The sequence below is a fragment of the Burkholderia ambifaria AMMD genome (assembly GCF_000203915.1).
Lineage (GTDB): Bacteria > Pseudomonadota > Gammaproteobacteria > Burkholderiales > Burkholderiaceae > Burkholderia > Burkholderia ambifaria.
Genome location: NC_008391.1, coordinates 2,172,412 through 2,228,898 on the forward strand (window position 1 = coordinate 2,172,412; position 56,487 = coordinate 2,228,898).

A 56,487-nucleotide genomic window follows, 5' to 3' on the forward strand; every position below is an offset into this window, starting at 1 on the left:
GCGGCGCATCGGCGCGACATCGTGCTGCATTTGATCGGCGAATGAGCGCGGGAACGCAAACGGACGGGCAGGCCGGTCAGTGACGCAGCGCGGCCGCGTTCAGCCGAGCAGCTTCTCGACGAGCGCGCCGAGTTCGCGCAGGTGAACGGGCTTCGGCAGGAACGCGTCGAACACCTGCTGCTTTTCGCGCAACGCGGCCGATTCGTACGCACTGACGCCGAGGATCGACGCAAACCTGCCGTCGTCATCCGGTTGCGCGACCATCCGGATGCGCCGCGCGACTTCGAAGCCGCTCAGGTCCGGCAGTTCGAGATCGAGCACGACGAGGTCGTACCGCGCGTCGCCGAAACGCGCGACGCCTTCGTGCCCGGTGCCGCACAGCTCGACGTCGACGCCGAGCGCCGACAGCATCGCGCCGAGCGTTTCGCGCGCGTTGTCGTTGTCGTCGACCACGAGCGCGCGGCGGTTGCGATGCACGTCGACGGCCTGCCATGCGGGTGCGTCGCCGCCCGTGTCGGCGGCATCCGGCGCCTCGGCCGGCAGCGTGACGACGAACTCGCTGCCTTCGCCGACGGCGCTGCGCACGTCCACATGGCCGCGCAGCGTCGTCACGATCTCGCGCACGACGGCGAGCCCCATCCCGATGCCGTCCACATGCAGGCCGACCGCGTCGTTCGCACGGTAGAACGGCTCGAAGATCTTCGGCAGATGCTGCTTCGCGATACCGGCGCCGGTATCGCGCACCGCAAGTTTCAACTGCCGGCCGGCCGGCGTGTCGACGAGCCGGATCGATACGTGGATCGATCCGTCGGCGGTGTACTTCACCGAATTCTCGATCAGGTTGGACAGCACCTGCCGCAAGAGCTTGCGATCGGAGCGGATCGCGAGGTCGTGCGGCTCGACCAGCTGCGAGATCGCGATCCGTTTGGCCGCGATCTTCGCGCGCAGCGGATCGAGCACCTCGGCGAGCAGCGACGCCATGCCGACCGTTTCGGCTTCGGCGAGACGCTTGGTCGAGCGCAGCTTGATGTAGTCGGTCAGGTCCTTGACCAGCGCCTCGAGCGACGACGCGGAATTCTGCAGCCGCCGGATCGTCTTCAGGTTCGCGTCGGATTGCGGCCGCGCGAGCAGGATCTCGATCGACCCGCAGATCGCCTGCAGCGGCGTGCGCAGTTCATGACTGACCATCCCGAGGAACGCATTCTTCGCCTCGATCATCTCGAACGCGCGATCGGACGCCTTGCGTTCCGCATCGAGCGCCGCATCCTGGCGCTCGAGCAGGTCGTCGCGCGTGCGCATCGTATAGAACAGCAGCAGGAACAGCGCGCACAGGATCACGCCGAGGATGATGCCGAGCGACAGGATCGCGCGCTGCTTTTCCTTCAGCTGATGGAACGTGAAGTCGCGCTGCGCCATCTCGATCGCGCGGAAGTAGTTCGCGAGGCCGTTGACCTTCGGCCAGTGCGCATTGACCTCATCGATCACGCGCTGTGCGTCGTTCGGTGCGGTGCGCAACGGCGGCACGTCGCGCTTCAGGCGCGCCATGAATTCGCCGAGCGCCGCGATCTCGCCGCGCGCGCGCGGGATGCGCAGCCAGTATTGGGACACCTCGGACGGCCGCTGCAGGAACCCGAACGACACCGACAGGCTGTCGAGCTGCATCTGCACGTGGTCGTAGTCGTCGTCCACGTGCGTGGCGTAGAGAATCAGCTGGCGGTCGAAGCGCGTGTAGACGTTGCGGTATTGCGCGGCGGTCCAGAACACGCCTTCGCGCGGCCCTTCGAGCACGCCCTCGTTGACCGACGTCGCGAGCAGGTCCCACAGCAGGAATGCCCACGCGGCGAAGCCCAGGATCCACAGCGACCCCAGGACCAGGATGATCTTTCTGTTCTTCCACCGCCCGCGCTTCATGTCGCCCGCTTACTTCACGGTCAGGCCGATGATCTGCCACGCGAACTTGGCTTCGCCGAGCGGCGTCTTCAGCTCGTCCGGATACTGGTCGCGCGGATACATGATCCACAGCGGCCCGTAGTTGTCGTTGCCGAGCACCTTGCCGTTCATCGTGCGCGCGAGGATCACGCCGTACTTGTCCGCGTCCGACACGGGGATCGTGAACGTGTACTCGTCGATGCAGCGGAACTCGATCTGCGTGCCGTGCGCGTCGACGGTCTTCAGCACGTCGGACAGGCGCGGGCCGGTGAAGGTCGCCTTCGGCGTCCAGCTCGTCGACGTGACGATCGTGTACTGCGGCAGCGCCATCAGCGCCTGCTCGGAAAAGACGAACGTCGTGTTGCCGGGCTGGTTGCTGCGGCCGATCTTGCCGTCGACGGTGAACGTGAACGACGCGGCCCAGCTCGCGGCGGCCATGCCGAGCAGGCCGGCCGCGACCAGGCTCTTGATCCAGATCGTCGAGATTCGCATGTGTTTCCCCTCGGTCGTGTTCAGGTTCGAGTTCGTGTGATGGTGGGTGTTCGTTGTGGTTTCAGCTCGCGACGGCGGCGGCGCCCGCGGCGTTCGCGGCGGCCGGCAGCGTGATCTTCAGTTCGCGTGCGACTTCGGCGAACAGGATCGGCAGGCGCACCGGCTTTTCCTCGCACCGCGCGTTGTAGTGCGACACGATGTGCGCGATCTCGTCCTCGCTCGCCTCGCCGGTGGAGATCTTGCCGGTCAGCAGGAAGATCGGCGCGCCGCCGTTCTCGCTCGAGCGGATGCCGCGCACGAGTTCGGCGGCCGTCTGGTCGCCGAGCATCCAGTCGAGGATGTAGCCGTCGAAGTCCTCGACTTCCAGCGCCTTGCGGAACGACGCGCCGTCGAAGTAAGGCACCGCGTTCACGCCTTTTTCGATGAAGTATTCGCACACGGTTTCGGCGACGTCCTGCGAATCGTCGACCACCGCGATCCGCGCGGCATAGGCGGTCGGCTGGCTCGAGCGCAGCTCGATGACGTCGACCGGATAGGTGCGGCCTTCGCGCGCGTGCTCGCGTTCGGTGACGATCCATTCGCCCTGCCACTGCAACGCGACGAAATCCGTTTCGATCTGGCTGCTGGCCTTCGCCGAGATCGCCGCGCGGCAGCGAAAGCGGCGCGACTCGATCACGAGCGTCGCGTCGATCATCTCGGCGGCGGCCGGCTGCGTGCCCTTGTCGTCGAGCAGGATCGCGGGCGGCACGCCGAAGTGGGTCGCGATGTCCTGCAACTGCGACAGGTTCCACGGGATCAAGCCTTTCATCTTGCGCGTGACGACCGAGAAACTGAGGCCCAGCACGTTCGCGATCGTCGTGTTGTGACTGCGCGGCGGAATGCCGTTGCGCGTCAGCAGGTCGCGCACCTTGGTGGCGGTGATGAGATCGACGTTGGCCTGCTCGCTAGTGGACATCTCGAAAGGGTCTCCTGGGTTTTAGCGACGAAGAGCATATTCAAAAGTGACGCGATACGCAAACTTTGAAATCGCGATTGACCTTGACATGCCATATTTCTCCATTATTATTGCTCACCACGTCACTATTGTTTGTCGCGTCAGGTTTGGAGGCCGGTATCGAACACGGTCATCTGGCGAAAAGCGGCAGCCAGAGCGTGACTGAACGATTCAAAGAGAGAGCCTGAGAGAGCCTTGGACTGCGTGTCGGCGTTGGCGAATTGTATTCGCCTCGCCGCACGCAAACCGGGTGCGCGCTCGCGGGGGTGGGATAGCGCGAAGCAGTGCGGCGCAGATAAAACGTGGGGAACGCACACATGTATCGCCGTTTGCTGGCACCGGGGCTGCTGTTGCTGTTGGCCGCGTGCGCGCAGGATCCGTCCGTTACACGCAACACGGTGCGGATCTGCGATGACACAGGTTGTTCCGATCGCCCTAAAGATCAGGTGTCCTATCAAAAAAGGGACGATGCGGACGACCGCGAAGATCCGCGCATCGTCGCGCTGAAGCAGGCCGCGAAGGCGCAGCCCAAGGCCGCCTACGACCTCGGCCTGCGTTATTTCCGCGGCGACGGCGTGCGCCAGGACAGCTATCAGGCACTGAAGTGGATGCGCGACGCCGCCGAGCGCGGCGACCTGAACGCGCAGAAGGCACTCGGCAGTTTCTACCTGTTCGGCCTCGAGGAGATGGGCTCCGATCCGCGCGAAGCGGACAAGTGGCTGTCGATCGCGGCGAGCCGCGGCGACAAGGAATCGAAAAAGCTGCTCGAGCTCGCCCGCAAGGCCAAGAAGGAAGACGAGGAAGACTGGAAATGGCGTACGCAATGGCGTGACGTCTATTACGGCTACTGGTACTCGGGCTATCCGTACTACGGCGTCTGGAATCAGACGTACTGGTACTACTGACCGGACCGAAAGCAACGGGGAGCTGCAACGGGGAGACCACCATCGCGCAGCCACGCCGGGGGGCTTATCGAAGTTCGCACGAACATATAAGCCGAACAACGACTCTATCGATCGATAACGACATGAAGACCAACCTTTCCCAACGTCTCACTCAAGGTGCGCTGGTTGCAGCGCTTTGCGCGTCGGTCGCCGGCTGCGGCGGCGTGGTGACGCCCGGCGGCCAGAACGCGGGCGTGTCCGGCGCCGCAGCGGGCGGCGCGAGCGCCGGCGCCGATACGACGCTGCAGCGCTGCACGTCGCCGCTCGGCACGATCGCCGTCGACGACGGCCGCAACGCCGACTGGTGGGGCCCGTTCGGCAGCGCGACCAAGATGACGACCATCGACCCGCTGCTGCGCCTGGCCGTGCAGCAGTCGAACTGCTTCGTGATCACGTCGATCGGCAACCAGAAGAGCGACGCGCGCCTGTCGCGCATCACGCAGTTGCAGCGCAACTCGGGCGAATATCGTGCGGGCTCGAAGCAGCAGAAGGGCCAGCGCGTCGCCGCCGACTACTACATGGAACCGCAGATCGTCATCAACGATTCGGCGGTCGGCGGCATCGGCAGCATGATCGGCGGGCTGATCGGCAACAGCGCGGTCGCGGCGGTGGCCGGCCATCTGCAGACGAAGGCATCGGTCGTGACGCTGACGCTGTTCGACGTGCGTTCGGCCGTGCAGATCGCGGCGTCGGAAGGCAGCTCGACGGCGACCAACTACGGCGCGGCGCTGGGCGGCTTCGGCGGTGGCGTGGGCGGCGCGCTGTCGGGCTTCTCGGCGACGCCGGAAGGCAAGGCGACCGTCGTCGCGTTCATCGACGCGTACAACAAGATGGTCGTCGCACTGCGCAGCTACAAGGCGCAGGACGTCAAGGGCGGGCTCGGCCGCGGCGGCCAGTTGCAGGTCAATTGAGGTTCCGGGCCGGCGCTGCGTTCCGCCGGCCGGTTTGCGATACCTGATCTGACCTGCCCGTGCGCGCGGCGCTGTCCGCGCATCCCGCTCCGTTGTCCTGTCCGCTTCGAGGTGATCCCGATGAAAGCCGCCGCATTGATTGCACTGACCTGTCTGGCGCTGACCGCTTGCGGCGGCGACGACAATTCCGCGTCCGCCGTGTCCGCCGGCGGATCGGGGGCGAGCAACAACGGCGGCAGCGGTGGCGCGGGCGGCACGGGCGGCGGCGGGACGGGCGGATCGGGTGGATCGGGCGGCAGCACGCTGACGTGGCGCTACGACGCGCAGCCGCCCGCGGCCGACGGCCCGAGCTTCCTGACGCTCCTCAACAGCGAAGGTGCGAAGGGCTATCGCTATCTCGGCGACTATTACTACGACGCGACCAGCGGCGGCACGCGCTCGATCTTCGTGAACGACGGCACGGCGCAGACCTACACGTATCAGCTGCAATCGCCGCCGGCCGACTGGGCAGGCTTCCTCAGCCAGGCCAACGGCCAGGGTGCGAACGGCTACCGCTACGAAGGGCCGTACGGTTACGGTGATGTCTATCGCAAGGACGGCGGGTCGTCGGCGACCTACACGTACACGACGACGGGCCTCCCGGGCGATCCGAACGCGTTCCTCACGCAGGCGAATGCGCAGGGCCAGTCGGGCTACTGGTTCCTCAGCGCGATGGTCGTCGGATCGGTGCAGGCGAACGTGTACATGAAGAACAACGCATCGAACGCGACTTATACGTACGATGCGCTGCCCCCGGCCGCAAACATCAACGACTTCATCGCGCAGGCCAACAGCGAAGGCGCGAAGGGCTATCGCGCGAAGGGCGGGCAAGTGTTCGGCAGCACGATGGCGTGGATCTACGTGAAGGACCAGACGCAGTCGCCGACCTTCACCTACCAGTCGGCCGCAACTCAGTCGACGGGCGCTACCTTCGTGCAGCAGGCGAACGATTTCGGCGCGCAGGGCAATGCGTATCTCGGCGAACTGGCGTTCACCCTGCCGTCGACGGCGGCGATGCAGCAGGCGCCTTTCTATTTCAAGCCGGCGAACTGCACGGGTTTCCTGTGCACGACGCTGAATCCGTTCACGCAGAACTGAGCGGGCGCTGCCGGCCTGGCGCGCATCGCGCGGGCCGCTGCTTGCCGGGCGTTCCGCGAGGGCCGAATCGGGTACGTCGCGTGCGCCGCATCGTCCATGAATTGCATCTCCTGCCGTCGGCATTGCATTCGCGCGCGGACGGGGAGCGATGTCGCGACTTGTCCGAAGGGACAGGACGTTATGGGCGATTGCGCCGCGAAGATTCGTTCGAGTTCAAAACAATATTTGAAACAAATAGGACATGTACTAAAAGGATAATACACAACTGATTTTAGCTGTGTCGTTTGGCATGATCGGGATGTCACTATCCCCAATGCATCCATCGTGACGCCCAGCCCGGCAGGGAATTCGCCGCATCCCGGGCGCCGTCACGCCCAGTCATGCCATACAGCACGCTTCAGTCCATTCGCCGCTATCAGAGCATTTCGATGTTCGGTGGCGGCATCGTCGTCACGATCCTGATCCTGATCGCCTGCGGGCTCGGGATCACGTCGATCGTTTACGGCTATCTGGACGGTGAGCGGCGCAATTTCCTGAACGGCGTGGAAGAGGCCGTCGACGAGGTGCAGGTGGCCGAGACGTCGTTCCGCAACGGCGTCGCCAACACGCAGCTGATCTGGCACGAGCTCGGCGCCGCGCCTCCCGACGTCGTGAACGCGTTTTTCGCCAACGGCCAGCAGTTGGCGATCAAGCCGTATCCGTCGCTTGTGGTCGGCGTGCCGGGGCAAACCGGGCAGCGCGACGAAGTGGCGCGCTATCTCGCGTTGTCGTTCCTGCTGTCGCGCATCGGCGCGGCGAGTTCACTCAATCGCGGGCGCACGCTCGAGGGCTACCACTACAGCACGCGCACGGGCATGTTCGGCTTCGTGCCGCATCTGTCGCGTGACAATCCCGCGCTCGCGACGCCCGACGTGCGCGCGCGCGTCCTCGCGGCGCTGCACGTCGATTTCGACGGCCCGGCGCCAACCGACGGTCGCCCCCACGTTCGCTGGCTGCCGCCCTACATCAATCCCGTGACGGGGCAGGCGCGTATCCGGATCGCCGCCGAAGCGCGCGCGGACGGCCAGCCATTCGCGGTGCTCGTCACCGAATACGCACCGGAATACCTGCTGTCATGGCTGCCCGGGCGCGGGCCGGCCGGCGTGTTCTTCATCGCGTCGGCGGACAACCGGCTGATCGCGATCGACCCCGGCGTCGAGCGGACCAACGCGCTGACCGAGCGCTTGCTGAACCTCGATGTCGCGCATGCCGACCGGGCAGCCGACGAGCCGCTCTTTCGCGACGGCGCGATCGTGTTCCGCTCGCGGCTCGCGGCCACCGGCTGGACGATCGCCTATGTACTGTCGTGGGCCGACGTGGCGGCCGGCATCGGCGTGCAGGCCGGCGCGCTCGCGGCGTCGACGCTCGTCGCGATCGTCGTGATGTGGCTGCTGCTCGTGCGATTCCACCGGCGCGTGCTCGTGCCGGTCTACGCGCGTTCGGCCCGCGTGTTCGAGAGCGAGGCGCTGTGCCGCAGCGTGATCGCGATGGCGCCGGTCGGCATCGGCCTCGTGTCGCTGTCCGACCGCCGCGTGATGCTCGCGAGCGACGTGCTGGCGCAGATGCTCGTTCCGCACGGCGGCGATCACCACGCGTTGGCCGCGCAGGCGCTGGCGCAATACGACGCGTTCGTCGCGAACGGCGGCTCGGGCCGCACGATGATGACCGAGCTCGTGCTCGATGCGCACGGCGACGCGCCGCTGCACCTGGAGGTCATCGCGCACAGCGCGCGTTATCAGGGCGAGGACGTGCTGATCGCGATTTTCGCCGATACGACCGCGCAGCGCCGGCTCGTGCATCAGCTCGAGGAAGCCGTGCGCGCGGCCGATTCGGCGAATGCGGCCAAGTCGTCGTTTCTCGCCGCGACGAGCCATGAGATCCGCACGCCGCTCAACGTGATCCTCGGCAACCTCGAGCTGCTCGAGCGCACGGCGCTCGACGCGTCCCAGCAGAGTCGCGTGCAGACGCTGCGCGCATCGGCCGAGGGCCTGCTCGCGATCGTCAGCGACATCCTCGATTTCTCGAAGATCGAGGCCGGCGCGATGACGGTCGAGTCGATCGAGTTCGATGTGATCGCGGTGATCGAGCGCGAACTGGCGGCGTTCGCGCCCGTCGCAAGGGCGAAAGGGTTGCCGCTGTTCGCCGATATCGATGCGAGCGCGGCGCAGCGTATGCGTGGTGATCCGACGCGGCTCGCGCAGGTGGTCGGCAACCTGCTGGGCAACGCGATCAAGTTCACCAGCGAAGGGCGCATCGTCGCGCGCGTGGCGGTGGGTCACGACGTGCGCGGGAGGCCCGAGCTCGCGATCGGCATCGAGGATACGGGCATCGGAATCGATCCCGCGCAACATGCGAGGCTGTTCAAGCCGTTCTCGCAGGTCGACGCGTCGATCACGCGGCGCTACGGCGGCACGGGGCTCGGGCTCGCGCTGTGCGATCGGCTCGTCGCGGCGATGGGCGGCACGATCTCAGTCCACAGCGCGCCGGGCGTCGGCAGCCTGTTCACCGTCCGCCTGCCGCTGCGCATGGGCATCGTGCCGAAATCGCCGGTCGTTGCCGGCGACAGGCGGACGTTGATCGTCGTGTCGCCGGAGGACGCGTGGCGCGCGTTCGCCTTTCCGCATCTGCGTGCATGGGGGTTCGATGTCGCGATGCATCCAAGTCCGATCGGGATAGCCGCCGGGTGCCTCGTGCGTGCTCACGCGATCGTTCTCTTCGGCGATTCGGACCAGTGGCGGCGGGAGGAGCTCGACAGTCTCGGCGGCGGCACGCCGGTCGTGCTCGCCACGCCGGACGGTCCGCTGCAGCCGGACGTCGCGGGTCGCACGATCCGCGTGTCGAGCTATTCGCTGAGCGGGCTGCGCACGGCGATCGAGCAGGCGCGCGTCGCGACTGCCGAGCAGCGGCCCGCGCCTGCCGGCAAAGCCGGTGATGGGCAACCCGAGACGGCTTCCGGCGCGCGTGTGCCACGTGTGCTGGTCGCCGACGATGCGTCGGTCAACGGGTCGATCTTTCGCGAGCAGCTCGACGTGCTCGGCTGCACGGTGCGGTGCGTGTCGTCCGGGGGGGCTGCGCTCGATACGCTCGCGAACGGCGCATGGGACGTGCTGCTGCTCGGCGCCGACCTGCCCGACATGTCGGCCGGCGAACTGGCGGAAGCCGTCCATGCGCGCGCGCTGCCGTGCGACATGATCGTCGTCGCATCGCATCTGGCGCCCGACGACGCGCAGCGTTACGCCGCATCGAACGTCGAGTGCGTGTTGACGAAACCGGTGACGTTGGCCGACCTGCGGCGCGCGCTCGCGCGCGTCGCGCGACAGCGCGGGATCGCGTTTTCCGCCGCCGCGGCGGACGAACGGCCGGCGTCGAGCGCCATGGCGGCAGTGGTGGCGCACTGGCCGGGAAGATAAAAAAGCGACGCCATGGCGGCATAGATCGCCTGCGTTCAAAACGGGGAAGGCAGACACGCCGCATCGTACAGATGCCGCGTGATTTCGACTGAAGAAGGAAGGGTAAGGCCGTGCGCTATATGGGAAAGGTGTTCGGGCTGCTGCTTGGGTTCGCGACGCTGCCGGAGAAATCCAGACGGGATTTCCTCACGAAGCTGAATGAATTCATGATGATGTCGCCGTCGCAGAAGCGGCGGGCCATCACCGAGTGGCAGCATGCCGCGGATGACGGGTCGGGCGAACCGGACAAGTCCGTGGCCAAACGTTAGACAGCGGCCGAGGCCGCTTCGCGGGACGGGATGGATCGACGGTATGGGGAAGGCCGTCGATCGGATGTGCGTGGGCGGCGAATCGGCGAACGTGCCGCCGCCGTTGCGATGCCGTGTCCGGGCCGGGTGGACGGCGCGTCGGCGGGTGCGTCGGAGCCTGGCGGGCGCGGTCCGGTGCAAGCAGCCGCACGTCGATTTCTCGCGGCGACGCGGAACCCGTCTATTATCTTAAAATTACGCTGCGCACCGCCCGGTTCGTTGAGCATCGCAACGTGACCGTGTCGCGACCGAGGCGTCGCACAACATCGCACGTCGGGCCGCGTGTATCGGGAGAAGAATATAGATGGATGAATTTTTTGTGCGAGTGATGGTAGCGGACGATCATCCTTCGTCCGCACTCGGGATGTCGCAGGCACTCGCGGGCAGCAGCACGATCAAGCTGCTCGGCACCGTGTCGAATTCGACCGACCTGGTGGCGATGCTCGACGTGCAGCAGAGCGACGTGCTCGTCGTCGATTATGTGATGCCGGGCGGCAAGTATGGCGACGGTCTTGCGTTGTTGTCGTTTTTGCAGCGTCGCTATCCCGCGCTTCATCTCGTGACGATCACGATGATCGACAATCCGAGCGTGCTGCATGCGATTCAGCGGCAGGGCGTCGGGTGCATCCTCAGCAAGTCCGACGCGATTTCGCATCTGGTCGGCGCGGTTCACGCGGCTTATGTCGGTGCGAATTATCTGTCGCCGTTCGTCAAGCAATTGCTGGAAGGCACCGAGACGTCGCCGGGCACGCGCACGCTGACGGCCCGCGAAATCGAGGTCGTGCGACTTTACGGCGCCGGTCTGACGGTTGGCGAGATCGCCGTCCAGCTTCACCGGAGCAAGCAGACGATCAGCTCGCAGAAGTCGAGCGCGATGAAGAAGCTCGGCATCGTCCGCGACGCGGACCTGATCCGCTATGCGAGCGAGGGCCAACTGCCCGAAATGCCCGGGACCGATGCGTAGACGGGTAACCGGCGGGCGGTACCGCGTGACCCGGGCGGCGCATGACGCCGTGCCGGCGCCGAGTCGACTTCGACGATCCGTATGCCCACCAAACTGAAAGCGCTGATTGCGAACGCCACCGCCACCGCGGGACGCAAGCCGTTCGAGCCGGGGCGCGTGCGCCGGCAGCAGCAATGGCTGCTGTACGCAAGCGGCGCGGCGATCACGATGTTCGTGCTGGTGTGCACGGCACTTGTCGCGCGACTCGACCTGCAGGAATCGCTTGCGCAGTACCGATCGGGGTTCCTGATACGCAAGGCGGAACTGCTGGCGGAGATGGAGGTGGTCAGGGCCCTCCAGAATCGCTACGTCGAAAACCTCGAGCTGATCGCCAAGCATGGCGCGAGCGTGTCGCCCGATACGCTCGGGCGGTTTGTCGACGATCACGGCAGGATGGTTGCCGTCGGCCACGCGGGGCGTGTGGCATTTGCGGCTTTCGCGCTCGCTTCGTCATCGCAACCGGAGAAGGCCTACGCGCCGTTGCTTCTCAAGTTGCTCGCGCAGGGCGAGGTCACGGGCAACATGCCGCCGCAACAGGCCGGCGATCCGGGAATGGGCGCGTACATCATCGATCCGGACGGCAATTTTGTCATTGTGACGGGGTACCCGCTGGTCAAGCAGGTGCTGGCGCTGCCGGCCGGCTTCGACATCAAGGCATTGATTCGGCAATTGCAACCGCCGCCCGACTTCGTGTCGATGGCGTCGGCATCGGATAGCCGGGAGGTTCTGCTCGATCGGCGCGACGACCCGCTGACCGGACGCTCGACGCTGCGGTTCGCACAGGCGGTGCGCGATCCGCAGGGCAAGCCGGTCGCATGGTTCGTCGCGGTCAGCCGGCCGGAGATCGACGATTTTCTGCGTTCTTCGTCCGCCGGCAAGGATTACGCGCTGGTCAGCCCGGCCGGGCAGGTTCTGACCGGCCGCGAGATCGACCCTGCGCTGACGGCCCGTGCGCTCGACTATGCGCACAAGGCGGGCAGGGAACGGGCGGCTGCCCATCGCGTCGGCATGAATATCGTCATCGGCAACCGGATGCCGGGGTTCCGCGAGGTGTTGACCGCGACCTTCTCGTGGCGCAGCCTGTTCGATGACATGGCCGGCCGCCTGGGGGTCGCAATCGGTCTCGCGCTGCTGGCGATCGGAACGGTGTGGTTCGCGATCGTCATGTTCGACCGACGCGCGTTGCGCCCGGCGAACCGTCGTGCAATCCGGCTGATCGAAAGCGAGGCGCTGAACCGCACGTTGATTCGCACGGCGCCGGCCGGGCTCATGCTGCTGTCGCTCGCCAACGGCGACACCATGGTGCGCAACGAGGCCGCGCAGGCCTACGGCGACACCGATGCGGCAGCGTCGCTCGGCAAGCGCATCTGGCAGGCGTATCACCGCAGTATCGCGGGCGGCCGGGCGCCGCGCGTCGTCACGCACGAATTGTCGGTCGACCTCGCCGGCGGCGGGACGACCTATCTCGCCGCGCATATCGTCCGTACGCGCTATCGCGGCGTCGACGTGTTGCTCTGCACGCTGACCGACATCACCGCGCGCAAGCAGATGGAAGACAAGCTGCGCGAGGCCCGGGAGGCGGCGGACGATGCGAACAAGGCGAAGTCGACGTTCCTCGCGACGATGAGCCACGAGATCCGCACGCCGCTGAACGCGATCGTCGGCAATCTGGAATTGATGGAACGCGCGCCGTTGCCGGCCGAGGAGCGGCGACGCCTGCAGACGGTGATGTCGTCGTCGGATGCGTTGCTGCGCGTGATCAACGACGTGCTCGATCTGTCGAAGGTCGAATCCAATCAGATGGTGCTGGAAGCCGTGCCGTTCGATTTGCGTGCGGTTGTGCGCGACGTCGCGGCGATCTTCCATCCGCTGGCCGCGGCCCGGCACCTCGCGCTCGAATGCAGGATCGACCCGCAACTGGCCGATGGCTATGTCGGCGACCCGACTCGCCTGCGTCAGATCGTGTCGAATCTCGTCAGCAACGCAATCAAGTTCACCGAGCGCGGCAGCGTGACGATCGAGGCGCGACCGACGGGCACCGTCGGCCAAGCGCGCGGCGTCGAGGTGGTGGTGCGCGACACCGGTATCGGCATCGCGCCGGAGAGCCTGCCGACGTTGTTCGACGTGTATGTCCAGACCGATGCGTCGATCTACCGGCGCTTCGGCGGCACGGGGCTCGGACTGCCGTTGTGCCGGCGCCTCGCGCGGCTCATGCATGGCGACCTGGCGGTCGAAAGCCGGCCGGGCCAGGGCGCGACGTTCATCGTGTCGCTGCCGCTGTCCGCCGCCCCGTCCGGATGGCGCGTCGCGTTCGACGAGACGAAATCCACCGCGTCGTCGTTGCCGGCATATGCGGACGACGAGACTCCGCTGCGCGTGCTCGTTGCCGAGGATCATCCGGCGAGCCGCGCGCTGCTGCGTGATCAGCTCGATGCGCTGCATTGCGACGCCATGCTCGTCGCGAACGGTGTCGAAGCGATGCGCGCGTTCTTCGCGCATCCGTTCGACGTGGTGCTGACCGATCTCGGCATGCCGGAACTCGACGGCTTCGCGCTGGCGAACTTCCTGCGCGAGCAGGGCGCGAAGGTGCCGGTGATCGCGATGACCGCGCATGCGACCGAGGAGGATCGGCGGCGCTGCGAGCAGACGGGCGTCGCGGAGGTCGTGCTCAAGCCGCTGTCGATCGATGCGCTCGACGCGGTGTTGCGGCGCCACGGAGGACGCGGCGCGGCGGCGTCGCATCCGATCGATCGTGCCGACCGGCCGGTGCCGCCCATGACGGACGAGATACGCGAAAAATTGCATGCCTCGACGCTGCACTCGCTGGCGAAGATCGATGCCGCGTTGCTGCGCGGGGACATCGCGTGCGTCAGCGGCGAACTGCATTCGATGCGAGGCGGTTTCGCGCTGGCCGGCGACGTGGGCTCGAGCGATGCGTGCGCGAAAGGCGAGCGGGTGCTGGCCGCGGGCGGTCTCGATGCGCTGAAGCTGGAATGGCCGGAGATACGCGTGGCGATGGAGGCCGCGCTGTCGAGATTGGCCGGCGTCTGAGCCGAATGGCGCTGCGTTTGCCTGGCGCGGCGCTTGCCGACGCGGCGGCGGGAAATGCCGGCACGCTCGTGGCCGATGCAGATGCCGACACCGACCCCGACCCCGACCCCGACACCGACACCGACACCGACACCGACACCGACACCGACACCGACACCGACCCGGCCCGGTCAGGTCAGGTCAGGTCAGGTCAGGTCAGCCGGCGAGCATGGCCTTCGATCCATGCCCAGTAGACGTAGGCCGCCGCACAGGCGACCGTCAGGATGCGGCCCGATGCCGACACGTGCGGCCACGTTTTTGCATCCCGGCTGGCGCCAGCGAGCGCGCGCCCCAGCCCGACGTCCCCTTCACATCACCCGTTGCGGAAGATCTCCGCGTACGCGCTCAGCGCCGGCACCCCGCCGAGATGCGCATACAGCACCTTCGACCCCGGCTCGAATTCCCCGCGACGCACCTTGTCGATCATCCCGTGCATCGATTTCCCTTCGTAGACGGGATCGGTCAGCATCCCCTCGAGCCGTGCACACAAGCGAATCGCCTCCAGCGTGCCATCGTTCGGCAATCCGTATTCCGGGCCGGCATAGCGCGTGTCGAGCACGACGTCCGCCTCGGTGATCGGCCGGCCGAGATCGACCAGTTCGGCCGTATGCCGCGCAATGCGCGTGATCTGTTCGTGCGTGCGCTCGGGCGTCGCCGACGCGTCGATGCCGATCACGCGATCCGCGCGTCCGTCGGCCGCGAAGCCGACGACCATCCCCGCCTGAGTGCTGCCCGTCACCGAGCAGACCACGACATAGTCGAACTTGAACCCGAGCTGTGCTTCCTGCTCGCGCACTTCTTCCGCGAAGCCGACGAAGCCGAGACCGCCGAGCGGATGCTCGGAACACCCGGCCGGAATCGGATACGGCTTGCCGCCCGCCTGCCGCACGCTCTCCATCGCTTCTTCCCAGCTGCGGCGAATGCCGATGTCGAAGCCGTCGGCAACGAGCCGCACGTCGGCGCCCATCATGCGCGACAGCTGGATGTTGCCGACGCGGTCGTACACGGGGTCTTCGTAGTTCACCCAGTGTTCCTGCACGAGCACGCACTTCATCCCGAGATGCGCGGCGACGGCCGCGACCTGGCGCGTCTGGTTCGACTGCACGCCGCCGATCGACACGAGCGTATCCGCGCCCTGTGCGAGCGCATCCGGGACGAGGTATTCGAGCTTGCGTGTCTTGTTGCCGCCGAACGCGAGGCCGCTGTTGCAGTCCTCGCGCTTCGCATACAGCTCGACCTTGCCGCCGAGGTGCTGGCTCAGGCGCTTGAGCGGCTGGATCGGCGTCGGGCCGAACGTGAGCGGATAACGGGAGAAACGTTGCAGGTTCATCGGCGGGCTCCGGAAGGCAGTGGACGGGGCGGGAAATCGGATCGTTCGGGCGCGGCCGGCAGGCCGTGTTCCGACGAGAAAAATGATAGGCAGAAGAGCAAGAAATGAGCTTGCGAAATAAATGGCCGTAGCCTACGTTATCGACGATACGGAAACGTCTTAGACAATTTTGATTCGTTGAGCGGGAGAATGGCGCAATGAAATTAGATCGAGGCAGTGCATCGCCGGCCGATGCCGCGCCGGCGCTCGATCGCATCGACCGCGCGATCCTCAGGCAGTTGCAGCAGGACGCGTCGATCTCGAACGTGAGCCTCGCCGCGAAGGTGAAGCTGAGCGCCCCGGCGTGCCTGCGGCGTGTCGAGCGGCTGAAGGAAATGGGGCTGATCCGCGGCATCGTCGCGCTGCTCGATCCGAAGCCGCTCGGTGCCGGGATGCTGGTGGTGATCGGCTTCGTGCTCGATCGTTCGACGCCGGAAGCCTTCGCCGCATTCGAGAAGGCCGCGCAGAAAGTGTCGGGGTGCGTCGAATGCCACGTGGTGACCGGCGAATTCGACTATTTCATGTTGGTGCGCACGCGCGATAACGAGAGCTTCAATCGGTTGCACGCCGAACAGCTGCTGTACCTGCCCGGCGTGCGGCAGGTGCGCTCGTTCATGGTGCTCAAGGAGATCCTGTCGACGCATGCGCTGCCGTTGTAGCTCCGACGGCGCGACTCGCGCTCGCCGTCCCGACGAGCCGGCGTTCGGCCGGGGCCGGGCGCGGATCGACCTGCCAGCGCGGCTGGCGACGACACGATGGCACCTGCCCGACATCGCCCAAAACGGCCGAACGGCAGCGCTTCCGGGCACGATTGCGTCATCACGACGTTGCTTCGAACGATCGCGTATGCTCGTTCCGTCAGCGGCGATGGCGGCTGCCGTAGCCGGATCAATCGTGTAACGACCGAACAACGAGCGAGGGCATGATGGCAAGACAGACGATGGCGGAATACCTGGCGAAGACGCTGGCGGCAGCGGGCGTCGAGCGCATCTGGGGCGTGACGGGCGACAGTCTGAACGGGCTGTCGTTCAGCCTGAGCCAGATGGGCTCGATCCGCTGGATGCATACGCGTCACGAGGAAAGCGCCGCGTTCGCGGCCGGCGCGGATGCGGCATCGACCGGCCGGCTCGCGGTGTGCGCGGGCAGCTGCGGCCCCGGCAACCTGCACCTGATCAACGGCTTGTACGACTGCCACCGCAATCACCAGCCGGTGCTCGCGATCGCCGCGCATATTCCGTCGACCGAGATCGGTCTCGGCTACTTCCAGGAAACCCATCCGCAGGAACTGTTCCGCGAATGCAGCCATTTCGCGGAACTCGTGACCAACGCGTCGCAGTTCCCGCGCGTGCTCGCCCGCGCGATGCGCACGGCGATCGAGGAACGCGGCGTCGCGGTGATCGTGCTGCCGGGCGATATCGCGCTCGGCGACGGCCCGGAAGAAGCGCCCACGTGGAGCGAATCGGCGCCGCCGTCGATCCTGCCGGCTGACGCCGATCTCGACCGGCTCGCGGCGCTGCTCAATGCATCGGACGCGGTCACGCTGCTGTGCGGCAGCGGCACGCAGGGCGCGCACGACGAAGTGGTCGCGCTCGCCGACACGCTCGGCGCGCCGGTCGTGCATGCGCTGCGCGGCAAGCAGTTCGTCGAATGGGACAATCCGTTCGACGTCGGGATGACGGGGCTGATCGGCTTCAGCTCCGGCTATCACGCGATGGAGGCGTGCGACACGTTGCTGATGCTCGGCACGGATTTCCCGTATCGCCCGTTCTATCCGGCGCACGCAAAGGTCGTGCAGATCGACTGGAAGGGCTCGCAGCTCGGCCATCGCGCGCCGCTCGCGCTCGGGCTTGTCGGCACCGTGAAGGAAACGATCGCGGCACTCCTGCCGCGCCTCACGCGCAAGACGCAGCGGCGCTTCCTCGAGAACGCGCTGAAGCACTACGCGGCCGCGCGCAAGGGGCTCGACGATCTCGCGGTGGCCGAGCCGCCGGGCCGCGCGATCCATCCGCAATACCTGACGAAGATCGTCGACGAAGTCGCGGCCGACGACGCGATTTTCACGGCCGACGTCGGCACGCCCACATTGTGGGCCGCGCGCTATCTGACGATGAACGGCAAGCGCCAGCTGCACGGCTCGTTCAATCACGGCTCGATGGCCAACGCGATGCCGCAGGCGCTCGGCGCGCAGGGCGCGCATCCGGGGCGGCAGGTCGTGTCGCTGTCGGGCGACGGCGGGCTGTCGATGCTGCTCGGCGATCTGCTGAGCGCGCGGCAACTCAACCTGCCGATCAAGATCGTCGTCTACAACAACAGCCTGCTCGGCTTCGTGTCGATGGAACTGAAGGCGGCCGGCTATCTCGACACGAACGTCGACCTGAGCCCGACCGACTTCGCGGCGATCGCGAAGGGCGCGGGGATCTTCAGCGTGCGCGTCGAGCATTCGGAGAACGTCGAGCACGCGCTGCGCACCGCGTTCGCGCACGACGGGCCGGCGGTCGTCGACGTCGTCACGTCGAAGTACGAACTCGCGATGCCGCCGAAGATCGAGATTGCGCATGCGAAGGGGTTCAGTCTGTTCATGCTGCGTGCGATCCTGAGCGGTCGCGGCGACGAGATCGTCGAGCTGGCGCGGACGAACCTGCGGTGAGGCGGCGGGGCGGCGCGCATCGTCAATCGGTCAATGTGTCGCTCCCCGTCCATTCGCGCACGGCCTGCACGAACAGTCGCAGCGCGGCCGGCCGATGCCGGATCCGACCCGATGACCGATTGCGGGCGATCGCGGCGTCGTTCATCGCATTCTCGAGAGCGGTGACGGCGGGCAGCACGCACGGCCAGCACGTCGGCGAGCTACCGCGTAGCTTCAGCAGCGCGTCGACCGCTGAGCGGATGTTCGGCGGCGGCATGTCCGCCTCGATGGCGCAATCAGGCACAATCTTCACGTCGCCTTAAGTTTGCGTTTCCTAGAATCGATTGATCGCCGCTTCGCCGCGGCGGACCGGTTTGTCGAGGAGGATGCACGTGAAAATGCCCGGTGTCGTCGTACCCCTGTTTCCAACGCTCATCGGCACGTCGAAGCTGAACGCGCAACCGCGCAAGGTGGGCCGATGATCTGGCCGAACGCGTTGCGCGTCTCGGCATTGTTCGTACGCGAGTGGGTCGGCCGCCCGGCCGCGGTGGGCGCGTTGTGCCCAAGTTCGCGGCATCTGGCGCGCGAGATGGCCGATGTGGTGCCGGATGGCGACGGGCTCGTCGTCGAGCTCGGCGGCGGCACCGGCGCGATCACCGCCGCGCTGCTCGAGCGCGGCGTCGCGCCGCGGCGCCTCGTCGTGGTGGAGCGGTCGCCGGCGTTCGTGCAGCACCTGCGGCGGCGCTTTCCCGGCATCTCGATCGTGTCGGGCGACGCTCGGCAGCTCGAGCGGCTGCTGCCGAGCGACGCGCGCGTCGACGCGATCGTGTCGTGCCTGCCGCTGCGTACGCTGCCGCGCCAGGATGTGACGGCGATCATCAGTCAGTGCCAGCGCGTGCTGGCGGTCGACGGTGTGATGATCCAGTTCACCTACGACCTGCGCTCGCCCGATCGTCATCCGCTCGGCGATCCGGCATTTGTTGCCGATGCCAGTCGGATCGTATGGGCAAATATTCCGCCCGCGCGCATCGTGACGATGCGCCGCGCCGCCATCGGAGAAGTGGCGTGATGCCGGTGTGATGCCGCGCTTCCTTTCATCGACCCTGCAGGCGCTGTCGGATGCGGCTCATGTCGCAGCGTCCGGCATGCGTGCCGCAGGTCGCGACGCGGCCTGCCGAATGAAGCGGTCGAGCGGCGTCGCGTAACCGCGCGCGATGACCGCGCTCAATGCAGCCGACAACACCAGATAGGCGACGAGCAACCCGAGCTTGTCGTCGCCGTGCATGGCGGACGGCGGCCACACCGTGCGCAGCGCGCCGAGCGCGATCAGGTGGAACAGGTACAGCTCGTAGCTGAGCCGGCCGCTCCAGCGCAGCGGCGCGAGCACGCGAGCCTGCGCTTGCTCGCCGTGCGCCTGCGCGCCGATCAGCAGCACGGCGGTGCCGAGCGCCATCGCGGATACGCCGAGCACATGGCTTTGCGCAATCGGCCATGCGAGATAGAGCACGGTCATGACGATCGCCGTCAACCATTGCACCGGCGCGGCCGCGAGCCGCTGCCAGCCCGCGCGCCCGGCCAGCAACGCGGTGCAGCAGCCGATCGCGATGCCGTCGAAGCACGCGAAATACGCATACAGAAATCCGGCTTCGTCGTCCGCATGCGTGAAGCGGTACACGGGGCCGATCGCGGCAATCGCCAGCCAGAACGCGAACAGGCGCGCGTCGCGGCGCAGCGCGATGCACAGCAGCGGAAACGACAGGTAGAACACCTCCTCCACCGACAGCGACCACAGCACGCCGAGCGCATAGTTGACCCATCCGTATGCGCCGATCAGCACGTTCATCCAGAACGTCAGCGACGCGAGATTCACGAGCCAGAACGACACGGCGACACCCTGCGGCGCGTGGTTCGCGAAGATCGGCACGCCGGCTGCCGCCAGTGCGTTGACGAACGCAAGCAGCAGGAGCAGGCACGGGACGATGCGCGCGATCCGCGAGATGTAGAACGTGCGCACGTCTATCGCGCCGAGGCTGCCCCAGCGACGGCGTGCATTCGACGTGATCAGATAGCCGGAGATCACGAAGAACATCGTCACGCCGTAGTTGCCGTTGCGGACCACCGCATGCACGGCATCCCAGCCGAACATGTGCGCGATGGACGTGTCGCGCAGCGAATACGGAATGTTGAAGTGATGCAGCAGGACGAGCAGGATCGACACGCCGCGCAGCATGTCGATCCGCGCATTGCGCGGGCCGGTACTCATCGCGGCTGCAGGGCGAGCGCCTGCGCCGCGGGGAACGCGTCGCGTGAACCGGGGCCGGCGTCGGGTTGTGCGTCGAGCAGCGTGAGGTGCCGGTGTTTCAAGCGAGACTCCATCGGATCAGGGGGCTGAATTCACAGGATGCAAACGACGTCCGGCATCGCGGACGCAGAACATCGAGGCGGTACACAGTGTATCGGCGCAGCGTGGGCGGTGGTCCTGTCAGCGTTGACGGGCACCGGCAGCGCCAGCCCGCATGCCGTTTTTTGCACCGCAACCCCGTTTTTTTGCACGGTATTGATGCGGTGCCTTCTAAACTGGGTTCGTCAGGCCGGGAACACCGATTGCTTGCAGTCGATTCGTCGCCGTTTTATCGGTCGTCGGGCTTCGTCGGCCGGTCGCGGCGGACGTTTGTGCGCCGCGTCGAATGCGGCGCTGCCTTCGCCAAGGAGGATCCATGTACCTCACGGAAGAAGTACACACCGCGCGTCCCGCTAGCCGTCGCGTGCGCGTGGTGACACTGCCGTCGGGCAGACAGCTCGCCCGGCAGTTGCTGGTGACGGTTCGCGCGGCGGACGTGCTGCTGCGCCAGGCGATCCGCTTGCCGGATCGCCATCAATGGTCGGTCGACATCGAACGTGTCGACGCGGCCGGCGGCCCGCTGGCCGCGTGGGATTCGCACGTGACGTTTCGCGTCGCGAAGGTATTCGAGCCGGGCGTCGATGCGAACACGCGCGCCGGCGATCCCGAGCAGGTCGCGGTCGAGATCCGGCTGTTTCTGCCCGAGCAGGCGTATATGGGCGAGCAGCGCGTCGGCATCTTCGGTCGACGCCACGGCAACCGGTTCGGCGCGACGCTATCGGTGACGGCCGGGTCGCAGTGGGGCGGCCGCCGCAACGAATGCGTTCCGCCGGCCACGCGGCACGTGCACGGCGACACGCTCGAGGCGCTCGTCGATACGGTCGCAGCCATCGTCAACGCCGCGTTGCTCGCGGCCGGCCATCCGCAGCCCGGCGGTTCGTGACGGCGCGGGCGGCGCCCGCCCGCTCATACTTCAGGCATCGCCGGCCTGGCCGGTTTGCCGCTGCAGGTCTTCCATCAATTGATCCGCGAGAAAGTCGCATGGCGGGCGCTTCGATTTCGTGCTGCGCGCGAGGATCAGTTCGAGCGGCGGCAGGTCGGGCAACCCGTGCGAGCGGCCGAGCATCGACAGTTGCGCGGGAATCGCGCAGCGCGCGAGCGGCGCGACCGCAAGGCCTGCCTCGACCATGCTGAGCAACCCGAGCAGGCTCGGGCTTTCATAGGAAGTGCGGAACGGCAGCTTCGCGCGTTCGAGGCTGCGGATCGCGTTCTCGCGCGCGACGCTGCCCGGCATGAACACCGCGATCGGCAGCGGCCGTTCTTCCCATACGCGCGGCCCGTTCGTCATCGCGGCCCACGCCATCGGCTCGTGGCGGATGAAGTCGCCGGACAGCCCCTTGATGCGCGTGCCGCATACGAGATCGACGGTGCCTTCCTTCAAGAGCGGCGCGAGTGCGCTGCTCGGCAGCCCGATCACCTGGATCTCGACCTTCGGATAGGTGGCCGAGAACTTCTTCAGCACCGACGGCAGCAGCGACGACGCATAGTCGTCCGGCACTCCGATCACCACCTTACCGGTCACTTCGGGCCGCACTACGGCCGCCCACGCCTCGTCGCGCAGCGCCAGCATTCGTCTGGCGAATCCCAGCAAGACCTCGCCTTCGCGCGTCAGCACGATGCTGCGCGGCTTGCGCATGAACAGCGGCCGGCCGATCGCGTCCTCGAGGCTCTTGATCTGCATGCTCACAGCCGACTGCGAGCGGTTCACCGCTTCGGCGGCGCGGGTCATGTTGCCGGTTTCCGCGACGGCGACGACGGTGGCCAGCACGTCGTGATCGAGCATCTTCATCGGTATCAGGAAAACTGAACGTAACGATCAGCATTATGCGTTTTTATTGTCGCTATGTGTCTGCCATAGTGGAATCGAGCCCGCCGTATCGTTCGATGTGGTGTGGCAATCAAGCCGGCGTGCCGGCGTGCGGCGTTGAACAGGGAAGAGTGGTGTACCGATGATGGATCATCCGTTGCGCGCCGCACTGGCCGCCGAATTGCATGCCCGGCCATTCCTGCGGCTCGCCGAGGCCGTGTCGCTCACGCATTACGCGATCTACACCGACGGCCAGCCCGACATCCACGAAACGCTGCTGCACGCGCTGTGCCGCGACACCGGCATCGCCGTGCCGCAAGACGGCGCGACCCACTACGCGGTGCAGTCGCCGTGCGGCTGGCATCTGAAGTGGGAGCGCCACACCGAATTCTCGACCTTCACGTTCGTCGCGCCGCGTCGCGACACCGGCTATTTCGACGATCTCGCGATCGAAGGGATCCCGGCCGCATGGTTCGCGCGGCTCGCGGGCATCCGCTTCGTCGCGGTGCGCATGGAGTTGCTGTCGGGCGATGCCGCGCGGCTCGTGTGCGGCGACCTGCGCCGCTGGATCGACGGGCCCGCGCTCGTCGGCAGCAACGTGCTCGGCGGCGGCAAGGTGTTCTGCGACTGGCATGTGCGCGACGACGGCTTCATGCGCTTTCTCGTCGTCGACGAGGATTTCCGCGAAGAGCAGGGCGGGCGGCTGCTGCAGCGTCTGTATGAAATCGAGACGTACCGGATGATGGCGCTGCTCGCGTTGCCGGTCGCGCGGCGGATGAGCCGTGAACTCGACGAGATTCACGCGGCGCTGCATGCACTGATGCAGCGGATGGACGCGAGCGGCGCCGACGGCGACGACGCGGCCCTGCTCGTGAAGCTCACGCATCTGGCGGTGCGGGTCGAAGCGCTGTCGGGGTCCGGCGGCCGCTTCAGCGCGTCGCGTGCGTACGAAAAGCTCGTGCTGGCCCGCATCCAAGAATTGCGCGAAGAGCGCATCGAAGGGATGCCGACGATCGCGGAATTCATGGAGCGGCGCTTCGCGCCGGCGATGGAAACTTGCCGCAGCGTGTGGGCGCGTCATGAGCAGATCGCCGCGCGGATTGCGCGAGCGGTCGACCTGCTGCGCACGCGCGTGAATCTTGCGCAGGAAAAGGACGTGACGCGGCTGCTGGTCGGCATGGAGCGCACCGCGCGCAATCAGTTGCATCTGCAGCACGCCGTCGAAGGGCTGTCGGTGGCAGCCATTTCGTACTACGTGCTGTCGCTTGCGACCGCGGCGTTCAAGGCGCTGCACGTGATGAACCTGCCGGTCGATCCCGAACTGGCGGAAGGCCTGCTGATCGCGCCGGTCGTGTTCGCGGTGATTCACATCACGCGACGCACGCGCGCGCAGCTCGCGCGGTCGGAGGCCGCGCATGACGGTGCGCCCGTGCCGACGGTGCATGCGGCGGCGTTGAAGCAGGCGAATTAGAACATCAATGACATATCAAAAGGAGTGGAGATGACTTTTACGCAAACGCAAGCTCAGTTTTTCACTGGCCTCGATGCATTCGACGAGCCGATGTGGGACGAATCCGGCGCGCCGGAGGAAGTGCACGTGACGTCGTATCAGGCCGTGCTGCAGGAGCCGATGACGTCGCTTGTGGGCGGTACGATGGATCGGCCGGATGTCGCGGCGGTGGCGATTCTTGGGTATAACTGACGCGGTGTTGGGCGTGGTCTTGATGCGGGCAAGCTGACGGCTGCGTTAGTTTGCCGCGTTCGGGCGGGCGAATGGGATGTGCGGATCGGTCGGATAATCGACCCACTGTGCTTCGATTTTTCGACCAGGGAGGAAGTGGAATTCAATATATCCCTGGGATTTGTTCGGCAAGGACGGCACCGGAATGTTCGTTTCGTACACGTCGGACGGTAAGTTGTTCTTGTACTGATCCTGAGTCAACTCGTACTCGATCTTGATGTGCCAGATCTTTTTGCCGCGTGGTATGTCCATGCAGCATACGGATTTTCCACCGCCCCCGGGTTTGTGGGCGGTAGAACCACCTGCTCCAAACCCGTCGATCGTGAAACTGTAGATGCTTCTGTCGGTATAGTTGTAACCGATGACATGGTATGGCCCGTAGCTCGCTGTTTGTGCATGCAGCCACCACGCACCACCGAGCAGCAGCGCGGCGATCGCGAGCGGGCGGCGAATGAGACGGCGAAGGAAATTCAGCATGTCGTTGTGCCTGTCATTCAGTTCGTCGTGGACAAAGCCTTATTCGTTGTATTCATGTTGCGCGGATCGGTCGGATAGTCGACCCATTTGGCTTCGATCTTGCGGTCGGGCAGGAAATGGAATTCGATGTATCCGTCGTGCCTATTGGGTAACGACGGGACAGGGATGTCAGTTTCGTATACATCGTTCGGCAAATCTTTTTTGTACTGCTCCTGAGTCAGTTCGTAGACGATCTTGATATGCCATGTCTTTCTGTTTCGCGGCACGCTCATGCAACATACCGTTCCTCCACCTCCGCCGGATTCATGTGCGTTGGAACCTCCGGCTCCAAAGCCATCGATCGTAAAAAGCGCAATGCTTCGATGCGTGTAGTTGTAGCCGGTCACGCGATAAGGGCCGTAGCTGGCGGTCCGCGCGTGTACCCACCATGCCCCGCCAAGCAGTAGCACAGTGACGACGATCGGTTCGCGAACGATACGGCGCATCACGCTCAACATGCCCATGATTCCATCGATCGATCCATCAAATCCGTCAGTCTAGCGGGTGTCCGGAACATGCGCGTCGATTCGGCGAGCAACCCATGCGAGACAATTTTCCTGTCGGGAAGAAAGTGGAACGCGACCTATCCGCAATGCTTGCCCGGCAGTGTGGGTATCGGAATATCTGTCTCGTAAACTTCATTCGGTCGATTTCTTTGAGCCTCTTCGCGAGTCAGGTCGTACACGATCCCGATGTGCCAGGTATCTTTCCCGGCGGTACCTCGGGACAGCATACGATGTCGCTGCCGCCTTGTGACTCGTTTGCATACGCGCCTCCGGCTCCGAAATCATCGATCTGATTGACGTAGGCCCCGCGGACGTCGCAAGCGCCGCTCGGGGCCGGACGCATACGCGTGATCAGCGCACCCGCAAGCCCGGCTCGCGGCGCGCAAACACCCGACGCGCTATAGTCGTGCGACACCGGCTGCGGACGCTCCGCACATCCGGCCGTCCATTCACGCACGCCTTCATTCCATGACCGCGCATCCCGCTGTTTCCCTTCAGCTGACCGACACCGAGCAGCCGGCCGCCCGTGACTTCATCAGCCGCAAGCTCGGCGAATTCAATCACGCGGTGACCGGCCGCGCCGACACGACGGCGCTCGACGTCTACGTGACCGATCCCGCGACCGGCGAGGTATTGGGCGGCCTCACCGGCCGGACGTCGCTCGGCCTGTTCTTCATCGATCTCTTCTACCTGCCGGAATCGCTGCGCGGCGGCGGCTTCGGCAGCCGCCTGCTGCGCGAGGCCGAAGCGGAGGCGAAGCGGCGCGGTTGCGCGCGTGCAGTGCTTTACACGATCACCTTCCAGGCGCCGGATTTCTACCTGAAGCACGGCTACGAGGTATTCGGCGAAGTGCCGTGCGAGCCGGAGGGCGCGGCGCGCGTGTTCATGGTCAAGACGCTTTGAGCGATATCGCCCGAGTCACCGCCCCGGCGTCGCGCGCTCGACGATCATGTCGTACAGCGCCTGCGCCGCGGGCGACAACTGCGCGGCTTTGCGCTTGACCAGCACGAGCGTGCGCGACACCGACGGTTCGACGAGCTCGATCGTGCGGATCATCGGATACGCGTTCTTCTGGACCGCGAGCTTCGGCACCACGGCCGCGCCGAGACCTTCCGCGACAAGCCCGAGCGCGGTCGAACTGCGCTGCACCTCGTAGAACGAATGCAGCGACACGCCGCTCGTCTTCAGCGCACCGTCGAGCAGCCCGCGATTGCCGCTCACTTCGCCCGCGAAGATCAGCGGATGCGGCTGCAGCGCCGCCCAGCGGATCCGCCGCCGCTTCGCGAGCGGATGATCGTCGCGGCAGACGAGCACGTACGGATCATGCGTGAGCGGCACGCTGACAAGTTCGGGATGCTGATCGCCGGCGATGCTGATCCCGAATTCCGCTTCACGCCGCAGCACGGCTTGCAGCACCGACGCCGATGCATGATCGAGAATCTTCACGCGATCGTGCGGCCGGTGCCCGGAGAACGCGCGCAGAATGCGGGGGAGATACTGCACGCCGACGGTGGGCACGCACGCGATCGTCACGTCGCCGCGCTGGCTCAGGCCCGTTTCGCGGATTTCGGTCAGCGCATCCGACAGTTCGTTCAGCAGGCGGCGCGCCTGCGGCAGGAAACGTCGGCCGATTTCGGTGAGGGTGGTGCGGCGCGTCGTGCGCTCGACCAGCGCGACACCGAGAAACGACTCGAGCTTGCGCAGCCGTTGCGTGATCGCCGTTTGCGTGACGTGCAGCGTGTCGGCGGCCTGCCTGAAGCTGCCGCCATCGGCGATCGCGACGAAAGCCTGGACACCAAGCGTATCGATTTTCATCAGAAATATGAATCAATGGCGATATTGAATTCATTTTACTGACGAACGCCGAAATCGCAGAATGTGTTGCATCGACGGCTGTCGATATCCCGACGCCGTCCACGCCGACCAGGAGGCCTACCGTGACGACCCCACCCGATCAATACGCGAAACAGTACGTGCGATTCGAAGACGAACGCACGCGGCCTGTCCGCGACCTGCTGGCCGCGGTGCCCGATACGCCGATCCGTACCGCGATCGACATCGGCTGCGGGCCCGGCAATTCGACCGAGGCGCTGATCGCGCGTGCGCCCGATGCGACGGTACGCGGCATCGACGCGTCGCCGGACATGATCGCGGCCGCGCGCGAGCGCTTGCCCGCGCTGCGTTTCGATCTGGCGGATGTTTCGACCTGGAGCGATCCGGGCGGCTATGACCTGATCCTGTCGAACGCGGTGCTCCAGTGGGTGCCCGCGCACGACACGCTGTTTCCGTCACTCGTCGGCTGGCTCGCGCCGGGCGGCCATCTCGCGGTGCAGATGCCCGACAATCTCGACGAACCCGCGCACCGGCTGATGCGCGAAGTCGCCGCGGCCGGGCCGTGGGCGGACAAGCTGAAAGACGCCGCGCGCACCGAGCGGTTCGATGCACGGTACTACTACGCGTTGCTGTCGCCGATGTGTTCGCGAGTCGATGTATGGCGCACGACTTACTACCATCCGCTGAGCGGCGGCGCCGATGCGGTCGTCGAATGGTTCAAGGGCAGCGCGCTGCGGCCGTTCCTCGCGGCGCTGGACGACGACAGCGAACGCGACGCGTTCATCGCGCGCTATCGCGATGCGCTCGCGGGACCGGACGGCTATCCGGTGCTCGACGACGGCACCGTGCTGCTGCCGTTCCCGCGACTGTTCATCGTCGCGACGCGGAAGTAATGCAACAGCAAGACTGGTCTCGGGGCGGCAGGTTGTAGCGCGTCAGGACAACGGCCGCATCGATTCCGGATCGACGGTCCGGCTCTTCGCGGTCTGCCCGTCGCGCAGATCCTTGTACCAGAACAGCGCGACTTCCCCGTCGTTCACGCCGTCGGCGTACAGGAAGCGGTCGTGGCCGCCCACGACGAAGCCCGCGCGGGCGTACGTGCAGCAGGCCGCGACGTTGTTCGCCTGCGTTTCCAGCCGCATGAAGCCGAACCCGCGGCTGCGCGCCCACGCTTCCGCGGCCGCCAGCAGGTACTGGCCGATTCCTTGCCGCCGGCACGCGCGATCGACCGCGAGTTCCGCGATCTCGGCCATCCCGTTCCAGCTTTCGGTGATCGCGACGAATCCCGCGAGGCGCCCGCCCGCAGTCGCGCGGAACAGCGCGGTGCCGCCGCACGCCTCGCGCGCCCAGCCGGCCGGGTCGAAGCCGTAGTCCTTGCGCCGCACGGGCAGCGCGCGCAAGTCGAGCAGATCGCGGTACGGCGCGTTCAGTTCCCACGCGATCTCGAACGAGAAGTCGCATCCGTTCAGTTCGTCGGCGGGCAGATCGACCGCCTGTTCGATGCTGATGTGCTCGGCTCGGTCCATGTGTCGGTGTCCTGTCTCGAGTGGCTGCGCTCGCACAATCCTTCCCCCCGCGGCGCCGTTCAACGCCCGATTATGCGGGATATCGGCGCGGACCTCGCAGCAGTTTGGTTGTCACCATCGGATTGGGATTTGTCGACGGTGCTGCGCGTGCATGTGGAAGAGGGTAAAGAGGAATCCGAATAATCGAATGCCAATTGATGCAACCTCGAAACGGCGGCGCTGCCATCGTCGATCAACAGTGCAACGCGCGGTTCATGGCTCAGCAGAGGGCGGCCGATTCGCGCGTGTGCTGCTCGATCACGTGTTCGACGCACGGCCCGAGCAGCAGCACGTCGACGCGCTCCAGCGCCGCGACCGCATCGCGCATCGCGGCAAGATAGCGGTACCGCGAATTGCTCATACTGTCATACCGAATCCACGCCACTCGATTGCTCGTGAACCCTGTGCGTGCCGTCCCGCGCTTCGACTATGCTGAATTGTCTGCGGGAGGATTTCCGCGCCGCAACGCGGCGAACCGGCGATGGCGGGAGGGCGTGATGAGCGAGCAAAGCAATGTGCAACTGGTGCAGGACGCGTACGCGGCGTTCGGCAGGGGCGACATCGGCGGCGTCCTGCAGACGCTGTCCGAAAACATCGACTGGTTCATCCCGGGGCCGGCCGACGTCGTACCGTTCGTCGGCAGGAGACGCGGGCCGCGGGACGTCGCGACGTTCTTCGCTGCGCTTGCGGCGACGCAGACCGCGGAACGGTTCGAGCCGCTCGAGTTCATCGCCAGCGGCAAGCGGGTCGTCGTGCTCGGCACGCAGCGCTGGCATGTGCTGTCGACCGGGCGCACGTACGAGGACGACTGGGTGCACGTGTTCACGATCGAAAGCGGGAAGATAGCGAAGTTTGCCGAGTACCACGATACCGCCGCCGAAGCGGCCGCACATCGTTACTGACGGCGCCGCGCGCAGCTGGCTGCCGAGGAAACCCGGTCGTCGCCAACGGCTCGAACGGCCGCACTGGTCAATCGATCCCCCGCATCGCGTGGCGCAGTTCCTGATAGCCGCGCAGGCACGATGAAAAGCGATCGATCGATGGTAGAGGTGAATGCGGGCGCGAAGAGCTTGAAGTCACAACGTTCGCATCGACGGATCTCAACGCGCATGGCGCTGCACAACCGTGCCATCGGCGTGCTCAGCCGACGATCGCGCCCCATGCGGCGAGCTCGCGCTTCGTGCGCACGCCGAGCTTCGCGAACGCGCGCTTCACGTACGACTCGGCCGACGCGACCCGCACGCCGAGGATCTCGGCGGTCTCCGGCACGGTCTTGCCGGAGATGAGATGCTTGCAGGTTTCGTATTCGCGCTTCGACAGCTTCACGCCGTCGGCCGCGATCCGCGCATCGAACTGCGCGAGCGGATGCACGTCGGGCGTCGGATGCGCGATGCGCCGCGCGGCGGTGGTCGACGCGTGCAGCTCGAGCAACGGGAACAGCACGTCGCTGATGCTGCGAAAGTGGCTCATCTCGGCGAGCGTGAACGGCGGGCGGTCGCGGCCGCGTTCGAGCGCGATCGAATGCTGCGCATAGCGGGTGCCGCGCGCGAGCACGCATTCGTGGCCGATACGCACGTCGTCGAACAGTCGCTGGCGGAACTCGCCGGGCGGGATCGCCGCGATGTCGCGCACGACGAGCATCGTGCCCGTCTTGCCGCGCAGCCCCGCGAACAGCGGATCGCTGTCGAAAAAGCGCTCGTAGTAGAGCGTCATCACGTCGGAGATTTCGGCGGTATCAGTCTCCGCGCCGATGCCGCTGCTGCCGATCCATTCGCAGCGATAGCCGGTCGGCATCGCGCCATCGACGCGCGAGCGTTCGATGTGCGCGACGTCGAGCGGCACCACATCGTTCAGCAGTTGCGCGAGACGCGGCACGAAGTGCGGCGTGCCGACCGTCTCGATCAATTCGCCGAGCGCCTTGAACGACACGTTGAAGCGATCGGTGTCGCGGTGGGAGGAGTTCACGTCGGGCAGCATGCGGTTCGCCGATGAAAAGCGGGCGCGATTCTAGCGCCGGAAGCCGAAATCGTCATTCAGGGGAAATACCGGCAGGTGTCTTGTCAGCCATCCTGCCCCGGAAAACGCAGCTTGTCCCCCAACGAAGGGGGCATACCGGGGCAGTATAAATGGGTAACGACGAGCAACGTGGAATGCGACGCCGACATCGAGGATCGGCGAGATGACGCGTGACCGCGAGCGCGGACGGCATAGCGGCGGCGACGATTCCGATCCTGTCGCGCGGGCATCTCGGCTACCTGCCCGCGCATGATGCGGAGCAAGTCGAGCAGTGCGGGCTCGTGAAGGCCGTCGGCCGCACGACGTTCAGCTTCGACGTGCCGCTGCATCTCGCGATGGATGCGCAGCGCGAGCGACAAGCCGATCGTCAACGCGTTCGGCGAGGATCTACTGCGCGCGTCCAACATCGACGCGGTCGCGCTGCCCGCGAAGCCCATGCGACGACTCAAGCGTCGATGCGTTCGACCTTGCCGACCAGCAGCCCATACGACAGGCTGCCCGCGAGCGCCATCGCGGCGATGTAGGTGATCGCGCGCGAGAAGTCCGCGCCGTCGACGAGCAGCCCGATCACGATCGGCGTCGCGATCGCGGACAGGTTGCCGATCAGGTTGAACACGCCGCCCGTGAGGCCGAGCAGCCGCGCGGGCGCGAGGCCCGACACGAGCGACCACGTGATCGACGCGAAGCCGTTGCCGAAGAATGCGATCGTCATGAACGCGATCACCCAGCCCGTCGACGTGACATAGTTCGCGCCGATGATGCAGGTCGAGATCAGCAGCCCCGAGATGATCGGCAGCTTGCGCGCGAAGCCCTGCGACGCGCCGCGCCGCATCAGCCAGTCCGACAGCACGCCCGAGCACAGCACGCCGACGAACGCGGCGAGAAACGGCAGCGACGCGAGAAAGCCCGACTTGATGAAATCCATCCCGCGATACTTGACGAGGTAAGTCGGGAACCACGTGAGGAAGAACCACAGCGTCGAGTTCAGCGCGAACTGGCCGAGATAGATGCCCCACAGCTTGCGCCGACCGAGCACGACGCCGAGGTCGCGCCACGTCGACGGCGCGCGTTCGGTGCGCGCGGCGACGCGGTCCTCGAGATCGACGAGGCCGCCGCCGTCGCGGATCAGCGCGATCTCGGCCGCATTGACTCCGCGAAACGCGCGCGGCTCGCGATACACCGCATACCAGATCGCGGCCCATGCGATGCCGGCGAGCCCGGTCGCGACGAACACCATGTGCCAGCCGAGATGCACTTGCAGCCACGCGAGCACCGGCGTGAGGAACGCGAGGCCGACGAACTGCCCCGACGTGTAGCCGCCGATCGCGCTGGCGCGCTCGCGGGTCGGGAACCACGTCGTGACCACGCGGTTGTTGATCGGATAGGCCGGCGCTTCGAGCGCGCCCACCGCGAGCCGCAGCACGACCAGCCCGACGAACGAGCCGGCGAAGCCGAGCAGCAGCGTCGCGGCCGACCACAGCGCGAGCGCGCCCGCATACAGCACGCGCGGCGACACCTTGTCGACGAGCCAGCCGCCGGGGATCTGCATCAACGCATAGGTCCAGCCGAACGCGGAAAACACGAGGCCCGCGCGAACCGGGTCGATGTTCAATTCCTTGAACAGCGCGGGCGCGGCGATCGAAAGGTTGCTGCGGTCGAGATAGTTGATCACCACCGTGACGAACAGCAGCGCAAGGATGATCAGGCGCTTGCGGCTCGGCGGCGCGGTGAAGGTGGCGGCCGCGGGCGCGGACGCGCGGGCTGCGGAATCGTGGGCGGTGTCGGGTGCGGTGTCGGCGCGCGTGTGCGGCTGCGCCGACGGGCTGGCATGCGTGCGTGACGCGGAATGGGCCACGGTCGTCTCCTGTGTTCTGTGCCGGCCGACACCCGCGAGGTGGTGCGGCCGGATCCAATGGCATTGGGCGAACGTTAGGGCCGTGGGGCGAAGCGCGTCAACATTTGGACAGGCATCCCTATTAATGGGACGTGAGGCGCTCAGTATGTGGGAAAGGGCGGTGCGCGCGGAGAACGCAGCCGCCGCATCGTGGCTCAGTTGCCGGTCGCTTCCTTCGCGCTGACCCAGCCCTGCGAACTGCCGCCATGCGGATTGCGATACAGCACCTTCAGCCACTCGAAGTCGGCGCTGGCGTCGATCAGTTCGAGCGTATCGCCGGCGACGACATAGCGGCGCGTCGGCGCGTCGTTCATCGCGTCGTGCAACGGCAGGCGCGCCGGGCGCACCTTGAACGTGACCTTGCCGCCGCCGTATGCGTCGGGGCGGCGCGAGACGCGCTTGCCGTGCGCGTCATAGGTCAGCAGCATCGACGGCGGGCCCGAGTCGCCGTCGAACAGGTCGTGCAGATCGTCCGGAATCGCGTCGCTGGACTGATGGAGATACATCCTGCCGTTGCCGTCGAAGCGGTAGGCGTCGGTGTACCAGATCGGCCCGCCCCGGCACGAGCTGTACAGCGTGCGCTCGTTCGGCTTCGCCTGGACGTTGATCAGGTCGTCGCAGTTGCCGTGCGGCATGCCGGCCGCCGGCAGGTTCAGCGGCTCGAACCGCTGATGCGCGGCGTCGTACAGGAAGATGCCGTAGTGCTCGTCGACCATCCCGAGCAGTGCATACGCGGCGAGATCGCGGTGGCCGTCGAAGTTGTAGTCGTCGGACGCGAGCCGGTAGTGGCCTTCCTCGTCGGAGACGCCGACGTCGAGCACCTGCGTTTTGCCGCTCGGCAGGAAGCGGATCGTGATGCGCGCGCCTTCGGCGTGTTCGACACGGGCCGTGACGGCGTCGTCGACCTTGAACGTGAGCAGCGGTTTGGCCGCGTGTGCAGCGGCAGCCGACGCGCAGCACGCGATCAGCAGCGCGCAGCGGCGGAGCAGCGGTTGGATTCGCGGAGTGCGTGTCATGAGCGGAGTTCGAACGCGTGGGCGGGATGGTGTGTCGAGCCGGCCAGCTTACGCGCTTGCGCTGTCGTCGCGATACCCGCTCTTGCCGTCGAAGATTTCCTTCAGCGCGGCGCGCAGCGCGACGGGATCATGCTCGCCGGGCGCGAGATGAATCACGTAATGCGTATGGCCGTCGAGCCGCGCGGCGGTGCGCTCATCGAGCTCGACTTCGATCGTGTCGCCCGTCAGACGAACCGACAGATCATTCACGTGCGCGGTGAGCTGGTCGCGCACCATCACCTCGATCGTCGTTTCCTCCGGAAAGTGCAGCAGCGAGAAGCAATAGTTTTGCTCCGCATCGTGGCAATAGATGTTCGCGCAGCTTTCGTCGTCGTCGACGTCGGACGTGGCCGCGCCGACGGTGGCGTGTAGTTCCATGATGTTTCTCTGATGTTGAGTCAATTGTGCAAGGCCGCTTGCGTCGCGACGCCGCAGCGCGCATCGCGCGCCTTCAGCCACAACCCGAATTCGCGCATGACCTCGACGACGGGCCGTAGCCGGTCGCCGTCCGCGGTCAGATCGTACTCGACGCGCACCGGCACTTCCGGATACACGGTGCGCCGCACGAAGCCGGCGTCCTCGAGCGCGCGCAGATCGAGCGTCAGCATCCGTTGCGAGATACCGGGCATGTCGCGGCGCAGGTCGCTGAAGCGCCTGGGCCCGTCGAGCAGATACGACACGATCAGCAGTCGCCAGCGGCCGCCGAGCATGCGCATCGCCTCTTCCACGGAACATCCTGTCGCACTCGTTTTCATGCTGCTGGCCCTGATAGGTAACGTTTTTGTGACTACGGCACAAACGACTGCCGTCTTTCGCGCGTCGCGCAGATGCGAGATATTAGCGCCCACGTCGCGACGAATCGATAGTTCAACCACCAACTAACCCAGGAAAGCAAGTGAAGCTCTATCACGCTCCCGGCAGCTGTTCGCAGGCGATCCGCATCGTGCTGCGCGAAGCGGGCCTCGACGCGCAGATCGTCACGGTCGACGCGCGCAAGCATCGCATCGACGACGGCCGCGACTACTATGACGTCAACGCGCTCGGCTACGTGCCGCTGCTCGAACTCGACGACGGCACGATGCTGCGCGAAGGGCCGGTGATCGCGCAGTATCTCGCCGACCAACGTCCGGAAGCGGCGCTCGCGCCCGCGTACGGCACCCTCGCCCGCTATCGGCTGATGGAGTGGCTGAACTTCGTCGGCACCGAAATCCACAAGGGCTTCATTCCGCTGTTATATGCGGTGCAGGCGGGGAAATACGTCGAGCCGGTGCGGCAGAAGCTCGACGGTCGTTTTGCGTGGATCGACCGGCAGCTCGACGGCAACGCGTACTTGATGGGCGATACGTTCACGATCGCCGACGCGTACCTGTTCGCGGTGACGGGCTGGGGCAAGGCCGACTGGATGCGCTCGGTGTACAACGCGGATATCGACCTGACCCGCCATGCGAACGTGCGCGCGTGGTACGAGCGGGTGCGGGCCCGGCCGGCCGTACAGCAGGTGCTCGCCGCGGACGGCCTGGCCAGCGAGTGAGCCGGGCGGCCCGGGAGACGTACGAAGCCGTACATATCGCCCGGCTCCGCCGCCATTCGCCGCGCTATAATCGCCGCCATGAAATGGCTTCGGACCTTCATCCTGCTGCTGCTTTGCGCGGTGCTGCCCGTCAGCGGGCTGGCAGCCAGCGGGCTGACCGGCGAATGTCCGATGCAGTCCACGATGTCGATGGATGCGGACGCGGGCATGAGCATGTCCGCCGACATGAGCGGCTGCGATTCGATGAAGGCATCGACCGCCGACAGCACCAAGGCGAAAGCGAAAGGCATGGCCTGCAAGCTGACCGCCCAGTGTCAGTTCGGCAGTCTCTATCACTCCGCCGCTCGTGCCGACGTCGGCCGCCCCGCTGCATACACCAGTACGATCGTCTTCCACTACGCGCAGTCCGTCCCGATTCGCGACCCGAACGGGTTGTGGCGCCCACCCCGCATCAATTGATCCCGATTTGACCGGTTCACCGCCGAGGCGGTGAGGTTCGTCCTGCATTCAGGACGTGGAGCCCATTCGGGTTCCGACTTGGGGTTACACCATGTCATTCGATCTCTGCACGCCGCACGCGCGGCGTGCGCGTCGGCGCGCGCCCATGCTTGGAGCGGCGCTGCTGGTTGCGGGCGCCGCCCACGCGCAGTTGGCGCCTGTCACACTGGACGCCGCGCTGCAGTCCGCCACCGAACATTCCGCGTCGATGCAGGCCGCACAGGCTTCCGTGCGTGCCAGTTCCGAGGCAGCCGTCAAGGCCGGCCAACTGCCCGACCCATTGCTGAAGGCCGGCATCGACAATCTGCCGGTCAACGGCGGGCAGCGTTTCACAGTCGGCCAGGACTTCATGACGATGCGCCGCATCGGCATCGAACAGGAATGGGTGTCGGGCGACAAGCGGCGCCTGCGCACGGCGCTCGCCAACGAACAGGTCGGGCGCGAGCGCGCCGGCTATCTCGCGCAACTCGCCAGCGTGCGTCAGCAGACGGCCGCGGCGTGGCTGAACGCGATCTACGCGAAGCAGGCGCTTGCGCTTCAGCAGGTGTTGCTCGATCACATGAGCCATGAGCTCGAGGCGATCAAGGCGTCGTATCGCGGCGCGAAGGCAGGTGCGGGCGACGTCGTCCAGGCGCGGGCGATGCTCGCGCAGACCCAGGATCAGCTGCTGAAGGCGCAGGAGGCCTACCAGACCGCGCGCATCGCGTTGTCGCGCTGGACCGCCGCGCCCGTCGACGACGTCGCGGGAACGCCGCCGGCCGCGGAATCGTTCGTATCGTCGTTGCCGCCGGATGAATTGCGGTTGTCGCAGCCGACGCTCATCACCGCGGCGGGCGACATCGCCGTCGCCGAAGCCGACACCGCGGTGGCGAACAGCGAGCGCAGCCCCAACTGGACGTGGGAAGTCGCGTACCAGCAGCGGGGCGGCGCGTATTCGAACATGGTGTCCTTCGGCGTGACGATCCCGCTGCCGCTGAACCGCAAGAACCGGCAGAACCGCGACGTCGCCGAGAAGGCCGCGCTCGCCACGAAAGCGGGGCTGATGTACGAGGACACGCTGCGCCAGGTGCAGGCTGATATCCGCATGCAGTCGGCAACGCTCGCGAGCGGCCGCGCGCGGATCGCGAACCTGCGCGACGCGCTGCTGCCGGCCGCGGAGCAGCGCGTCCAGCTTGCCGACGCCGCATACCGGGCCGGCACGGGGTCGCTCGCCGACACGTTCGCCGTGCGCCGCGCGCAACTCGATGCGCAACTGCAGGTGCTTGATGTTCGCCGCGAGGTTTCGCAGACCTGGGCGCGGCTCGAATATCAGGTCGTGCCGCCGACCCTCGCCGCCGCACAATGAAGGAGAACGACATGACGAAGCAAACGCTCGTCCGCGCCGTCCTGCTGGCGTGCGTCGCCGTGGCGCTCGTCGGCGCGGGTTACGTCGCGGGTGCACGCCGTGCGGCAAGCGCGGCGCCAGAGGCCGCCGCTGCGTCGCCGGCTGGATCCGACCCGACGTCCGGACGCAAGGTGCTGTACTGGCACGATCCGATGGTGCCGAACCAGCACTTCGACAAGCCCGGGAAGTCGCCGTTCATGGACATGCAGCTGCAACCCGTCTATGCGGACGAAGGCGGCGGCACGTCGGGCGTTCGGATCGATCCGGGCCTGCAGCAGAACCTCGGCATCCGCTATGCGGCCGTCCGGCGTCAGGAAGCGGCCGTCGGATTCGATGCGGTCGGCACCACCCAGTTCGATGAGGCGCGCACGGATGTCGTGCAGTCGCGCGTGACGGGCTACATCGATCGCCTGTACGCGCGGGCGCCGATGCAGCGCATCGACAAGGGCGCGCCGATCGCGTCGCTGTACGTGCCGGACTGGCTCGCGCCGCAGGAGGAATACCTGGCGCTGAAGCGCGGCGGGATGGACCGCGACCTGCTGGACGCATCGCGCGCACGCATGCGCGCCCTGTCGATTCCGGACGGCATGATCGCGAGTCTCGATCGCACGGGCCGCGTGCAGACCCACGTCGTACTGTCCGCGCCGGAAACCGGCGTCGTCAGCGAGCTGAACGTGCGCGACGGCGCAATGGTCACGCCGGGGCAGACGCTCGCGAGGATTTCCGGTTTGTCGACGCTGTGGCTGCTCGTCGAGATTCCCGAAGCGCTGGCGTTGAACGTGCAGCCGGGGATGCAGGTCGACGCGACGTTCGCGGGCGATCCGTCGCGGCACTTCGCGGGTCGCATCCGCGAGATCCTGCCGGGCATCAGCACGAGCAGCCGAACGCTGCAGGCGCGGCTCGAGATCGACAACGCATCGCTGAAGCTGACGCCCGGCATGCTGATGCGCGTGCGCGTCGCCGACCCGAAGGCGGCACCGCGTCTGCTCGTGCCGTCGGAGGCGGTGATCGCCACCGGCAAGCGCACGATCGTGATCGTGAAGCGCGGCGACGGCAGCCTGCAGCCGGTGACGGTGACGCTCGGCAACGACGTCGGCAGCGATACGGAAGTGCTCGCCGGGTTGAGCGACGGCGATACGGTCGTCGCATCGGGGCAGTTCCTGATCGATTCCGAAGCGAGCCTCAAGTCCGTGCTGCCGCGACTGGCAAGCAGCGCCGGCGCGAGCGGGGCCGCGCCCGCGTCGGCACCGAAGGCGGCGACGACTTATGAGACCACCGGCAAGGTCGAAAGCGTCACGGCCGACGACATCACGTTCTCGCATCGGCCCGTGCCCGCGCTCGGCTGGGGCGCGATGACGATGACCTTCGGCAAGCCGTCCGCGACCGCGTTTCCGGACGTGAAGCCGGGCCAGACGGCGCGCTTCGCGTTCGTGCAGAGCGACGACGGCTACCGGCTGACGAAGGTCGATCCGCTGGGGGGCAAGCCATGATCGTGCACGTGATTCGCTGGTCCGTCCGCAACCGCTTCCTGGTGCTGCTCGCGACCGTTCTGTTCGCGGCGTGGGGTGTCCATGCGCTGCGGCAGACGCCGCTCGACGCGCTGCCCGACCTGTCGGACACGCAGGTCATCGTCAAGGCGTCGTACCCGGGCAAGGCGCCGCAGATCGTCGAGGACCAGGTCACCTACCCGCTGACGACGACGCTGCTCGGCGTGCCGGGTGCGAAAACCGTCCGTGCGTACTCGTCGTTCGGCGATGCGTTCGTCTACGTATTGTTCGACGACCATACCGACCCGTACTGGGCACGTTCGCGCGTGCTCGAATACCTGAGCCAGGTGCAGAGCCGGCTGCCCGCGGGCGCGACCGTGTCGCTCGGGCCGGATGCGACCGGGGTCGGGTGGGTGTACGAGTACGCGCTTGTCGACCGCACCGGCCGCCACGACCCCGGCCAACTGCGCGCGCTCAACGACTGGTTCCTGAAATTCGAGCTGAAGGCGGTGCCGGACGTGTCGGAAGTCGCGAGCATCGGGGGGATGGTGCGCCAGTACCAGATCGTGCTCGATCCGGACAAGCTGCGTGCGTACGGCATCACCCAGGCGGCGGTCGCGGACGCGCTCGGCAAGGCGAACCAGGCATCGGGCGGCTCGGTCGTCGAGCTGGCCGAGTCGGAGTACATGGTGCGTTCGTCCGGCTACCTGCGCACGCTCGACGACTTCCGGCACGTCGTGCTGTGCACCGACGAGGCGGGCACGCCGGTGCTGCTCGGCGACGTCGCGCGCATCCAGGTCGGCCCCGCGATGCGGCGCGGGATCGCGGAACTGAACGGCCAGGGCGAGGTGACGGGCGGCGTCGTCGTGATGCGCTCGGGCAAGAATGCGCTGACGACAATCGACGCGGTGAAGGCGAAGCTCGCCGCGCTGAAGCGCTCGCTGCCGCCCGGCGTCGAGATCGTCACGACCTACGATCGCTCGCAGCTGATCGAGCGCGCGGTGGACAACCTCAGGGACAAGCTGATCGAGGAATTCGTGATCGTCGGGATCGTCTGTGCGGTGTTCCTGTTCCATCTGCGCAGCGCGTTGGTCGCGATCCTGGCGCTGCCGCTCGGCGTGCTGACTGCGTTCATCGTGATGCGTTACCAGGGCGTGAATGCGAACCTGATGTCGCTGGGCGGCATCGCGATCGCGATCGGCGCAATGATCGACGCGGCGATCGTGATGATCGAGAACGCGCACAAGCATCTGGAGGCATACGGCGATGCGCATCCGGGCGAGCCGATCACGACCGCACGCCGCTGGGAGTTGGTCGCGACGTCGGCCGCCGAGGTCGGGCCGGCGCTGTTCTTCTCGCTGCTGATCATCACGCTGTCGTTCATTCCGGTGTTTTCGCTCGAAGGGCAGGAGGGCAAGCTGTTCGCGCCGCTCGCGTTCACGAAGACCTACACGATCGCCGCCGCGGCCGCTCTCTCGGTGACGCTGGTGCCGGTGCTGATGGGGTATCTCGTGCGCGGCCGCATTCCGCCCGAGCACGCGAACCCGATCAACCGCGTGCTGATCCGCGTGTACCGGCCGCTGCTCGAAGCGACGCTGCGGCGCCCGTGGTTCGCGATCGGTGTTGCCGTCGTCGCGCTGTTGCTGACGGCCGTGCCGGTGGCGCGGCTCGGCGGCGAGTTCATGCCGCCGCTCGACGAGGGCGACCTGCTGTATATGCCGACCGCATTGCCGGGCATCTCGGCCGACAAGGCGAGCGAGCTGCTGCAGCAGACCGATCGGCTGATCAAGACCGTGCCCGAGGTCGATACGGTGTTCGGCAAGTCGGGGCGCGCGGATACGGCGACCGATCCCGCGCCGCTCGAGATGTTCGAAACGACGATCCGCTTCAAGCCCCGCAGCGCGTGGCGGCCGGGGATGACGCCCGAGAAGCTCGTCGACGAACTCGATCGCACGGTGAAGGTGCCGGGGCTGTCGAACGTGTGGGTGCCGCCGATCCGCAACCGGCTCGACATGTTGTCCACCGGCATCAAGACGCCCGTCGGCGTGAAGATCTCCGGACCGGACCTGCCGGGGATCGACGCGATCGCGACGCAGGTCGAGGCGGTGGTGAAGCACGTGCCGGGCGTCACGTCCGCGCTCGCGGAACGGCTCAATGGCGGACGCTACATCGACGTCGACATCGACCGGCTCGCGGCCGCGCGCTACGGGCTGTCGGTGGCCGATATCCAGTCGGTCGTGTCGTCGGCGATCGGCGGCGAGGACGTCGGCGAGGTGATTGCGGGGCGCGAGCGCTTTCCGATCAACATCCGCTATCCGCGCGAGATTCGCGATTCGCTCGAGAACCTGCGGCAGCTGCCGGTCGTCACCGCGCGGGGCGCGCAGCTTCGTCTCGGCGACGTTGCACGCGTCGCGATCGCCGACGGGCCGCCGATGATCCGCAGCGAGAATGCGCGGCTGTCCGGCTACGTGTACGTCGACATTCGCGGCACCGATCTGCGCACCGCGGTTCGCGCGATGCAGCAGGCGGTCGCGCAGCAGGTCGCGTTGCCGCCCGGCTATTCGATCGCATGGTCGGGCCAGTTCGAATATCTCGAGCGCGCGGCGGCAACGCTGCGCACCGTGGTGCCGGTGACGCTCGCCGTGATCTTCGTGCTGCTGTTCCTCACGTTCGGCTCGGCAGCCGATGCGCTGCTGCTGATGTCGACAGTGCCGTTCGCGCTGGTCGGCGGCTTCTGGCTCGTCTGGGCGCTCGGCCACGCGGTATCGGTCGCGACATCGGTGGGTTTCATCGCGCTGGCGGGCGTGGCCGCCGAGTTCGGCGTGGTGATGCTGCTGTACCTGAAGGGCGCGCTGCGGCGCCGCGTCGACGCCGGCGAGCCGCTGACCGATGCCGTGCTGCTCGACGCGATTCGCGAAGGCGCGGTGCTGCGCGTGCGGCCGAAGGCGATGACGGTGGCCGTCGTGCTTGCCGGCCTCGTGCCCATCATGATCGGACACGGCGCCGGCTCCGAAGTGATGCAGCGCATCGCCGCGCCGATGGTCGGCGGCATGGTCACCGCACCGCTGCTGTCGATGTTCGTCATTCCCGCCGCATGGCTTTTGCGACAGCGCCGGCGGGTGCGCAGCGCCAGCCGCCGGCGGCATTCCGATGCAGTTCCTCACGGCATGAACGTGCCGTCCAACCCCACTGGAGAATCACGATGAAGATGAATCAACTGATCGCCACTGCCGCTGCCGCTCTCGCGACCGGCGCGTTCGCCGTACCCGCGCTTGCCGCGGGCGACATGTCGGGCATGGAGATGTCCGGCGTGAAGATGTCCGGCGGCGCGGCCGAATCGGGCACGGCGCTGACCGATGCCGAAGTGAAGAAGGTCGATGCCGCGAGCGGCAAAATTACGCTGAAGCACGGCGCGCTGCAGAACGTCGACATGCCGTCGATGACGATGGCGTTCAAGGCGAAGGACGCGGCGATGCTCGCCGAGGTTCATGCGGGCGACAAGGTGAGGGTGCGCGTCGAGCGCGTCAACGGCACGCTGACGATCGTCAGGCTCGAGAAGGCATCGTAAGCGCGGCAATGCGGGCGGCGTAGCCGCCGGCAGCGACGGCCGCGGCTCACGATGCGGCTTCGTGAACCGCGGTCGGGCGCGTGGATGCGCCCGACGTTGCCCGATCGTGCGCGATGTCGCGTTTCAGCGCGTCAACGTCACGAACAGATAGCCGACGTACCCGGCCCCATTCGCGAGCAACGCCCAGATCGCGAGCCCGTGCGCGCGGGCATTGACGCGCAGCCAGGCCGCCGCCGCGAGCGTGATGATCACGCCGGTCAGCACTTCGGGGCGCGGCTCCCACGGCGTCAGCATGATGCCGATCGCCGGCAGCAGCGTGCCCTGGAACACCATCGCGCCGGTGATGTTGCCGAACGCGAGCGTGTCTTTCTTGCGGCGGATCCACAGCACGCTGTTGACCTTCTCGGGCAACTCGGTGGCGATCGGCACGATGATCAGCGACAGCAGCAGCGCGGAGATGCCGAGCAGCTGCGACACGCCCTCGACGCCATGAATGAAGCCCTTCGCACCGCCGACGAGCAGCGCGACGCCGATCGCGAGCTGCAGCGCGATGGTCGCGAGGTTGGTGGGCAGCCCGATGCGCGACAGGAACATCGCGTGCGGCGCTTCGGTGCCGTGCCCGGCATCGACGAGCTGCGTCGACGCGCGGAACGTCATCACGACATACAGCACGTAGATGCCGACCAGCATCGCGGCGAGCAGCGCGCGGACGCCCCACACGTGATGCGGGACGAACATCGCGACGGTGGCGAGCGCGAACGCGGCGATGAAGTAGTTCAGGTCGCGCACGAAGCCGGTGCGCTCGGGCTTGATCGTGCCGGTCAGGCCGCGCGAGCGGATCACGGCGATCGTCATCAGGAAGGTCGTCAGCGTCGCGAGCATCAGCGGCGCGCCGAGAATCGCGCCAACGCCGATTTCCTCGTTCACGGCCGCATTCGACGTGCCGCCCGCGAGCGCGAGCAGCGGCACCATCGTTTCGGGCAGCGCGGTGCCGACGGCCGCGAACAGCGAACCGGTGACGCCTTCGGAAATCTTCAGCCGTTCACCGAGATGTTCGAGCGCATTCGTGAAGAACTCGGCGGCGACCAGGATGACGATCAGCATGAACGCCAGTTCGACGAGCATCAACGTCATGCGGCACCTCCGCAGGCAGGCATGCAGGCGGTCATGGAACGGATGAAACGCGAAGGACAGGCAACGAGGAACATGGGGACTCCGTGGTCGGACGTGGACGAACCATGACGCATCAGCCGACGTCCGACCAGGAACGGCGCGATGCGTCGATGGTCTCGCCAGACCGATTCGGCCGAACGCGCCACGGCCGCAGGCCGAGTATGTTGACGTGTTCGCTTTCCGGGGGATGGAAAGCAGGCTACTCCCCAAAGACGAAGGGCAGTCTAGCCGAGCCGGCCGCTTTCGGCAAGCTTGTGCGGTCACACCCTTTCATTCGGAAAGGCAGGTCGAGCGACAGCGGATGCGCATGCCGTAGCGGGGAAGCAATCGGCGTACGCGGGCGTCACGCGCGTGTCACGCAGCGCGGGCCGGGAAATACAGTGCGAAGGTCGTGCGTCCGTCGCGGCTCTCAACCTCGACCTTGCCGCGGTGCAGCTCGATGATCGACTTGACGATCGCAAGCCCGAGCCCGGCGTTGCGCGCCGCGCCGTGCCGCGACGAATCGATCCGGTAGAAGCGCTCGAAGATCCGCTCCATCTGTTCGGGCGGAATCTCGACGCCCCGGTTCGTGACTTCGACGACCGCGTAGCCGGGCCGCGTCGATACGGTCAGCTCGATCGTCGAGCCGGCTTGCGCGTGTTCGAGCGCGTTCGACGCGAGATTGCTGACGGCGCGCCGGAACAGCGTCGCGTCCGCGACGACCGGCGCTTCGCCCTGCACCGCGAGGTGCACGCCGGCCTCGTCGGCCAACGCCTGGAAATACGACGCGAGCCGGCGCAGCTCGGCGCCCGCATCGAGTTCGACGGTCTTCAGGTGCTGCCGCGCATTGTCGGTGCGCGCGAGAAACAGCATGTTCTCGATCATTCGCTGCAACCGTTCGCATTCCTCGATGTTCGAATCGATCAGCGCCTCGTATTCCTCGGTGGTGCGGGCGCGCGACAGCGTGACCTGCGACGAGCTGATCACGTTCGCGAGCGGCGTGCGCATGTCGTGTGCGAGATCGGACGAGAACTGCGACAGCCGCACGAACGCGCGCTCGAGCCGGTCGAGCATCCGGTTGACCGACGTGGCGAGCTCGTGCAATTCGACCGGGCCACCGCGTGCATCGAGACGCGCATTCAGGTTGTGTGCCTCGATGCGCGAGGTCTGCCGGCCGAGGCTCTCGACCGGGCGCAGGCCGCGGGACGCGACCGCGTAGCCGAGTGCGCCGACCAGCAGCGCGCCGAGGGCGGCCGCGAGCCAGATGTCGACGCGATAGCTTTCCAGCAGCGACTGGCGATCGGCCGCCGTGCGCGCGAGCGCGACCTGGATGGCTTCGCCCGACGGCAGCGTGGCGTGCGCACGCACGCAGCGCGACGTGCCGATGCCGGGCGGAGCGCAGGTGAACGGGCTCGCCGCCACGGCCGCTGCGTCGGCCGGCTGCGGCCGAGCGATCACCGACGCGAGCGTGTTGCCGGCTTCGTCGGTGTGTTCGACGAGCGGACGGTTCGCGGCGTCATAGATGCCGAGATAGACGCCCGGATGCGACAGCAGCACTTCATGGAAGACGGCCGGATCGGCGCGCAATGCCGCCGTCGAACCGCTCGCGCGCGCAAGCTGCAGGAACTGGTTGAGCTTGCCGGCGATTTCGATATCGTCGCGCCGGGTCAGCTCGGCGGACAGCGAGCGATACAGGTACGCGCCGGTCAGCGCGAACACGAGCGCGGCGACGGCGGCGAACGCGAGCGTCAGGCGCCGGAGCAGCGAATACGGCGCGGGGCCGCCGGTCACGAGCGATCCTCGAGCACGTAGCCCATGCCGCGGATCGTGTGGATCAGCTTCTTCTCGTACGCGTTGTCGATCTTCGCGCGCAGGCGCTTGATCGCCGCATCGACGACGTTCGTGTCGCTGTCGAAATTCATGTCCCAGATCTGCGACGTGATGAAGGTGCGCGTCAGCACCTCGCCTTCGCGTTCCGCGAGCAGCTGCAGCAGCGCGAATTCCTGCGCGGTCAGGTCGATGCGGTTGTCCGCGCGCCGTACCCGGCGCTTGATCAGGTCGATCTCGAGATCGGCGACCTGCAGGAGGTCGCGTGCATTGCGCGGCGCGCGCCGCAGCAGTGAACGGATACGGGCGAGGAACTCCGCATACGCGAACGGCTTGAGCAGGTAGTCGTCGGCGCCCAGTTCGAGCCCCGTGACCTTGTCCTCGATCGCGTCGCGCGCCGTCAGCAGCAGGACCGGCGTCTGCTTCTGCGCGCGCAGCCGCCGGAGCACCTCGAAGCCGTCCAGCTCGGGCAGCATCACGTCGAGCACGACGAGATCGAAATCCTCGTGCAGCGCGAGGAACAGCCCGTCCTTGCCGTTCTCGGCCACGTCGACCGTATAGCTCGCCTCCGCCAGCCCCTTGCGCAGGTAGGACGCCATCTTGGGTTCGTCTTCGACTATCAGTATCCGCATGGTGGAGCAGGCCGTTCGTGATTCATCCGTGATTCCAGCCGGTCAGTGTAACGCGTGAGCTTAGGGCGCCGCGCGTGCGCGAAAGATGACCGGCGGATGACGGAATTGTCATGAAGCGTGCTCGCCGTGCGATGCCCGCGTTTCATGAAAAACCGGTCATGTTTCGGCCATGTCGTCGTCACGACGGCGGCGATAAGCTGCGGTGGTCTTGTGTCCGGAGCGCGCCGTTGCGGTGGCGCTCCCGTTCATCCGGTCGTAGCCTGCCTGATTCCGCATCCATGTCGTACTGGCGCAAATTCATCCTCGTCGTGCTGCTGGCGCTGAGCCTGCCGATCCAGTCGTTCGTGACCGTGTCGATGCAGTGCGCGGGCGCTGTTGCTGCCGTGCCGCATGCGGAGCATGAAGCGAGCGCCGATCACCCGGCCGCGTCGCGTGCGATGCCGAGCGCGCAGGGTGGCGAGCATGCGCATGAAGGCCACGCACGGCATGCATCGTCGTGTTCGTCGTGCGGAGCCTGCTGCTTCGGCACCGGCATCGCCGATCCTCCCGCGGTGTCCGCGGCCTCGGGTATCGGTATCGCGTTCGTCGCTTTCGCGTCGTCGCCGGTCGTCGTGTCGTTCCTGACCGGCGGCATCGAGCGGCCGCCGCGCCGGCTTCCCGTCTAGTCCTTGCCTTCTTCCGCGGCCGAGCTGCCGCGATCCGCAAACCGTGCCGGCGGTCATTCGACGCCCGTCGCACGACTCACGACGAGAAACACCTATGCGATTGATCACTGCGGCGCTGCTTGGCGCGGCGGCCCTCGTGCCGTCGCTCGCGCCTGCGCAAACTCCGCGTCCCGATCCGGCCGATGCCGCCGCGCCGGTGCAGGACGTCACCGTGCCGTCCGCGTTCGACGGCTACGCGCCGTATCGGGACGATGCAGGCCCCGGCTGGAAACAACTGAACCGCGACGTGATGGAGCGGCCCGCGAAGGGGCATGCGAAGGCGGGAAGCGCGAAGCCCGGAAACACGGCGGGCGGCGCGGCCCATTCGATGCACGGAGAGGCCGCGCAATGACGAGACTTGCAATGTCACCGCGAATCGGCGCGACCGCGCTCGTGCTGGCCTTCCTCGCCGGCTGTACGACGTTCTCGAAGGACGGCGGCTTCGACGCCGTGTCGTCCGCCGCATCGGCGCGCATCGGGAAAGACGCCGTGATCGTCAGGACCGACGCCGATCGCGACGCCGTCGACGCGCGCACGAAGGAACTGCTCGCGAAACCGCTGTCGATGGACGACGCGGTGCAGCTCGCGCTGCTGAACAACCGCGGCCTGCAGGCGTCGTACGCGGCGCTCGGGCTGTCGGAGGCCGATCTCGTGCAGGCCGGCCGGCTGCCGAACCCGCGCTTCTCGTTCAGCCGCACGCGGGCCGGCGACGGCGAGCTGAGCCTCGGGCGCACGTTCTCGGCCAACGTGTTCGCGCTGCTGACGCTGCCGCTCGCGACGAACATCGAACGCCGCCGCTTCGAGCAGACCAAGCTCGAGACTGCCGATGCGATGCTGAAGGTCGCGGCCGACGCGCGCCGCGCGTATGTCGAGGCCGTCGCCGCCGAACAGGCCGCCAACTATGCGCGGCAGGTGCGCGACGCCGCGAGCGCCGCCGCCGAACTCGCGCTGCGCATGCGCCAGGCCGGCAACTTCAGCCGGCTCGACTACGCACGCGAACAGGCGTTCCATGCGGACGCGGTCGCCCAGCAGGCGAAGGCGCAGCAGCAGGCCGTGGCCGAGCGCGAGAAGCTCACGCGGGCGATGGGGCTGTGGGGCGAGCGCACGCGCTACGCGCTGCCCGAGCGTCTGCCCGACCTGCCGAAGGCGCGCCCGGACCTGCCGGATCTCGAACGCTACGCGATGAGCAACCGTCTCGACATCCAGGCCGCGAAGCTGCAGACGCAGGGCGTCGCGTCGTCGCTCGGACTCAGCAAGGCGACGCGCTTCGTCAACGCCGTCGATCTCGGCTACGTGAACAACTACGAGACCGACAAGGGGCAAGAGCACGGCTACGAGATCAGCGTCGAGATTCCGCTGTTCGACTGGGGCGGCGCGAAGGTCGCGCGGGCCGAGGCCGTCTACATGCAGTCGGCGAACCGGCTCGCGCAGACCGCGATCGACGCACGCTCGGAAGTGCGCCAATCGTACGCGGCGTACACGACGAGCTACGACGTCGCGACGCACTATCGCGACGAAGTCGTGCCGCTGCGCAAGACGATCTCGGACGAATTGCTGCTGCGCTACAACGGGATGCTCGCGAGCGTGTTCGAGCTGCTCACCGATGCGCGCGAACAGGTCGGCGCGGTCAACGGCTACATCGATGCGCTGAAGGACTACTGGCTCGCCGAAACCGATCTGCAGTTGGCCGTTGGCGGCCGGCTGCCTTCGCAGTCGACCTCGCAGCCGACTTCGCAGCCGGCATCGCAGTCGACCTCGCAGCCACCCTCGCAGCCACCCTCGCAGCCACCCTCGCAGCCACCCTCGCAGCCCACGCCGCGCGCATCCACGCCCGCCGCCTCAACGCCCGACGCTGCACCGCAGCCGGCTTCCTCTCCCGTGGCGCAACCGGCGCCCGCAACGCATCCGGAAGGTCATTGACATGGTGTCACGTCGACAATTTCTCAGCGGCTCGGGCGCCGCGCTGCTCGGTGCGGCGATGGTCAGCAAGGCCGGCGCCGCGTCGCTGCCCGAAGCGCCCACGATGGCGAAGGCCGGCACGCAGCCGCCGCTCGTGCCGCCCAACGGCCGTCCGTACACGCCCGTCGCGACGCTGAACGGCTGGACGCTGCCGTGGCGGATGAAGAACGGCTGGAAGGAATTCCACCTGACGGCCGAGCCGGTCGTGCGCGAGATGGCGCCCGGGATGAACGCGAACCTGTGGGGCTACAACGGCCAGTCGCCGGGCCCGACGATCGAGGCCGTCGAGGGCGACAAGGTCCGCATCTTCGTGACGAACCGCCTGCCCGAGCACACGACGATCCACTGGCACGGGCTGCGGCTGCCCAACGGGATGGACGGCGTCGGCGGCCTCACGCAGCCGCATATCCCGCCGGGCAAGACCTTCGTCTACGAGTTCCAGCTGGAGGCGCACGGCACGTTCATGTATCACCCGCACGCCGACGAGATGGTGCAGATGGCGATGGGGATGATGGGCATGTTCATCGTGCACCCGAAGGATCGCGCGACGATGCCGGTCGATCGCGACTTCGTGTTCCTGCTCGCCGCGTACGACATCGACCCGGGCAGCTACACGCCGCGCGTGAACGAGATGACGGACTTCAACATGTGGACGTTCAATTCGCGTGTGTTCCCGGGCATCGACCCGCTGCCGGTGCGGGCGGGCGACCGCGTGCGGATTCGTTTCGGAAACCTGACGATGACGAACCATCCGATCCATCTGCACGGCTACAGCTTCGAGGTCGCCGGCACGGACGGCGGCTGGATTCCGCCGGCGGCGCGCTGGCCGGAGGTGACGGCCGACGTCGCGGTCGGCCAGATGCGCGCGATCGAGTTCACCGCCGATCGCCCCGGCGACTGGGCGTTCCATTGCCACAAGTCGCATCACACGATGAATGCGATGGGCCACCAGGTGCCGAACTTGATCGGCGTGCCGCAGAAGGATCTCGCGCAGCGCATCGGCAAGCTCGTGCCCGACTACATGGCGATGGGCAGCACTGGCGGCGCGATGGGCGGCATGGAGATGCCGCTGCCCGACAACACGCTGCCGATGATGACGGGCACCGGCCCGTTCGGGCCGCTGGAGATGGGCGGCATGTTCACGGTGCTGAAGGTCCGGCAGGGGCTCGGCCGCAACGACTATCGCGATCCGGGCTGGTTCCGGCAACCGAAGGGCACGGTCGCCTACGAATACACCGGCGAATTGCCGGACGGCTGAGCGGCGGCCAACAGTGGCAAGCGGTGGCCGCGCGGTGCGGCCGCCGGTTTCATTTCACTCACTCTGGATGGAGCAGGCAATGATGAAGAAAGGACTGGTTTCGATTGCAACGGGTTGCATGCTGGTGTTTTCCACGGCGTCGTACGCGGCCGGCGACATGGCCGGCATGGACATGGGCGGCAACGCGAAGCAGGGCGCCGACGCGACGCGCAAGATGTCGCATGGCGAGATCCGCAAGGTCGACACGGCCGCGGGCAAGCTGACGATCAAGCATGGCCCGCTCGAGAACCTCGGGATGGACGCGATGACGATGGTGTTCAAGGTCAAGGACCCGGCGATGCTCACGCAGGTCAAGGCCGGCGACAAGATCGACTTCGTCGCCGAGGACGTGGACGGCGCGTTGACCGTCGTCGAATTGCGCAAGCCGTGATGCCGGGGCCGAACATGCACACGAAGATCACGATGCTTACGCGGTTCGTCCGCGGCGTCCGCTTCGTCGCGGCCGGCGCGCTGATCGCCGCCGCGCCGGTTGCGGCCTGGGCGCACGGCAAGCTGGAGAGCGCGACGCCCGCGACCGGCAGCACGGTCGACACCGCGCCCGATACGTTGCGGCTCGCGTTCAACGAAGACCTCGAGCCCACCTTCAGTTCGGTGAAGGTGTCGGACGCGAACGGCAAGCCCGTCGCGCACGACAGCGCGAAGGTCGATCCGGCGACGCCGCGCGTGATGACCGTCGCGATGCCGAAGCTCGCGCCGGGTGCGTACACGGTGCAATGGGTGGCGATGACGGCCGACGCGCATCGCACCAAAGGCACCTACACGTTCAAGGTGAAAGGGTGAACGAAGGCTTCGTCGGCATGCTGCGGCTGGTGGCCGTGGCGATCCAGAACGCCGGCTTTGCCGTCGTCGTCGGCACGCTGCTCGGCAGCCGCTGGCTCGCGCGGGGCGCGTCGGCGTGGCAGCACGGCATCGCGCGGCGGCTCCTCGCGACGCTGCGTGGTGCGTCCGTCGTGTCGCTGCTGGCGAGCATCACGGCGTTCTGGGCGCACTGCGCGTTGATGAGCGAAGTGCCGCTGCTCGAAGCGGCGCCGGCCGTGCGCGCAATGCTCGCCGGCACGGGGTTCGGTCATGCGTGGCTGGCCGGCGCCGTGTTCATGCTGGGGGTCGTGATCCTGTCGTTCGTGCGTCGCGTGACCGATACGCGCTTTCCGTTCGCGATCTGGGCCGCGCTCGCATGCGTCGCGCTGGCGCGCAGCAACGGCGGCCATCCGGTCGACGCGGGGCTGTTCAGCGTGCCGGTGTGGGTCGACTGGCTGCATCTGCTGGCGATCAGCGCGTGGGTCGGGCTCGTGCTCGTGACGGCGTTCGGCGTGATGCCGCGCTTCACCGGAATGCCCGCGAGCGAGCGCACGACCGGCGCGTCGTTCGTGCAGTCGCTTTCCGATGCGTCGACGCTTGCCCTGGCCGTGCTGTTCGCGACCGGTGCCTACAACGGCTGGCGCGGCGTCGATACGCCGGACAACCTGCTCGCATCGACGTACGGGCAGATCCTGCTGCTCAAGCTCGCGCTCGTGCTGATCGCGGCGGCGCTCGGCGGGCACAACCGGTTCTTCGGGATGCCGAAGCTGCTGGCCGCGCTGAAGGATCCGGCGGCCGCGATGCCGGTCGTCGCGTTGCGCGGGTTCGGCGCGGTGCTGCGGATCGAGGCGGTCGTGCTCGCCGGCGTGCTGATGGTGGCGGCCGTGCTCGTGTCGAGCGCGTTGCCGGGGACGGTCTAGCGTCGCGGCGGGGTGGGTGGTGACGCCGGCAGCGGGAAATCGTCGGAACGGGGCCGGCCTTCGTCGGACGATTTCCCGCTTGCCGAGCGCAATCGCGCAGTGATACAGGGGATTACGTAAGCCTATCTTCTGGTTACTAAAAACTGTCACCGAGCGCCGCTAAGCTTTCGCCACCCTCACAACCGGGATTCCCCGTCATGCGCTCGACAATCCGCCTGTTTGCCCCGCTATTGCTGCTGCCCACGCTTGCCGCGCCGGTTCTCGCGGCGACCGCCGCCCCCGTCAGCCCGAACTGCGGCGGTAGCACGACGCCGATCGCCGACATCCAGGGGCCGGGCGCGCCGTCGCCGCTCGCCGGCCAGAACGCGTCGATCGAAGCGGTCGTCACGGCCGATTTCGGCGGCACGTACGGCTTCGGCGGCTTCTTCGTCCAGCAGGCCGACCCGCAGCGCCGCAACCAGCCGGGCGTGTCCGAAGGTCTGTTCGTCTATGCGCCGAAAGTGCGCGCGAAGGCCGGAGATCTCGTGCACGTGACGGGCAAGGTCGAGGAGAAATACGGGCAGACGCAGCTCACGCTGTCGGGCGCGATCGCGGTGTGCGCGAACGGCCAGACGGTCACGCCGGCGACGCTCACGCTGCCGGTCGACAGCCCGAACGCGTTCGCCGCGTATGAAGGGATGCTGGTGCGCCTGCCGCAGACGCTCACCGTCACCGACAACTACGAGCTCGGCCGTTACGGCAGCACGATGCTGAGCAACGGCCGGCTGCGCACGCCGACGAGCGTGGTGTCGCCGTCGCAGGCGCAGACGCAGATCGATGCGAACGCACGCAATCGGTTGATTCTCGATGACGGCTCGAACAAGCAGAACCCGGCGAGCGTGCCGTATCCGGCGCCGGCACTGTCGGCCGCGAACACGCTGCGCTCGGGCTACACGGTGCGCAACGTCGAAGGCGTGCTCGAGGTGCGCTACGGCGCCTGGCGCGTGCAGGCGCTGCCGGGCGCGGCCGCGCCGACGTTCGACACGCGCGCGAACCCGCGCACCAACGCACCGGCACGCGATCCGAAATCGAACCTGCGCGTCGCGTCGTTCAACGTCCTCAACTACTTCAACGGCAACGGCATGGGCGGCGGCTTCGACGATCCGAACAACCGCGGCGCGAAGAACTATCAGGAATTCCAGCGTCAGGAAGCGAAGATCGTCAGCGCGCTGAAGGCGCTCGATGCCGACGTGATCGGCCTGATGGAAATCCAGAACAACGGCTACGGCGAACTGAGCGCGGTGCGGCAGCTCGCGGCGAAGCTCGGCAGCAACTGGCGCGTGGTCGATCCGGGCACGTCGCGCCTCGGCGGCGACGCGATCACGGTCGCGATGATCTACGACAGCCGCACGGTCGAACCGGTCGGCCGCGCGTCGACGCTCGCGATCGACGACAAGAACCGCCAGCCGCTCGCACAGTCGTTCCGCCGCGTCGGCGGCAACAAGCAGGCGCTGACGATCGCGGTCAACCACCTGAAGTCGAAGAACTGCCCGGACGCGGCGAACGACGACCTCGACCAGGGCGACGGTCAGGGCTGCTGGAACCCGACGCGCACGCGCGCGGCGGCGAAGCTGGCGGACTGGCTCGCCGGCACGCCGACGGGCGTCGCGGGGCAGGGCACGCTGCTGATCGGCGACTTCAACAGCTACACGTATGAAGACCCGATCCGCCTGCTCGAAGCGCGCGGCTACCGCAACCTCGTGTCGCGCTGGATCGGCGCGAACGCGTACAGCTACGTGTACAACGGCGAAGCCGGCTACCTCGATCACGCGCTCGCATCGCTGCCGCTCGCGTCGCACGTGAAGGCCGTGCACGAATGGCACATCAACGCAGATGAGCCGCTCGCGCTGCAGTACACGCTCGCGTACAAGTCGACCGAGCAGCAGAAGACGTACTACGCGCCGGATGCGTATCGCTCGTCGGATCACGATCCGGTGCTGATCGATATCGCGCTGCCGGGCGGCGGGCGCTGATCGGCGCTCGAACGTTCGAGCGTTCGAACGATGGCGTGCGGCGCGGCCGCACGTCGTCGCGTGAGCGGGGGCGTCGCCGCTCGCTCGCGCGGCCTCTCCATTCTCCACGCATCACGTGCCCGATGCGCGATTGCCGCAATGCAATTCGCAATCCGCAATGCGCGGCGCGAATGATTTCTTCTTCCTTGTGAATAACCCGCGTCTTACGCATCCGTGCGACGTTATTCCGATATCGGGTAAATAATTCCGCTGCATATCCTGAAAATCGGTATTTCGTGGATAGAGGCGGCTGTTATTCAGCAATTCAAGTCAATCGGCTTCGGGTAATTAAAATGAAAGAATAACCCTGTCGATTTGAAGGAATCCCACGCACGTGGCTAATGCCCGAAAAGGGTTATGCAACGTGCAACAAAGCCGCGGCATTCCGGGGAATACCACTCGCAGGGCGTGTCGGAGGCGAACAATCGCATTTTCTTTCAAAATCCAGACACTGATCTCCGTTCGCATCAACGGAGATTTTTTAATATCCGAATGATCTTTGACAACGCGGCGCAACACCGCCTATTTTTGTGGTGTCGTAAATTTCGGTAATAAAAAAGTCGTCAAAACTGCAAGGGGGCGGCGTTTCCGCATCATTCTCCGCCAGCAGTTTGCTGTGTCTGTATCAAGTTCAGTCTCTCGAAGAAGTCCAATCCCCAACCGCCGTCTGCCGATCGTGCAACGCGAGTGGCGGGTATGCCTGCGCGTTTTTCGCCGGCGATGGCGGCCTGTGTGTGAAGCGATATTCGACCCACAAGGACAGAGGCATGCAACCAGACAGGAGCAGTACCGGCAGCCGCCGCGAACGCCGCGGCCGGCTGGCCGGGCTAGGCGCATTGACCGTCTTGACCATGGTGCTCGCGGGCTGCGGCGGCGACGATTCGTCGTCGGTCGGCGCGTCGAGCCTCGCGCAGGCCACCGCCAGCCAGCAGGCCGGCGCGCAGCAGGCGGCCGGCAATCAGACGCCCGCGGCGAACCAGCCTTACGTCGACCCCGTCGCCTATTCGATGAACGCCACCGACGGCCTCGCGCCCGGGCAGGTGTCGGAGAAGGCCGCGGTGATGCATTACCAGTGGAAATCCGGCGGCACGACGGTCAACTACACGACGACCACCGGCCACCTGACCGCGCAGGACGCGAACGGCAATGCTGAGGCGTCGATGTCGTATGTCGCGTACACCGCGCCGAGCACGAACGGCAAGCCGCGTCCCGTCACGTTCGTCTATAACGGCGGCCCCGGCTCGTCGTCGATCTGGCTGCGACTCGGCTCGTTCGCGCCGACGCGCGTCGCGACACCCGATCCGCTGTTCGGCAACAACTGGCCGAACTATCCGCTCGTCGACAACGCGGAAAGCCTGATCGACACCACCGACCTCGTGTTCATCGACCCGCCCGGAACCGGGCTGTCGGAAGCCGTGTTGCCGAACACCAACCAGAAGTACTGGGGTTCCGACGCGGACGTCAACGTCATGCGCGACTTCATCCAGCGCTACCTGAACGTGAACGGCCGCGGCACGTCGCCGATCTACCTGTACGGCGAATCGTACGGCACGCCTCGCACCGACATGCTCGCGCTGGCGCTCGAATCGGCCGGCGTGCACCTCACAGGTATCGTGCTGCAGTCGGCGATCCTGAACTACTTCGCGGATGCGGTGGAGGCGGTGGCGATCACGCAGTCGACGGAAGGGCTGCTGCTCGACACCGATACCGTGGCCGGCTATCTGCCAGGCTATGCGGCGGTCGCGGCGTACTTCAACCAGGTGTCGCCGGCGCCGGTCAACCCGTTTTTGTATGCAGTGCAGACCGAACTGTTCACGACGCTGATCTACAACCAGCTGCAGAAGTATTCGCAGTCGTGGGTACTCAGCCAGCTCGGCATTCCGGATGCGCTCGGCACGCCGGTGTTCCCGAGCGATGCGACGCTGAAGCTGTGGTCGATCCCGTCGAGCCTCACGCAACAGGCGCTGCGCGACTACTTCAACGCGAACCCGTTCGGCACGAACCTGGTGCCCGGCACGACGATCGGCCGCTACGACGGACGCGTGTCGTTGCCGAACAGCGATCCGCGGCTGCAGGCGGACGGCGACCCGTCGGACATCCTGATCTCGCAGCCGTTCACGAACGCGCTCGCGACGCAGATGCCCGACTACCTCGGCTACACCGCGCCGAACGCGACCTACCTGCCGTTGAACGACAACATCATCCAGGTGTGGGACTTCTCGCATGACGGCCAGCCGATGCCCGACACGATCCCCGATCTGCTCGGCGCGCTGCAGCTCAATCCGAAGCTCCACGTGCTCGCGGAGAACGGCCTCCACGATCTGGCCACGCCGTTCTTCAACACGGAGAAGCAGCTCGCTCGTCTGCAGACGGTGAAAGGCCTGAATCCGAAGCTGCAGGTGAACTTCTTCCAGGGCGGGCACATGACGTATCTGGATGACGTCGCACGTCCGCAGATGAAGCGCGACCTGGCGACCTTCTACAAGGGCGCGCGGATTCCGACGGCGCTGACGCTGAAGACCCTGCCGCCGCCGTGGCCGGACGAGAATCCGGCCGGCACGCCGACCGGCAGCACGCCGGGCGCGACGGCCTCGACTTCGCTGGCAGCGGCACCGTAAACGACGGACTCCTTGCGAAAAGGAACCCTCTATTCATCCATTGAATGCGAGTGATCATGTCTCCAATCAACTTGATGCGACGTATGTGTTCGTTGATCGTCCTCGGTGCGGTGATGAGCGCCGCATATGCGCTGCCGCCGCAGGCGGTGGCGCCGGTGAAGCTGCCGCACGGCGGCCATGGTGTCGACGGTCCGTTCTTTCCGTCGACCCGCGTGGCGCCGGTATTGCCGTCGACCGGCGCGACGCTGCAGCAGCAGGCGCAGAAGCGCGTCGATGCCCGGCTCGGCGGCAACACGGTGCTGGGCAACGGCGCGGCGGTGACGAAAGCGCAGGCGCAGAGCAGCGGGCTCGGGTTCGTCGCGAAGCACTTCGACGAGATCGATGCGAAACACACCGGTCGCGTGACGATGAGCGA

The 56,487-nt window shown here is 66.6% G+C and carries 54 protein-coding genes, 1 pseudogene and 1 riboswitch (2 of these 56 cut by a window edge); of the genes and pseudogenes, 35 read left to right on the forward strand and 20 right to left on the reverse strand.

The window, feature by feature from the left end; all coding sequences use genetic code 11:
* Window positions 1-45, forward strand: the 3' portion of a protein-coding gene (locus BAMB_RS25710; RefSeq protein ID WP_011660074.1) for a secondary thiamine-phosphate synthase enzyme YjbQ. Its footprint begins 375 nt before the window's first position; the window shows 45 of its 420 coding nt (coding positions 376-420); its start codon lies off the left edge, out of view; its stop codon occupies window positions 43-45.
* Window positions 46-99: 54 nt separating this feature from the next.
* On the opposite strand, the gene atsR is transcribed toward BAMB_RS25710, so the two are convergent.
* The 3 genes from atsR to BAMB_RS25725 all read right to left on the reverse strand — a co-directional run bounded on the left by atsR (window position 100) and on the right by BAMB_RS25725 (window position 3,376).
* On the reverse strand, window positions 100-1,911 hold the full coding sequence (atsR, locus tag BAMB_RS25715; RefSeq protein WP_011660075.1) for a hybrid sensor histidine kinase/response regulator AtsR: 1,812 nt from the start codon (window positions 1,909-1,911) through the stop codon (window positions 100-102).
* A gap of 9 nt (window positions 1,912-1,920) precedes the next feature.
* Window positions 1,921-2,421, reverse strand: coding sequence for a putative pterin-binding protein (locus tag BAMB_RS25720; RefSeq protein WP_011660076.1), 501 nt, complete (start codon window positions 2,419-2,421; stop codon window positions 1,921-1,923).
* 61 nt (window positions 2,422-2,482) lie between these two features.
* Window positions 2,483-3,376 (reverse strand): helix-turn-helix domain-containing protein, encoded by an 894-nt coding sequence (locus BAMB_RS25725; RefSeq protein WP_011660077.1) that lies wholly within the window; start codon window positions 3,374-3,376, stop codon window positions 2,483-2,485.
* A gap of 356 nt (window positions 3,377-3,732) precedes the next feature.
* Here BAMB_RS25725 and BAMB_RS25730 point away from each other — a divergent pair, with 356 nt between their 5' ends.
* From BAMB_RS25730 to BAMB_RS25765, 8 genes are all read left to right on the forward strand, one after another.
* Window positions 3,733-4,320, forward strand: a complete 588-nt coding sequence (locus tag BAMB_RS25730) for a tetratricopeptide repeat protein (RefSeq protein ID WP_011660078.1) — start codon at window positions 3,733-3,735, stop codon at window positions 4,318-4,320.
* Window positions 4,321-4,442: 122 nt separating this feature from the next.
* On the forward strand, window positions 4,443-5,270 hold the full coding sequence (locus tag BAMB_RS25735) for a hypothetical protein (RefSeq protein WP_011660079.1): 828 nt from the start codon (window positions 4,443-4,445) through the stop codon (window positions 5,268-5,270).
* Between the two features lie 120 nt (window positions 5,271-5,390).
* Window positions 5,391-6,407 (forward strand): hypothetical protein, encoded by a 1,017-nt coding sequence (locus tag BAMB_RS25740; RefSeq protein ID WP_011660080.1) that lies wholly within the window; start codon window positions 5,391-5,393, stop codon window positions 6,405-6,407.
* Between the two features lie 380 nt (window positions 6,408-6,787).
* Entirely contained in the window at window positions 6,788-9,856 is a 3,069-nt protein-coding gene (locus BAMB_RS25745) for an ATP-binding protein (RefSeq protein ID WP_011660081.1), read from the forward strand.
* 119 nt (window positions 9,857-9,975) lie between these two features.
* Entirely contained in the window at window positions 9,976-10,164 is a 189-nt protein-coding gene (locus BAMB_RS25750) for a hypothetical protein (protein WP_082089684.1), read from the forward strand.
* Between the two features lie 343 nt (window positions 10,165-10,507).
* Window positions 10,508-11,167, forward strand: a complete 660-nt coding sequence (locus tag BAMB_RS25755) for a response regulator (protein WP_011660082.1) — start codon at window positions 10,508-10,510, stop codon at window positions 11,165-11,167.
* A gap of 81 nt (window positions 11,168-11,248) precedes the next feature.
* A complete protein-coding gene (locus BAMB_RS25760; RefSeq protein ID WP_011660083.1) occupies window positions 11,249-14,257 on the forward strand; it encodes an ATP-binding protein in 3,009 nt (1,002 codons plus the stop codon).
* Between the two features lie 5 nt (window positions 14,258-14,262).
* A complete protein-coding gene (locus BAMB_RS25765; RefSeq protein WP_011660084.1) occupies window positions 14,263-14,490 on the forward strand; it encodes a hypothetical protein in 228 nt (75 codons plus the stop codon).
* A 119-nt stretch (window positions 14,491-14,609) separates the two neighbouring features.
* On the opposite strand, the gene BAMB_RS25770 is transcribed toward BAMB_RS25765, so the two are convergent.
* The gene (locus tag BAMB_RS25770) at window positions 14,610-15,626 is read right to left on the reverse strand and encodes a 1-aminocyclopropane-1-carboxylate deaminase (RefSeq protein WP_011660085.1); all 1,017 of its coding nucleotides are present in this window, start codon (window positions 15,624-15,626) and stop codon (window positions 14,610-14,612) included.
* A gap of 197 nt (window positions 15,627-15,823) precedes the next feature.
* On the opposite strand from BAMB_RS25770, the gene BAMB_RS25775 reads away from it, so the two are divergent.
* Complete coding sequence (locus BAMB_RS25775; protein ID WP_011660086.1) at window positions 15,824-16,324, forward strand: Lrp/AsnC family transcriptional regulator; 501 nt, start codon at window positions 15,824-15,826, stop codon at window positions 16,322-16,324.
* Between the two features lie 266 nt (window positions 16,325-16,590).
* Window positions 16,591-18,312, forward strand: coding sequence for a ubiquinone-dependent pyruvate dehydrogenase (poxB, locus tag BAMB_RS25780; RefSeq protein WP_011660087.1), 1,722 nt, complete (start codon window positions 16,591-16,593; stop codon window positions 18,310-18,312).
* A 22-nt stretch (window positions 18,313-18,334) separates the two neighbouring features.
* On the opposite strand, the gene BAMB_RS25785 is transcribed toward poxB, so the two are convergent.
* Window positions 18,335-18,568: a hypothetical protein gene (locus BAMB_RS25785; protein ID WP_127456229.1), complete on the reverse strand. Its 234-nt coding sequence runs from the start codon at window positions 18,566-18,568 to the stop codon at window positions 18,335-18,337.
* A 201-nt stretch (window positions 18,569-18,769) separates the two neighbouring features.
* On the opposite strand from BAMB_RS25785, the gene BAMB_RS25790 reads away from it, so the two are divergent.
* The gene (locus tag BAMB_RS25790; RefSeq protein WP_011660089.1) at window positions 18,770-19,360 is read left to right on the forward strand and encodes a class I SAM-dependent methyltransferase; all 591 of its coding nucleotides are present in this window, start codon (window positions 18,770-18,772) and stop codon (window positions 19,358-19,360) included.
* A gap of 57 nt (window positions 19,361-19,417) precedes the next feature.
* On the opposite strand, the gene BAMB_RS25795 is transcribed toward BAMB_RS25790, so the two are convergent.
* Window positions 19,418-20,554, reverse strand: a complete 1,137-nt coding sequence (locus BAMB_RS25795) for an acyltransferase family protein (RefSeq protein ID WP_011660090.1) — start codon at window positions 20,552-20,554, stop codon at window positions 19,418-19,420.
* A gap of 454 nt (window positions 20,555-21,008) precedes the next feature.
* Here BAMB_RS25795 and BAMB_RS25800 point away from each other — a divergent pair, with 454 nt between their 5' ends.
* Window positions 21,009-21,575, forward strand: a complete 567-nt coding sequence (locus BAMB_RS25800) for a hypothetical protein (protein ID WP_011660091.1) — start codon at window positions 21,009-21,011, stop codon at window positions 21,573-21,575.
* Between the two features lie 30 nt (window positions 21,576-21,605).
* On the opposite strand, the gene BAMB_RS25805 is transcribed toward BAMB_RS25800, so the two are convergent.
* Window positions 21,606-22,481: a LysR family transcriptional regulator gene (locus BAMB_RS25805; protein ID WP_011660092.1), complete on the reverse strand. Its 876-nt coding sequence runs from the start codon at window positions 22,479-22,481 to the stop codon at window positions 21,606-21,608.
* A 160-nt stretch (window positions 22,482-22,641) separates the two neighbouring features.
* Between BAMB_RS25805 and BAMB_RS25810 the strand changes: the two genes are divergently transcribed.
* Window positions 22,642-23,970, forward strand: coding sequence for a DUF3422 family protein (locus BAMB_RS25810; protein WP_041491576.1), 1,329 nt, complete (start codon window positions 22,642-22,644; stop codon window positions 23,968-23,970).
* 30 nt (window positions 23,971-24,000) lie between these two features.
* Window positions 24,001-24,201, forward strand: a complete 201-nt coding sequence (locus BAMB_RS25815) for a hypothetical protein (protein WP_011660094.1) — start codon at window positions 24,001-24,003, stop codon at window positions 24,199-24,201.
* Between the two features lie 45 nt (window positions 24,202-24,246).
* Here the strand turns inward: BAMB_RS25815 and BAMB_RS25820 are convergent, their stop codons facing one another.
* Both BAMB_RS25820 and BAMB_RS25825 read right to left on the reverse strand, forming a co-directional pair.
* The gene (locus BAMB_RS25820) at window positions 24,247-24,717 is read right to left on the reverse strand and encodes a DUF3304 domain-containing protein (protein ID WP_011660095.1); all 471 of its coding nucleotides are present in this window, start codon (window positions 24,715-24,717) and stop codon (window positions 24,247-24,249) included.
* Window positions 24,718-24,734: 17 nt separating this feature from the next.
* Window positions 24,735-25,220, reverse strand: coding sequence for a DUF3304 domain-containing protein (locus tag BAMB_RS25825; RefSeq protein ID WP_011660096.1), 486 nt, complete (start codon window positions 25,218-25,220; stop codon window positions 24,735-24,737).
* Window positions 25,221-25,730: 510 nt separating this feature from the next.
* Here BAMB_RS25825 and BAMB_RS25830 point away from each other — a divergent pair.
* Window positions 25,731-26,165 carry a GNAT family N-acetyltransferase gene (locus tag BAMB_RS25830; protein WP_011660097.1) on the forward strand — a complete coding sequence of 145 codons (435 nt, stop codon included), beginning with the start codon at window positions 25,731-25,733 and terminating at the stop codon, window positions 26,163-26,165.
* Window positions 26,166-26,180: 15 nt separating this feature from the next.
* Here the strand turns inward: BAMB_RS25830 and BAMB_RS25835 are convergent, their stop codons facing one another.
* On the reverse strand, window positions 26,181-27,077 hold the full coding sequence (locus tag BAMB_RS25835; RefSeq protein ID WP_006749418.1) for a LysR family transcriptional regulator: 897 nt from the start codon (window positions 27,075-27,077) through the stop codon (window positions 26,181-26,183).
* A 122-nt stretch (window positions 27,078-27,199) separates the two neighbouring features.
* Here BAMB_RS25835 and tam point away from each other — a divergent pair, with 122 nt between their 5' ends.
* Entirely contained in the window at window positions 27,200-27,988 is a 789-nt protein-coding gene (tam, locus tag BAMB_RS25840; RefSeq protein ID WP_011660098.1) for a trans-aconitate 2-methyltransferase, read from the forward strand.
* Between the two features lie 42 nt (window positions 27,989-28,030).
* On the opposite strand, the gene BAMB_RS25845 is transcribed toward tam, so the two are convergent.
* Together BAMB_RS25845 and BAMB_RS35565 are read right to left on the reverse strand one after the other, a co-directional pair.
* A complete protein-coding gene (locus tag BAMB_RS25845; RefSeq protein ID WP_011660099.1) occupies window positions 28,031-28,621 on the reverse strand; it encodes a GNAT family N-acetyltransferase in 591 nt (196 codons plus the stop codon).
* Between the two features lie 259 nt (window positions 28,622-28,880).
* On the reverse strand, window positions 28,881-29,021 hold the full coding sequence (locus BAMB_RS35565) for a hypothetical protein (protein WP_158380549.1): 141 nt from the start codon (window positions 29,019-29,021) through the stop codon (window positions 28,881-28,883).
* A gap of 136 nt (window positions 29,022-29,157) precedes the next feature.
* Between BAMB_RS35565 and BAMB_RS25850 the strand changes: the two genes are divergently transcribed.
* Complete coding sequence (locus BAMB_RS25850) at window positions 29,158-29,562, forward strand: nuclear transport factor 2 family protein (RefSeq protein WP_011660100.1); 405 nt, start codon at window positions 29,158-29,160, stop codon at window positions 29,560-29,562.
* A 238-nt stretch (window positions 29,563-29,800) separates the two neighbouring features.
* Here BAMB_RS25850 and BAMB_RS25855 read toward each other — a convergent pair whose 3' ends face one another.
* Window positions 29,801-30,637 (reverse strand): helix-turn-helix transcriptional regulator, encoded by an 837-nt coding sequence (locus BAMB_RS25855; protein ID WP_011660101.1) that lies wholly within the window; start codon window positions 30,635-30,637, stop codon window positions 29,801-29,803.
* Between the two features lie 206 nt (window positions 30,638-30,843).
* Between BAMB_RS25855 and BAMB_RS34485 the strand changes: the two are divergent.
* Window positions 30,844-31,105: pseudogene (locus tag BAMB_RS34485) on the forward strand (LysR family transcriptional regulator); the annotation flags it as partial.
* Between the two features lie 16 nt (window positions 31,106-31,121).
* Here BAMB_RS34485 and BAMB_RS25865 read toward each other — a convergent pair.
* The 4 genes from BAMB_RS25865 to BAMB_RS25880 form a co-directional block, all read right to left on the reverse strand.
* A complete protein-coding gene (locus BAMB_RS25865; protein ID WP_011660103.1) occupies window positions 31,122-32,531 on the reverse strand; it encodes an MFS transporter in 1,410 nt (469 codons plus the stop codon).
* A gap of 194 nt (window positions 32,532-32,725) precedes the next feature.
* Window positions 32,726-33,586: an XAC2610-related protein gene (locus BAMB_RS25870; protein ID WP_011660104.1), complete on the reverse strand. Its 861-nt coding sequence runs from the start codon at window positions 33,584-33,586 to the stop codon at window positions 32,726-32,728.
* Window positions 33,587-33,634: 48 nt separating this feature from the next.
* Complete coding sequence (locus BAMB_RS25875; RefSeq protein ID WP_041491578.1) at window positions 33,635-34,003, reverse strand: hypothetical protein; 369 nt, start codon at window positions 34,001-34,003, stop codon at window positions 33,635-33,637.
* A 20-nt stretch (window positions 34,004-34,023) separates the two neighbouring features.
* A complete protein-coding gene (locus BAMB_RS25880; protein ID WP_011660106.1) occupies window positions 34,024-34,380 on the reverse strand; it encodes a winged helix-turn-helix transcriptional regulator in 357 nt (118 codons plus the stop codon).
* 140 nt (window positions 34,381-34,520) lie between these two features.
* Here BAMB_RS25880 and gstA point away from each other — a divergent pair, with 140 nt between their 5' ends.
* The 6 genes from gstA to BAMB_RS25910 all read left to right on the forward strand — a co-directional run bounded on the left by gstA (window position 34,521) and on the right by BAMB_RS25910 (window position 42,093).
* On the forward strand, window positions 34,521-35,156 hold the full coding sequence (gene gstA / locus BAMB_RS25885) for a glutathione transferase GstA (protein ID WP_011660107.1): 636 nt from the start codon (window positions 34,521-34,523) through the stop codon (window positions 35,154-35,156).
* A 78-nt stretch (window positions 35,157-35,234) separates the two neighbouring features.
* On the forward strand, window positions 35,235-35,615 hold the full coding sequence (locus BAMB_RS25890; protein ID WP_011660108.1) for a hypothetical protein: 381 nt from the start codon (window positions 35,235-35,237) through the stop codon (window positions 35,613-35,615).
* Between the two features lie 91 nt (window positions 35,616-35,706).
* Entirely contained in the window at window positions 35,707-36,999 is a 1,293-nt protein-coding gene (locus BAMB_RS25895; protein WP_011660109.1) for a TolC family protein, read from the forward strand.
* An 11-nt stretch (window positions 37,000-37,010) separates the two neighbouring features.
* Entirely contained in the window at window positions 37,011-38,528 is a 1,518-nt protein-coding gene (locus BAMB_RS25900) for an efflux RND transporter periplasmic adaptor subunit (RefSeq protein ID WP_011660110.1), read from the forward strand.
* Window positions 38,525-41,731, forward strand: coding sequence for an efflux RND transporter permease subunit (locus BAMB_RS25905; protein ID WP_011660111.1), 3,207 nt, complete (start codon window positions 38,525-38,527; stop codon window positions 41,729-41,731). Before BAMB_RS25900 ends, BAMB_RS25905 begins: the two co-directional genes overlap by 4 nt.
* On the forward strand, window positions 41,728-42,093 hold the full coding sequence (locus BAMB_RS25910; protein WP_011660112.1) for a copper-binding protein: 366 nt from the start codon (window positions 41,728-41,730) through the stop codon (window positions 42,091-42,093). Before BAMB_RS25905 ends, BAMB_RS25910 begins: the two co-directional genes overlap by 4 nt.
* A gap of 123 nt (window positions 42,094-42,216) precedes the next feature.
* On the opposite strand, the gene BAMB_RS25915 is transcribed toward BAMB_RS25910, so the two are convergent.
* The 3 genes from BAMB_RS25915 to BAMB_RS25925 form a co-directional block, all read right to left on the reverse strand.
* On the reverse strand, window positions 42,217-43,227 hold the full coding sequence (locus tag BAMB_RS25915; protein ID WP_011660113.1) for a sodium:calcium antiporter: 1,011 nt from the start codon (window positions 43,225-43,227) through the stop codon (window positions 42,217-42,219).
* Between the two features lie 114 nt (window positions 43,228-43,341).
* Window positions 43,342-43,486: riboswitch (yybP-ykoY riboswitch) on the reverse strand.
* A gap of 134 nt (window positions 43,487-43,620) precedes the next feature.
* A complete protein-coding gene (locus BAMB_RS25920) occupies window positions 43,621-45,036 on the reverse strand; it encodes a heavy metal sensor histidine kinase (RefSeq protein ID WP_011660114.1) in 1,416 nt (471 codons plus the stop codon).
* Window positions 45,033-45,704, reverse strand: a complete 672-nt coding sequence (locus BAMB_RS25925; protein ID WP_011660115.1) for a heavy metal response regulator transcription factor — start codon at window positions 45,702-45,704, stop codon at window positions 45,033-45,035. The genes BAMB_RS25920 and BAMB_RS25925 overlap by 4 nt, the downstream gene beginning before the upstream one ends.
* Window positions 45,705-45,982: 278 nt before the next feature.
* Between BAMB_RS25925 and BAMB_RS25930 the strand changes: the two genes are divergently transcribed.
* The 10 genes from BAMB_RS25930 to BAMB_RS25975 form a co-directional block, all read left to right on the forward strand.
* On the forward strand, window positions 45,983-46,369 hold the full coding sequence (locus BAMB_RS25930; RefSeq protein WP_041491579.1) for a hypothetical protein: 387 nt from the start codon (window positions 45,983-45,985) through the stop codon (window positions 46,367-46,369).
* Window positions 46,370-46,463: 94 nt separating this feature from the next.
* Entirely contained in the window at window positions 46,464-46,760 is a 297-nt protein-coding gene (locus BAMB_RS25935; protein WP_011660117.1) for a hypothetical protein, read from the forward strand.
* The gene (locus tag BAMB_RS25940) at window positions 46,757-48,328 is read left to right on the forward strand and encodes a TolC family protein (protein ID WP_011660118.1); all 1,572 of its coding nucleotides are present in this window, start codon (window positions 46,757-46,759) and stop codon (window positions 48,326-48,328) included. The genes BAMB_RS25935 and BAMB_RS25940 overlap by 4 nt, the downstream gene beginning before the upstream one ends.
* A 1-nt stretch (window position 48,329) precedes the next feature.
* A complete protein-coding gene (locus tag BAMB_RS25945) occupies window positions 48,330-49,625 on the forward strand; it encodes a multicopper oxidase family protein (RefSeq protein WP_011660119.1) in 1,296 nt (431 codons plus the stop codon).
* A gap of 82 nt (window positions 49,626-49,707) precedes the next feature.
* Window positions 49,708-50,055: a copper-binding protein gene (locus tag BAMB_RS25950; RefSeq protein WP_041491717.1), complete on the forward strand. Its 348-nt coding sequence runs from the start codon at window positions 49,708-49,710 to the stop codon at window positions 50,053-50,055.
* Window positions 50,056-50,069: 14 nt separating this feature from the next.
* Window positions 50,070-50,465, forward strand: coding sequence for a copper homeostasis periplasmic binding protein CopC (copC, locus tag BAMB_RS25955; RefSeq protein WP_011660121.1), 396 nt, complete (start codon window positions 50,070-50,072; stop codon window positions 50,463-50,465).
* A complete protein-coding gene (locus BAMB_RS25960; RefSeq protein WP_011660122.1) occupies window positions 50,462-51,403 on the forward strand; it encodes a CopD family protein in 942 nt (313 codons plus the stop codon). Before copC ends, BAMB_RS25960 begins: the two co-directional genes overlap by 4 nt.
* A gap of 197 nt (window positions 51,404-51,600) precedes the next feature.
* The gene (locus BAMB_RS25965; RefSeq protein WP_011660123.1) at window positions 51,601-53,415 is read left to right on the forward strand and encodes an ExeM/NucH family extracellular endonuclease; all 1,815 of its coding nucleotides are present in this window, start codon (window positions 51,601-51,603) and stop codon (window positions 53,413-53,415) included.
* Window positions 53,416-54,221: 806 nt separating this feature from the next.
* Window positions 54,222-56,072, forward strand: a complete 1,851-nt coding sequence (locus tag BAMB_RS25970; RefSeq protein WP_011660124.1) for a S10 family serine carboxypeptidase-like protein — start codon at window positions 54,222-54,224, stop codon at window positions 56,070-56,072.
* Between the two features lie 44 nt (window positions 56,073-56,116).
* Window positions 56,117-56,487, forward strand: the 5' portion of a protein-coding gene (locus BAMB_RS25975) for a hypothetical protein (protein ID WP_011660125.1). Its footprint extends 58 nt past the window's final position; the window shows 371 of its 429 coding nt (coding positions 1-371); its start codon is at window positions 56,117-56,119; the stop codon falls past the right edge of the window.

Bases quoted from the DNA above. Each gene is read 5' to 3' on its own strand.
- atsR (WP_011660075.1), bottom strand. From the start codon at position 1,911: ATGAAGCGCGGGCGGTGGAAGAACAGAAAGATCATCCTGGTCCTGGGG.
- BAMB_RS25720 (WP_011660076.1), bottom strand. From the start codon at position 2,421: ATGCGAATCTCGACGATCTGGATCAAGAGCCTGGTCGCGGCCGGCCTG.
- BAMB_RS25725 (WP_011660077.1), bottom strand. From the start codon at position 3,376: ATGTCCACTAGCGAGCAGGCCAACGTCGATCTCATCACCGCCACCAAG.
- BAMB_RS25730 (WP_011660078.1), top strand. From the start codon at position 3,733: ATGTATCGCCGTTTGCTGGCACCGGGGCTGCTGTTGCTGTTGGCCGCG.
- BAMB_RS25735 (WP_011660079.1), top strand. From the start codon at position 4,443: ATGAAGACCAACCTTTCCCAACGTCTCACTCAAGGTGCGCTGGTTGCA.
- BAMB_RS25740 (WP_011660080.1), top strand. From the start codon at position 5,391: ATGAAAGCCGCCGCATTGATTGCACTGACCTGTCTGGCGCTGACCGCT.
- BAMB_RS25745 (WP_011660081.1), top strand. From the start codon at position 6,788: ATGCCATACAGCACGCTTCAGTCCATTCGCCGCTATCAGAGCATTTCG.
- BAMB_RS25750 (WP_082089684.1), top strand. From the start codon at position 9,976: ATGGGAAAGGTGTTCGGGCTGCTGCTTGGGTTCGCGACGCTGCCGGAG.
- BAMB_RS25755 (WP_011660082.1), top strand. From the start codon at position 10,508: ATGGATGAATTTTTTGTGCGAGTGATGGTAGCGGACGATCATCCTTCG.
- BAMB_RS25760 (WP_011660083.1), top strand. From the start codon at position 11,249: ATGCCCACCAAACTGAAAGCGCTGATTGCGAACGCCACCGCCACCGCG.
- BAMB_RS25765 (WP_011660084.1), top strand. From the start codon at position 14,263: ATGGCGCTGCGTTTGCCTGGCGCGGCGCTTGCCGACGCGGCGGCGGGA.
- BAMB_RS25770 (WP_011660085.1), bottom strand. From the start codon at position 15,626: ATGAACCTGCAACGTTTCTCCCGTTATCCGCTCACGTTCGGCCCGACG.
- BAMB_RS25775 (WP_011660086.1), top strand. From the start codon at position 15,824: ATGAAATTAGATCGAGGCAGTGCATCGCCGGCCGATGCCGCGCCGGCG.
- poxB (WP_011660087.1), top strand. From the start codon at position 16,591: ATGGCAAGACAGACGATGGCGGAATACCTGGCGAAGACGCTGGCGGCA.
- BAMB_RS25785 (WP_127456229.1), bottom strand. From the start codon at position 18,568: ATGCCGCCGCCGAACATCCGCTCAGCGGTCGACGCGCTGCTGAAGCTA.
- BAMB_RS25790 (WP_011660089.1), top strand. From the start codon at position 18,770: ATGATCTGGCCGAACGCGTTGCGCGTCTCGGCATTGTTCGTACGCGAG.
- BAMB_RS25795 (WP_011660090.1), bottom strand. From the start codon at position 20,554: ATGAGTACCGGCCCGCGCAATGCGCGGATCGACATGCTGCGCGGCGTG.
- BAMB_RS25800 (WP_011660091.1), top strand. From the start codon at position 21,009: ATGTACCTCACGGAAGAAGTACACACCGCGCGTCCCGCTAGCCGTCGC.
- BAMB_RS25805 (WP_011660092.1), bottom strand. From the start codon at position 22,481: ATGAAGATGCTCGATCACGACGTGCTGGCCACCGTCGTCGCCGTCGCG.
- BAMB_RS25810 (WP_041491576.1), top strand. From the start codon at position 22,642: ATGATGGATCATCCGTTGCGCGCCGCACTGGCCGCCGAATTGCATGCC.
- BAMB_RS25815 (WP_011660094.1), top strand. From the start codon at position 24,001: ATGACTTTTACGCAAACGCAAGCTCAGTTTTTCACTGGCCTCGATGCA.
- BAMB_RS25820 (WP_011660095.1), bottom strand. From the start codon at position 24,717: ATGCTGAATTTCCTTCGCCGTCTCATTCGCCGCCCGCTCGCGATCGCC.
- BAMB_RS25825 (WP_011660096.1), bottom strand. From the start codon at position 25,220: ATGGGCATGTTGAGCGTGATGCGCCGTATCGTTCGCGAACCGATCGTC.
- BAMB_RS25830 (WP_011660097.1), top strand. From the start codon at position 25,731: ATGACCGCGCATCCCGCTGTTTCCCTTCAGCTGACCGACACCGAGCAG.
- BAMB_RS25835 (WP_006749418.1), bottom strand. From the start codon at position 27,077: ATGAAAATCGATACGCTTGGTGTCCAGGCTTTCGTCGCGATCGCCGAT.
- BAMB_RS25845 (WP_011660099.1), bottom strand. From the start codon at position 28,621: ATGGACCGAGCCGAGCACATCAGCATCGAACAGGCGGTCGATCTGCCC.
- BAMB_RS35565 (WP_158380549.1), bottom strand. From the start codon at position 29,021: ATGAGCAATTCGCGGTACCGCTATCTTGCCGCGATGCGCGATGCGGTC.
- BAMB_RS25850 (WP_011660100.1), top strand. From the start codon at position 29,158: ATGAGCGAGCAAAGCAATGTGCAACTGGTGCAGGACGCGTACGCGGCG.
- BAMB_RS25855 (WP_011660101.1), bottom strand. From the start codon at position 30,637: ATGCTGCCCGACGTGAACTCCTCCCACCGCGACACCGATCGCTTCAAC.
- BAMB_RS25870 (WP_011660104.1), bottom strand. From the start codon at position 33,586: ATGACACGCACTCCGCGAATCCAACCGCTGCTCCGCCGCTGCGCGCTG.
- BAMB_RS25875 (WP_041491578.1), bottom strand. From the start codon at position 34,003: ATGGAACTACACGCCACCGTCGGCGCGGCCACGTCCGACGTCGACGAC.
- BAMB_RS25880 (WP_011660106.1), bottom strand. From the start codon at position 34,380: ATGAAAACGAGTGCGACAGGATGTTCCGTGGAAGAGGCGATGCGCATG.
- BAMB_RS25890 (WP_011660108.1), top strand. From the start codon at position 35,235: ATGAAATGGCTTCGGACCTTCATCCTGCTGCTGCTTTGCGCGGTGCTG.
- BAMB_RS25895 (WP_011660109.1), top strand. From the start codon at position 35,707: ATGTCATTCGATCTCTGCACGCCGCACGCGCGGCGTGCGCGTCGGCGC.
- BAMB_RS25900 (WP_011660110.1), top strand. From the start codon at position 37,011: ATGACGAAGCAAACGCTCGTCCGCGCCGTCCTGCTGGCGTGCGTCGCC.
- BAMB_RS25905 (WP_011660111.1), top strand. From the start codon at position 38,525: ATGATCGTGCACGTGATTCGCTGGTCCGTCCGCAACCGCTTCCTGGTG.
- BAMB_RS25910 (WP_011660112.1), top strand. From the start codon at position 41,728: ATGAAGATGAATCAACTGATCGCCACTGCCGCTGCCGCTCTCGCGACC.
- BAMB_RS25915 (WP_011660113.1), bottom strand. From the start codon at position 43,227: ATGACGTTGATGCTCGTCGAACTGGCGTTCATGCTGATCGTCATCCTG.
- BAMB_RS25925 (WP_011660115.1), bottom strand. From the start codon at position 45,704: ATGCGGATACTGATAGTCGAAGACGAACCCAAGATGGCGTCCTACCTG.
- BAMB_RS25930 (WP_041491579.1), top strand. From the start codon at position 45,983: ATGTCGTACTGGCGCAAATTCATCCTCGTCGTGCTGCTGGCGCTGAGC.
- BAMB_RS25935 (WP_011660117.1), top strand. From the start codon at position 46,464: ATGCGATTGATCACTGCGGCGCTGCTTGGCGCGGCGGCCCTCGTGCCG.
- BAMB_RS25940 (WP_011660118.1), top strand. From the start codon at position 46,757: ATGACGAGACTTGCAATGTCACCGCGAATCGGCGCGACCGCGCTCGTG.
- BAMB_RS25945 (WP_011660119.1), top strand. From the start codon at position 48,330: ATGGTGTCACGTCGACAATTTCTCAGCGGCTCGGGCGCCGCGCTGCTC.
- BAMB_RS25950 (WP_041491717.1), top strand. From the start codon at position 49,708: ATGAAGAAAGGACTGGTTTCGATTGCAACGGGTTGCATGCTGGTGTTT.
- copC (WP_011660121.1), top strand. From the start codon at position 50,070: ATGCACACGAAGATCACGATGCTTACGCGGTTCGTCCGCGGCGTCCGC.
- BAMB_RS25965 (WP_011660123.1), top strand. From the start codon at position 51,601: ATGCGCTCGACAATCCGCCTGTTTGCCCCGCTATTGCTGCTGCCCACG.
- BAMB_RS25970 (WP_011660124.1), top strand. From the start codon at position 54,222: ATGCAACCAGACAGGAGCAGTACCGGCAGCCGCCGCGAACGCCGCGGC.